Annotated in this window: 48 protein-coding genes (1 of these 48 cut by a window edge); 29 read left to right on the plus strand and 19 right to left on the minus strand. The window is 69.2% G+C overall.

Annotated features, from left to right (window positions below):
• Positions 1–14 precede the first annotated feature (14 nt).
• Entirely contained in the window at positions 15–7,898 is a 7,884-nt protein-coding gene (locus F3J18_RS02770; protein WP_345892515.1) for an amino acid adenylation domain-containing protein, read from the plus strand.
• A gap of 97 nt (positions 7,899–7,995) precedes the next feature.
• Complete coding sequence (locus F3J18_RS02775; protein WP_029951477.1) at positions 7,996–9,270, plus strand: tetracycline resistance MFS efflux pump; 1,275 nt, start codon at positions 7,996–7,998, stop codon at positions 9,268–9,270.
• Between the two features lie 55 nt (positions 9,271–9,325).
• Here F3J18_RS02775 and F3J18_RS02780 read toward each other — a convergent pair whose 3' ends face one another.
• From F3J18_RS02780 to F3J18_RS02795, 4 genes are read right to left on the minus strand one after another with little or no spacing between them, the layout of a single operon-like run.
• Positions 9,326–10,885, minus strand: a complete 1,560-nt coding sequence (locus F3J18_RS02780) for a TolC family protein (protein WP_025101728.1) — start codon at positions 10,883–10,885, stop codon at positions 9,326–9,328.
• Positions 10,872–13,037 (minus strand): FUSC family protein, encoded by a 2,166-nt coding sequence (locus tag F3J18_RS02785; RefSeq protein WP_166911238.1) that lies wholly within the window; start codon positions 13,035–13,037, stop codon positions 10,872–10,874. Before F3J18_RS02785 ends, F3J18_RS02780 begins: the two co-directional genes overlap by 14 nt.
• Positions 13,018–14,067: a multidrug transporter subunit MdtN gene (gene mdtN, locus F3J18_RS02790; protein WP_025101730.1), complete on the minus strand. Its 1,050-nt coding sequence runs from the start codon at positions 14,065–14,067 to the stop codon at positions 13,018–13,020. Before mdtN ends, F3J18_RS02785 begins: the two co-directional genes overlap by 20 nt.
• The gene (locus F3J18_RS02795; RefSeq protein ID WP_013690405.1) at positions 14,064–14,363 is read right to left on the minus strand and encodes a hypothetical protein; all 300 of its coding nucleotides are present in this window, start codon (positions 14,361–14,363) and stop codon (positions 14,064–14,066) included. Before F3J18_RS02795 ends, mdtN begins: the two co-directional genes overlap by 4 nt.
• Before the next feature lie 322 nt (positions 14,364–14,685).
• On the opposite strand from F3J18_RS02795, the gene F3J18_RS02800 reads away from it, so the two are divergent.
• The 3 genes from F3J18_RS02800 to F3J18_RS02810 are packed head-to-tail and all read left to right on the plus strand — an operon-like array spanning position 14,686 to position 16,972.
• The gene (locus tag F3J18_RS02800; protein ID WP_166911341.1) at positions 14,686–15,495 is read left to right on the plus strand and encodes an ABC transporter substrate-binding protein; all 810 of its coding nucleotides are present in this window, start codon (positions 14,686–14,688) and stop codon (positions 15,493–15,495) included.
• A gap of 29 nt (positions 15,496–15,524) precedes the next feature.
• Positions 15,525–16,256, plus strand: a complete 732-nt coding sequence (locus tag F3J18_RS02805) for an amino acid ABC transporter permease (protein WP_166911240.1) — start codon at positions 15,525–15,527, stop codon at positions 16,254–16,256.
• Entirely contained in the window at positions 16,256–16,972 is a 717-nt protein-coding gene (locus F3J18_RS02810; protein WP_025101734.1) for an amino acid ABC transporter permease, read from the plus strand. Before F3J18_RS02805 ends, F3J18_RS02810 begins: the two co-directional genes overlap by 1 nt.
• Before the next feature lie 9 nt (positions 16,973–16,981).
• Here F3J18_RS02810 and tkt read toward each other — a convergent pair whose 3' ends face one another.
• Positions 16,982–19,054, minus strand: a complete 2,073-nt coding sequence (gene tkt / locus F3J18_RS02815; RefSeq protein WP_166911242.1) for a transketolase — start codon at positions 19,052–19,054, stop codon at positions 16,982–16,984.
• Positions 19,055–19,404: 350 nt separating this feature from the next.
• Here tkt and F3J18_RS02820 point away from each other — a divergent pair, with 350 nt between their 5' ends.
• The gene (locus tag F3J18_RS02820; protein ID WP_166911244.1) at positions 19,405–20,733 is read left to right on the plus strand and encodes a leucine-rich repeat-containing protein kinase family protein; all 1,329 of its coding nucleotides are present in this window, start codon (positions 19,405–19,407) and stop codon (positions 20,731–20,733) included.
• Positions 20,734–20,757: 24 nt separating this feature from the next.
• Here F3J18_RS02820 and F3J18_RS02825 read toward each other — a convergent pair whose 3' ends face one another.
• Positions 20,758–21,375 (minus strand): cytochrome c, encoded by a 618-nt coding sequence (locus F3J18_RS02825; protein ID WP_166911246.1) that lies wholly within the window; start codon positions 21,373–21,375, stop codon positions 20,758–20,760.
• Positions 21,368–22,675: a sulfite dehydrogenase gene (soxC, locus tag F3J18_RS02830; protein WP_240156349.1), complete on the minus strand. Its 1,308-nt coding sequence runs from the start codon at positions 22,673–22,675 to the stop codon at positions 21,368–21,370. Before soxC ends, F3J18_RS02825 begins: the two co-directional genes overlap by 8 nt.
• Positions 22,676–23,170: 495 nt before the next feature.
• Here soxC and F3J18_RS02835 point away from each other — a divergent pair, with 495 nt between their 5' ends.
• Together F3J18_RS02835 and F3J18_RS02840 are read left to right on the plus strand one after the other, a co-directional pair.
• On the plus strand, positions 23,171–24,082 hold the full coding sequence (locus F3J18_RS02835; RefSeq protein ID WP_025101309.1) for a DUF393 domain-containing protein: 912 nt from the start codon (positions 23,171–23,173) through the stop codon (positions 24,080–24,082).
• On the plus strand, positions 24,079–25,527 hold the full coding sequence (locus tag F3J18_RS02840) for a TIGR01777 family oxidoreductase (protein WP_166911248.1): 1,449 nt from the start codon (positions 24,079–24,081) through the stop codon (positions 25,525–25,527). Before F3J18_RS02835 ends, F3J18_RS02840 begins: the two co-directional genes overlap by 4 nt.
• 22 nt (positions 25,528–25,549) lie before the next feature.
• On the opposite strand, the gene F3J18_RS02845 is transcribed toward F3J18_RS02840, so the two are convergent.
• A complete protein-coding gene (locus F3J18_RS02845) occupies positions 25,550–25,900 on the minus strand; it encodes a DUF1304 domain-containing protein (protein ID WP_017918246.1) in 351 nt (116 codons plus the stop codon).
• A 381-nt stretch (positions 25,901–26,281) separates the two neighbouring features.
• Here F3J18_RS02845 and F3J18_RS02850 point away from each other — a divergent pair, with 381 nt between their 5' ends.
• The 9 genes from F3J18_RS02850 to F3J18_RS02890 all read left to right on the plus strand — a co-directional run bounded on the left by F3J18_RS02850 (position 26,282) and on the right by F3J18_RS02890 (position 35,678).
• Positions 26,282–27,112, plus strand: a complete 831-nt coding sequence (locus tag F3J18_RS02850) for a nitrilase family protein (protein WP_166911345.1) — start codon at positions 26,282–26,284, stop codon at positions 27,110–27,112.
• Positions 27,113–27,177: 65 nt separating this feature from the next.
• The gene (locus F3J18_RS02855; protein ID WP_025101306.1) at positions 27,178–28,344 is read left to right on the plus strand and encodes a substrate-binding protein; all 1,167 of its coding nucleotides are present in this window, start codon (positions 27,178–27,180) and stop codon (positions 28,342–28,344) included.
• 19 nt (positions 28,345–28,363) lie between these two features.
• Positions 28,364–29,197, plus strand: a complete 834-nt coding sequence (locus F3J18_RS02860) for a branched-chain amino acid ABC transporter permease (RefSeq protein ID WP_017918249.1) — start codon at positions 28,364–28,366, stop codon at positions 29,195–29,197.
• Positions 29,190–31,046, plus strand: coding sequence for a branched-chain amino acid ABC transporter ATP-binding protein/permease (locus tag F3J18_RS02865; protein WP_166911250.1), 1,857 nt, complete (start codon positions 29,190–29,192; stop codon positions 31,044–31,046). Before F3J18_RS02860 ends, F3J18_RS02865 begins: the two co-directional genes overlap by 8 nt.
• A complete protein-coding gene (locus tag F3J18_RS02870; RefSeq protein ID WP_166911252.1) occupies positions 31,043–31,750 on the plus strand; it encodes an ABC transporter ATP-binding protein in 708 nt (235 codons plus the stop codon). The genes F3J18_RS02865 and F3J18_RS02870 overlap by 4 nt, the downstream gene beginning before the upstream one ends.
• 13 nt (positions 31,751–31,763) lie before the next feature.
• Positions 31,764–32,789 carry an asparaginase gene (locus F3J18_RS02875; RefSeq protein WP_240155312.1) on the plus strand — a complete coding sequence of 342 codons (1,026 nt, stop codon included), beginning with the start codon at positions 31,764–31,766 and terminating at the stop codon, positions 32,787–32,789.
• A 9-nt stretch (positions 32,790–32,798) separates the two neighbouring features.
• Entirely contained in the window at positions 32,799–33,959 is a 1,161-nt protein-coding gene (locus F3J18_RS02880; RefSeq protein WP_046581029.1) for a transporter substrate-binding domain-containing protein, read from the plus strand.
• Positions 33,956–34,576, plus strand: coding sequence for an ANTAR domain-containing protein (locus F3J18_RS02885; protein WP_017918254.1), 621 nt, complete (start codon positions 33,956–33,958; stop codon positions 34,574–34,576). The genes F3J18_RS02880 and F3J18_RS02885 overlap by 4 nt, the downstream gene beginning before the upstream one ends.
• 118 nt (positions 34,577–34,694) lie before the next feature.
• A complete protein-coding gene (locus F3J18_RS02890) occupies positions 34,695–35,678 on the plus strand; it encodes an aldo/keto reductase (protein WP_025101301.1) in 984 nt (327 codons plus the stop codon).
• Positions 35,679–35,747: 69 nt separating this feature from the next.
• Here F3J18_RS02890 and F3J18_RS02895 read toward each other — a convergent pair whose 3' ends face one another.
• Genes F3J18_RS02895 through msuE form a run of 3 tightly spaced genes read right to left on the minus strand, consistent with a single transcriptional unit; the run spans position 35,748 to position 38,422 of the window.
• Positions 35,748–36,776 carry a methionine synthase gene (locus F3J18_RS02895; protein ID WP_166911256.1) on the minus strand — a complete coding sequence of 343 codons (1,029 nt, stop codon included), beginning with the start codon at positions 36,774–36,776 and terminating at the stop codon, positions 35,748–35,750.
• Positions 36,777–36,804: 28 nt separating this feature from the next.
• Complete coding sequence (locus F3J18_RS02900) at positions 36,805–37,788, minus strand: DUF1852 domain-containing protein (protein WP_166911258.1); 984 nt, start codon at positions 37,786–37,788, stop codon at positions 36,805–36,807.
• 52 nt (positions 37,789–37,840) lie between these two features.
• Entirely contained in the window at positions 37,841–38,422 is a 582-nt protein-coding gene (gene msuE, locus F3J18_RS02905) for an FMN reductase (protein WP_025101298.1), read from the minus strand.
• Between the two features lie 149 nt (positions 38,423–38,571).
• Between msuE and F3J18_RS02910 the strand changes: the two genes are divergently transcribed.
• The 3 genes from F3J18_RS02910 to groL all read left to right on the plus strand — a co-directional run bounded on the left by F3J18_RS02910 (position 38,572) and on the right by groL (position 41,604).
• Positions 38,572–39,480 carry a LysR family transcriptional regulator gene (locus tag F3J18_RS02910; RefSeq protein WP_036056141.1) on the plus strand — a complete coding sequence of 303 codons (909 nt, stop codon included), beginning with the start codon at positions 38,572–38,574 and terminating at the stop codon, positions 39,478–39,480.
• A gap of 181 nt (positions 39,481–39,661) precedes the next feature.
• Positions 39,662–39,952 (plus strand): co-chaperone GroES, encoded by a 291-nt coding sequence (locus F3J18_RS02915; RefSeq protein WP_025101296.1) that lies wholly within the window; start codon positions 39,662–39,664, stop codon positions 39,950–39,952.
• A gap of 17 nt (positions 39,953–39,969) precedes the next feature.
• Positions 39,970–41,604: a chaperonin GroEL gene (gene groL / locus F3J18_RS02920; RefSeq protein WP_166911260.1), complete on the plus strand. Its 1,635-nt coding sequence runs from the start codon at positions 39,970–39,972 to the stop codon at positions 41,602–41,604.
• 78 nt (positions 41,605–41,682) lie between these two features.
• On the opposite strand, the gene F3J18_RS02925 is transcribed toward groL, so the two are convergent.
• From F3J18_RS02925 to F3J18_RS02935, 3 genes are all read right to left on the minus strand, one after another.
• Positions 41,683–42,882, minus strand: coding sequence for an alginate O-acetyltransferase (locus F3J18_RS02925; protein WP_166911262.1), 1,200 nt, complete (start codon positions 42,880–42,882; stop codon positions 41,683–41,685).
• A 4-nt stretch (positions 42,883–42,886) separates the two neighbouring features.
• Positions 42,887–44,308, minus strand: a complete 1,422-nt coding sequence (locus tag F3J18_RS02930) for an MBOAT family protein (protein ID WP_166911264.1) — start codon at positions 44,306–44,308, stop codon at positions 42,887–42,889.
• Positions 44,309–44,685: 377 nt separating this feature from the next.
• Complete coding sequence (locus F3J18_RS02935; RefSeq protein WP_166911266.1) at positions 44,686–45,237, minus strand: thioredoxin family protein; 552 nt, start codon at positions 45,235–45,237, stop codon at positions 44,686–44,688.
• Between the two features lie 304 nt (positions 45,238–45,541).
• On the opposite strand from F3J18_RS02935, the gene F3J18_RS02940 reads away from it, so the two are divergent.
• The 5 genes from F3J18_RS02940 to F3J18_RS02960 all read left to right on the plus strand — a co-directional run bounded on the left by F3J18_RS02940 (position 45,542) and on the right by F3J18_RS02960 (position 49,356).
• A complete protein-coding gene (locus tag F3J18_RS02940; protein WP_025098572.1) occupies positions 45,542–45,913 on the plus strand; it encodes a GFA family protein in 372 nt (123 codons plus the stop codon).
• On the plus strand, positions 45,910–46,074 hold the full coding sequence (locus F3J18_RS02945) for a hypothetical protein (protein ID WP_166911234.1): 165 nt from the start codon (positions 45,910–45,912) through the stop codon (positions 46,072–46,074). Before F3J18_RS02940 ends, F3J18_RS02945 begins: the two co-directional genes overlap by 4 nt.
• A complete protein-coding gene (locus F3J18_RS02950; RefSeq protein ID WP_017918264.1) occupies positions 46,074–46,820 on the plus strand; it encodes a response regulator transcription factor in 747 nt (248 codons plus the stop codon). The genes F3J18_RS02945 and F3J18_RS02950 overlap by 1 nt, the downstream gene beginning before the upstream one ends.
• Entirely contained in the window at positions 46,817–48,145 is a 1,329-nt protein-coding gene (locus F3J18_RS02955) for an ATP-binding protein (protein WP_025098571.1), read from the plus strand. The genes F3J18_RS02950 and F3J18_RS02955 overlap by 4 nt, the downstream gene beginning before the upstream one ends.
• Before the next feature lie 185 nt (positions 48,146–48,330).
• Positions 48,331–49,356: an aldo/keto reductase gene (locus F3J18_RS02960; protein WP_025098570.1), complete on the plus strand. Its 1,026-nt coding sequence runs from the start codon at positions 48,331–48,333 to the stop codon at positions 49,354–49,356.
• Between the two features lie 58 nt (positions 49,357–49,414).
• Here F3J18_RS02960 and F3J18_RS02965 read toward each other — a convergent pair whose 3' ends face one another.
• A complete protein-coding gene (locus F3J18_RS02965) occupies positions 49,415–50,329 on the minus strand; it encodes a hypothetical protein (RefSeq protein ID WP_166911268.1) in 915 nt (304 codons plus the stop codon).
• A gap of 277 nt (positions 50,330–50,606) precedes the next feature.
• Between F3J18_RS02965 and F3J18_RS02970 the strand changes: the two genes are divergently transcribed.
• A complete protein-coding gene (locus tag F3J18_RS02970) occupies positions 50,607–50,936 on the plus strand; it encodes a VF_A0006 family four-cysteine protein (protein WP_166911270.1) in 330 nt (109 codons plus the stop codon).
• A 21-nt stretch (positions 50,937–50,957) separates the two neighbouring features.
• Here F3J18_RS02970 and F3J18_RS02975 read toward each other — a convergent pair whose 3' ends face one another.
• Positions 50,958–51,743: an aldolase gene (locus F3J18_RS02975; RefSeq protein WP_166911272.1), complete on the minus strand. Its 786-nt coding sequence runs from the start codon at positions 51,741–51,743 to the stop codon at positions 50,958–50,960.
• 38 nt (positions 51,744–51,781) lie between these two features.
• The gene (locus tag F3J18_RS02980) at positions 51,782–52,486 is read right to left on the minus strand and encodes a haloacid dehalogenase type II (RefSeq protein ID WP_166911274.1); all 705 of its coding nucleotides are present in this window, start codon (positions 52,484–52,486) and stop codon (positions 51,782–51,784) included.
• Positions 52,487–52,600: 114 nt separating this feature from the next.
• Here F3J18_RS02980 and F3J18_RS02985 point away from each other — a divergent pair, with 114 nt between their 5' ends.
• Entirely contained in the window at positions 52,601–53,452 is an 852-nt protein-coding gene (locus F3J18_RS02985) for a LysR substrate-binding domain-containing protein (RefSeq protein WP_166911276.1), read from the plus strand.
• Between the two features lie 16 nt (positions 53,453–53,468).
• Here F3J18_RS02985 and F3J18_RS02990 read toward each other — a convergent pair whose 3' ends face one another.
• Entirely contained in the window at positions 53,469–54,119 is a 651-nt protein-coding gene (locus tag F3J18_RS02990) for an HAD hydrolase-like protein (RefSeq protein WP_036057271.1), read from the minus strand.
• A 218-nt stretch (positions 54,120–54,337) separates the two neighbouring features.
• On the opposite strand from F3J18_RS02990, the gene F3J18_RS02995 reads away from it, so the two are divergent.
• Positions 54,338–55,459, plus strand: coding sequence for an acyltransferase (locus F3J18_RS02995; RefSeq protein ID WP_166911278.1), 1,122 nt, complete (start codon positions 54,338–54,340; stop codon positions 55,457–55,459).
• Positions 55,460–55,501: 42 nt separating this feature from the next.
• On the opposite strand, the gene F3J18_RS03000 is transcribed toward F3J18_RS02995, so the two are convergent.
• A complete protein-coding gene (locus tag F3J18_RS03000; RefSeq protein ID WP_025098563.1) occupies positions 55,502–56,356 on the minus strand; it encodes an IclR family transcriptional regulator in 855 nt (284 codons plus the stop codon).
• A gap of 296 nt (positions 56,357–56,652) precedes the next feature.
• On the opposite strand from F3J18_RS03000, the gene F3J18_RS03005 reads away from it, so the two are divergent.
• Positions 56,653–57,019, plus strand: partial view of an ABC transporter ATP-binding protein gene (locus F3J18_RS03005; RefSeq protein WP_025098562.1) — the 5' portion only. It continues 719 nt past the right edge of the window; the window shows 367 of its 1,086 coding nt (coding positions 1–367); its start codon is at positions 56,653–56,655; its stop codon lies off the right edge, out of view.

The raw sequence follows: 57,019 nt of genomic DNA on the forward strand, positions 1-57,019 counted from the left end.
AATACCTGGGCCGTATCGATACACAGGTGAAGATTCGCGGCTTCCGGATGGAGTTGGGAGAGATCGAGGCGGCGCTGGCAGCCTTGCCGGGCGTTCGCGAATCGCTGGTGATGGCGCGCGAGGACGAACCGGGCGAGAAGCGCCTGGTGGCCTATCTGGTGTTTGCCGCCGAGCATCCCGCCCAGGACGCCGCGCAACTGCGCACGGCGCTGTCGCGCAGCCTGCCGGACTTCATGTTGCCGGCCGCCTATGTCTCACTCGACCACTTCCCGCTGACGACAAACGGCAAGATCGACCGCAAGGCGCTACCGCATCCTTCACAGTCGGTCGCCGAACTCGACTACGTGGCCCCGCGCACGCCGATCGAGGAGCGGCTGGCCGCCATCTGGGCGCAGGTGTTGCGCCTGGACCGCATCAGCATCCACGAAGGTTTCTTCACGGCTGGCGGCGATTCGATTCGCGCCGTTTCCCTGTTGTCGAAAGCGCGCGCACAGGGTCTCGAATTCGCCTTGGTGGACCTTTTCACCCACCAGACCATCGCGAACCTGGCCCAGGCGCTGACGCTGTCCGATATCAGCGTGCTGCCGCAGACGTTCGACCTGAGCCTGAGCGAACACGACTCGGCGCGCCTGCCGGCTGACGTGGAAGACGCCTATCCGTTGACGGCCCTGCAACTGGGCATGGTGTATCACAACGAGCAGGCCAGCGAGGATGCGTCGTTGTATCACGACGTGTTCAGCTATCGCTTCGGCGTGCCGGCTTGGGATGAAACCACGCTGCGTCGCGTACTCGATGCGATGACGCGCCGGCACCCTGTGCTGCGCACCGCGTTCGATCTCGAACATTTCGAGGAGCCGTTGCAACTGGTGCATGCCGAAGCGCAGGTCCCGCTGACGGTGATCGACATCTCGATGCACGACGAAGCGCGGCAGGAGCAACTGCTGGCGGAATTCATGGAGGCAGAGCGCCGGGCAGCGGTTTCGCTCGACAAAGCGCCGCTGCTGCGCGTGTTCATCCACGTCCGCGGCGAGCAGGAGATTCAATACACGCTGAGCTTCCATCACGCGATCCTGGACGGCTGGAGTGTCGCGTCGCTGAACACAGAGCTGTTCCAGTCCTATCTCGCCGTATTGAGCGGCGATGAAACGAGCCTGACAGCACCGCCGCTGGCGCGCACGCCGCGCTCGGCGGTGGAGGCCGAGCGCGGAGCACTGGCCTCGGAAGCCCATCGCGGCTTCTGGCGCGAGTTCCTCGACGGCCACGCCTTCAGCGCCTTGCCGGCGCCCGACGCGCCGCTCGAAGCGAACGCCGTGCAACGCGCCTTCACCGCGCGGCTCGACGATTCGGTTCGCGCGCGACTCGGTTCGGTCGCCAACAGCCTGGGCGTGCCGGTACGCAGCGTATTGCTGGCGGCGCATCTGCGCGTGCTCTCGATGCTGGCGGGCAAGCTCGACGTGACCACGGGCCTGGTGTCGAACGTGCGCCAGGAGCAGGCCGACGGCGAGAAGGTGCTCGGCCTGTTCCTCAACACGCTGCCGCTGCGCCAGACGCTGGCGCCGATGAGCTGGGCCGAGCTGATCCGACAGACCTTCGGCACCGAGCTGAAGGTGATCCGCCATCGTCATTACCCGTATTTCCAGCTGCAACTCGAGAACGACCGGCAGGCGCTCTACGAAGTGGCGTTCAACTACGTGAACTTCCACGTCTACGAGTCGCTGGAGCAGGCAGCCGGCTTCGAGGCGCGCGGCGGGCAGGGTTTCGAGGCCACCAACTTCGCGATGGCGGTGAGCTTCGCCGATACCGTCGATGGCCTGACGATCGACATGAAGCTCGATCCGTCGCGGCTGTCGGCACGGCAGGGCGAGCGCATCCTGGCCTATTACATGGCGGCGCTGACGGCGATCGCCGGCGACGCCCAGGCCGATCACAGCCGCTGCGATCTGCTCCCGGACGCGGAGCGCCGCCGCTTGCTCGAGGAGTGGAATCGGACCGAAACGCCGTGTCCGTTCGATACGCCGGTCCACCTGCTGTTCGAAGCGCAGGCGGCGAGTACGCCGCATGCCACGGCGATCGTGGACGGCGCGCGTTCGCTCGATTACGCGACGCTCGACAGCCTGGCTACGCGCCTCGCGCGGCGGCTGGCCTCCGAGGGCGTGGAACCCGGCGAACGCGTGGCGATCCTGCTCGATCGTTCGATCGAGCTGATCGTCGCGCAACTGGCGATCCTCAAATGCGGCGCGCTCTACGTGCCGCTCGACCGTAACGCGCCGGTCGAACGGCAGGCCTTCATGCTGGCGGATTGCGCCGCGCATCTCGTGCTGACGCTCGGCGGCCTGGCCTTGCCGGAAGGCACGCAGGCAGGGCGCATCGATATCGACGCGGTGCTCGCGCAGCCCGACGACGAGGCGCGGCCGCTGCCGTCTCATCCTCACCCGGGCGGCGACCTCCCGGCCTACATCATGTATACCTCGGGTTCGACGGGGCAGCCCAAGGGCGTGGTGGTGCCGCATCGCGGCATCGCGCGGCTGGTGCTGAACAACGGCTACGCCGATTTCATTCACAGCGATCGAATCGCCTTCACCTCGAACCCGGCCTTCGACGCCAGCACCATGGAAGTCTGGGCGGCGCTGCTGCACGGCGCCTGCCTGGTGGTGGTGCCGCACGACGAGCTGCTGGCCGCGCCGCGCCTGGCCGAGCTGCTGCGGGCCGAGCGCGTCAACGTCCTGCACCTGGTGGCAGGGCTGCTCAGTTCCTACGCGGACGCGCTCGCGCCGGTGTTCCCGACGCTGCGCTACCTGCTCACCGGCGGCGACGCCGCGGACGTGCGCGCGGTGCAGCGGATCATGCGCAACAGCCCGCCGCAGCACCTGATTCATTGCTACGGCCCGACCGAGTCGACCACCTTCGCCACCACCTACACGTTGCGCGCCGATGCCGAGCCGATGGAGCGCCTGCCGATCGGCCGGCCGATCTCGAACACGCGCGTCTACCTGCTCGACGCGCATGGCCAACTGGCGCCGACCGGCGTGCCGGGCGAGTTGCATGTCGGCGGCCAGGGCGTGGCGCTCGGCTACCTGAATCGCGAGGCGCTGACGGCCGAGCGTTTCGTGCGCGACCCGTTCTCGGCCTCGCCCGCGGCACGCCTGTACCGGACCGGCGATCTGGCGCGCCATCTGCCCGACGGCAATATCGAGTACCTGGGCCGCAACGACATGCAGGTCAAGATCCGCGGCTTCCGCGTCGAGCCGGGCGAGATCGAGGCCAAGCTCGGCGAGTACGGCCTGCGCGACGCGATCGTGATCGCGCGCGAGGACGTGCCGGGCGAGAAGCGGCTGGTGGTCTATCACACCGATGTCGCTTGCGATGTCGAGGCGGTGCGCGTCCATCTGCGCCGGAGCCTGCCGGAGTACATGGTGCCGGCCGCCTACGTGGCGCTGCCGCAACTGCCGCTGACGGCCAACGGCAAGCTCGACCGCCGTGCCTTGCCGGCGCCCGATGCGACCGCCTTCGCGCGACGCGACTACGAGGCGCCGGTCGGCGAGGCGGAAACCGCCGTGGCCGCCGTGTGGGCGGAGCTGCTGGGCGTGGAGCGGGTCGGCCGTCATGACGATTTCTTCGAACTCGGCGGCCACTCGCTGCTGGCGGTGCGCGTGACGGGCCGCTTGCGCCATCGCTTCGGCGATGCCGCCTCGCTCAAGGCCCTGTTCGCCGCGCCGAGCCTGGCGGCCTTCACCGCGCGCATCGAGAGCGCGGCCTGGCCCGCGACGACGGCAGGCAAGGCCGGCGGTCCCGCGCGCCCAGCGCGTTTCGAGGCGAGCGCCGCTGCCGCGCGCCGCGCCGCCGGCCGGCCGTTCCCGCTGTCCTACGTGCAGGAGCGGCTCTGGCTGATCCAGCAGCGCGACGGCGGCCGCGCCTACAACATGACGGCGGTGCTGGTGCTGGATGGCCCCTTGGCCATGCCGTCGCTGCAGGCCGCCTTCGATGCGCTGGTCGCGCGTCACGAGACGCTGCGCACGCGTTTCGACATCGCGCCGGGCAGCGACCTGCCTTCGCAGTTCGTCGAGGCGCCGTATGCGGTCGCGCTGCCGCTGGACGAGCTCGCGCCCGCTGGCCTGCTCGGCGCGCTCGACCGCCACGCCAGCATCGAATTCGACCTGCGCGGCGGCCCGCTGCTCGACGTGCGCGTGATGCGGCTCGCGCCGCAACGGCATGTGGTGTCGATCGTGATGCACCACATCGTCTCGGACGGCTGGTCGCTCGGCGTGTTCGTGCAGGACCTGCGTGGCCTCTACGTCGCGCATCGCGATGCGCTGGCCGGCGCGCCGGGGCCGTTCGCGGCGCTGCCGCCGCTGGCCGCGCAATATGGCGACTACGCCTGCAGGCAGCGCGAGCAGGACCTGCAACCGCAACTGGCCTACTGGCGCTCGATGCTGGAGGGTTACGGCGCGCCGGTGGACCTGAGCGTGCCCGGCACGCCGGCCGAGGCGGCTCATGGGCCGGCCGGCATCGTGCGGCGCAGTCTGCCGCCGGCGCTGGCCGCGCAGCTCGCGCGCCTGGGCCGACAGCACGGCGTGAGCCTGTTTACGGTGTTCCTGGTCGCGCTCGGCGTGCTGCATCATCGCCAGGGCGGCCGCGAGGACATCTGCATCGGCACCACCACGGCGGGCCGCGACGACGCGCTGCTCGAACCGATGATCGGCTTCTTCATCAACATCCTGCCGCTGCGCCTGGACCTGTCGGGCGTACCGGACCTGGCCGCGCTGCTGGCGCGGGCGGGCCGGCTGGTGCTCGATGCGCTCGATCACCAGGCGCTGCCGTTCGAGCACATGCTGGCCGCGGTGCCCGCGATGCGCCAGCCCGACGGGCGCTCGCCCGTGCCGGTGATGCTGCGTCACCAGAACGTGCCGTCGATCCAGGCCGACGACTGGGGCGGCGGCCTGGTGCTGGCGCCGCTCGACAGCATCGCCGACCCCGAGGCGCTGAGCCGGCCGGCCCAGTCGGATCTCGATCTGGAGATCTTCGGCGACGCCGACGGGCTCGAGCTGGTCGCGAACTACGACAGCCTGCGCTTCGATGCCACCCAGATCGGCTTCATGCTGGGCACGCTGCAGGCGCTGCTGGAGCGCATGGTCGAGCTGCCGGGCGCGTCGCTGGCGGCGCTGCGCGAGCCGCTGCCGATCGAACGCGCGCTGCTGGCGGGTTCGAACCAGACGGCCCGCGAGTTCGAGGCGACCAGCATCAACGAACTGTTCGCGCGCCGCGTGGCCCTGCATCCCGATGCACCGGCCTGTCGTTTCGAGGGGCGCACCGCCAGCTTCGCCGAGCTCGACCGGCTGGCCGATCGCATCGCGGGCGCGCTGCATCGGCGCGGCATCGAGGCCGGCATGCGGATCGCGCTGCACGCGCCGCGCTCGATCGATTTCGTCGCGGCGATCCTGGCCTCGTTCCGGCTCGGCACCACCTATGTGCCGATCGACCCCGGTTATCCGGCCGCCTATGTCCGGCGCACGCTCGACGACGCGATGCCGGCGGCGATCGTCACCAGCGCGGCGCTGGCGCCGTCGTTCGCCGATACCGGGCTGGCGGTGCTGCGGCTCGACGTGCCGGAGGACCTGGAGACGGAAGCCGGCGCGCTACCGCCGGCCGTCGCGACGCGCCCCGACGACCTGGCCTACATCGCCTACACCTCGGGCTCGACCGGCCAGCCCAAGGGCGTGATGGTCGAGCATCGGCAGGTGCTGAACTGCCTGCAGGCCCTGTGGGCGCGCACGCCGTTCGCCGCCGACGAGGTGGTCGGGCAGAAGACCTCGATGTCCTTCGTGCCTTCGATCAAGGAGATGTTGTCGGGCCTGCTGGCCGGCGTGCCCCAGGTGATCTTCCCCGATGCGCTGGTCAAGGACGCGCCGGCCTTCGCGGCGGCCCTGCAACAGCACGGCGTGACACGCCTGAACCTGGTGCCCTCGCACCTAGCGGTGCTGCTCGACCATGCCGACCGGCTCGGCGCGCTGCGCCACGTCACCACGGCCGGCGAGCCCCTGAGCCGGCGCCTGGCGATGCGCTTCGCGGCCTTGCTGCCGCGGGCGAGGCTGCACAACAACTACGGTTGCAGCGAGCTGAACGACATCACCTACGGCGAGGACCAGGGGCTGGTCGCGCAGCAGGCGGTGATGCCGGCCGGGCGGCCGATCGCCAACTGCCGCGTGCACCTGCTCGACGCGGCGCTGGCGCCGGTGCCGGTCGGCGCGGTGGGCGCGATCTACGTGGAAGGGGCCTCGGTCGGCCCCGGCTACTGGAACCGTCCGGACCTGACGGCCGAGCGTTTCCTGCGCCATCCGTCCGGCGCCTGGCTGCTGCGCACCGGCGATATCGGCCAGTGGCTGGCCGACGGCCAACTGCTGCACCTGGGCCGCGAGGATTTCCAGATCAAGGTGCGCGGCCAGCGTGTCGAGCTGCCGGCCGTCGAGCTGGAACTCGGCGCGCATCCGGACCTCGCGGCCGCCGCCGCGATCGGCCGCGCGGCGCCCGGCGACGAGGCGGGCGAGCTGCAGTTGGTGGCCTTCTACGTGCCGGCGCGCGGCGCGCGGCCCGACGCGAACACGCTGCACGCCTGGTTGTCGGAGCGCCTGCCGGCGCAGATGGTGCCGAGCCGCTTCGTGGCGCTGGAGGCGCTGCCGGCCTTGCCCAACGGCAAGCTCGACCGGCTCGCGCTGCGCGCCATCGATCCCGGCGCGGCCAGCGAGGCCGGCCAAGCCTACGAGGCGCCGGTCGGCGAGCTGGAGCGCATGCTGGCGGGCATCTGGGGCGAGGCACTGGAAGTCTGGCGGGTCGGCCGCCACGACAACTTCTTCGCGATCGGCGGCCATTCGCTGATGGCGGCGCAGGTGGCGGCGCGCGCGAGCGAGCAGACCGGCGTGAAGCTGTCGGTGCGCAGCATCTTCGATACGCGCACGGTGGCCAGGCTGGCGGCCTGGATCGAGACGGCGCGGGCCGCGCCCAGCGAATTCGCGGGCCGCCAGTCGAACGATGCCGACAGCGGTGCCGAATTCGTGAGCTTCCACGCCTCGGGCAGCGAGCGGCCCTTGTTCCTGACCCACACGCTGCAGGGTTATTCCTGGTATTTCGAGCACCTTGCCGCCCATATCGATGCGTCGATCCCGGTGGTGGGCCTGCCGCCGCTGGCGCTCGGCCAGCCGCAGCCGGACACGCTGGATACGATCGCCGCGCGTTTCGTCGGGCTGATGCGCTCGATCCAGCCGCGCGGGCCGTATCGCGTGGCGGGCTGGTCCTTCGGCGGCCTGATCGCCTACGAGATCGCCGCGCAACTGATCGGGCAGGGCGAGGAGATCGAGTTCCTCGGTGTGTTCGACACCACGCTGCCGCCCGAGGGGCCCGCCATCGACCGGGAGCAGATCGCGCGGGTCGCGCTACATTCATTCGCGATCAACAACTTCAGCGACTTCGATGCGGATACGATCGACTTCGAGCATGCCGGCGATATCGCGGCGCTGATCGAGACCATGGTGCAGGCGATCGAGGCGCGCCGCGAGGCGGGCCGGCCGCTCTGGCACCTGTCCTACGAGACGGCGCGGGAGAACCGGCTGTTCCTGGAGCGCCTGGTGGCGCACGGCAGGGCCATGAGCAGTTGGCGGCCCAGGCGCGTGCCGGTGGCGATGCATGTGTTCGCCGCCGCCGATGCCGCCATCACGCCGCTGGAGGGGCATGCCGCCTTGCCCGAGGCGCTGGGCTGGGAGGCGCTGGTCGAGCGCGCCGACATCGAGCTGGTGAGCGTGCCGGGCAATCACGAAACCATCATCAAGCTGCATGCCGACAAGCTGGGCCGGGCGATCGGCGCGGCCCTGGCGCGGCGGCCGGCATTGCACGGCGAGGAACGGGAATGAGCGCAAGCATGACGACGAGAGAGGGTAGCGCGCGGGGAGCTGCGGGCTCGCGCCCGGCAGCCGGCGGCGGGCCGGGACGTGTCGCGAGGGAGGGACGATGGGCTTGACGTCCCCGAGCCCGGCTCGCCGCGATTCGCGCGCGGCGTTCGGCTTCCTGCTGGCCACCGCGCTGATGAACTCGCTGTCCTTCGGCATCGTGCTGCCGGTGCTGCCGAACCTGATCAAGCTGATGACGGGCGGCGACACCGCCCAGGCCAGCGAGTGGAGCAGCCTGTTCGCGATGGCCTGGGGGGCGATGCAACTGGTCTGCGGGCCGGCCTTCGGCGCCTTGTCGGACCGCATCGGGCGCCGGCCGGTGCTGCTGGTCTCGCTGTTCGGCTTCGCCCTCGACGCGTTCGCGATGGCGCTCGCGCCGAACCTGGCCTGGCTGTTCGTGGGCCGCGTGCTGAGCGGGGTGACCGCCTCCAGCCTGGTGACGGCCAATGCCTACGTGGCCGACGTGACGCCGCCCGAGGGCCGGGCGCGCGCCTTCGGGCGGATCGGCGCGGCGGTCAGCTTCGGCTTCCTGGCCGGGCCGGTGCTCGGCGGCCTGCTGGCCGGCATCGACCTGCGGCTGCCCTGTTACCTGTCCGGCGTGCTGGCGACGCTGAACTTCCTCTACGGGCTCAAGGCGCTGCCCGAATCGCTGGCGCCCGAAGCGCGCGCGGCCCGCTTCGACTGGCGCCGCCTCAACCCCTTCGCGTCCTTCGCCTGGCTGCGCTCGCGCGGCGACCTGTTCGGGCTCGCGCTGCTGGCCTTCCTGTTCCCGCTGGCCTGGATGGTGGCGCCGACCATCTTCGTGCTCTACGGCGGCTATCGCTATGGCTGGAGCCCGGCGCAGATCGGCCTGGTGATGATGTTGAGCGGCGCGCTCGGCACCCTGGTGCAGGTCGGCCTGGTGGGCCCGATCGTGGCGCGCGTCGGCGAGCGCGGCGCGCTGCTGCTGGGCGCCGCCGGCGGCGTGATCGGCTACGCCTGCTTCGGGCTGGCGGCCACGGGCATCGCCTACCTGGCGATCATGCCCGTCTACGTGCTGTTCAACCTGTTCATGCCGGCCTTGCAGGGGCTCATGACACGGCGCGTCGGGGAACTGGAGCAGGGGCAGTTGCAGGGATCCCTGCAGGCCTTCTCGGGGCTCGCGGCGATCCTCGGGCCGCTGGTCTACGGCGCGGCCTTCTCCTGGTCGATCGGTACGCAACTGGCGCGGCCGATGCCGGGTTTCGCCTACTACATCGCGGCGCTGCTGATGGCGGGTGCCTTGCTGCTGGGCTGGCGCGTCGCGCGGCCGGTCGCGGAGGAAACGGCGCAGGCCGCGGAAGCGGTGGCGCGCTAGCTCGCGCGATTCCTCGTCGATATCAAGCCGGCTTCACGGCGACTTCATGCCGGCTTCACGGCGACGACGAGCCGATGGTCCCCGTCGCCAGCGCGAGCGCCGCGGCCGCCGAGCGCGCGCCGGCGTAACTGTCCACCTCGGCATTGCGCGCCGCGAGCAACTGGCTCTGGGCTAGCGTGGCGTCGGTGATCGAGCCCACGCCGCTGCGGTAGGCGGTCAGCGCCGCGTCGTAGCTGGTTTGCGCGGCCTCGACCAGCGCCTGCGCCGCCTCGTGCGAGGCGAGGCTGGTCTGCACGGCGTTCTGCGCCACCACCACCTGGCGCACCGCTTCATCCTGGGTGCGCGTGAGCCGTGCCGAGGCGCTTTGCGCGTCGTTGCGCGCCTGCATCAGCACGGCCGAGCGCAGGCCGCCGTCGTACAGCGGAATCGTCACGCCGAGGAACACGCCGCTGCCGTAGCGGCTGCCGTTCAGGTTGACGGTCGGCGACTGGTCGCCGATCGCCGGCAGCGCCGAGATCGCGGTATGGCCGCTCGCATAGGACGTGGAGGCCGACAGGAACACCTTCGGCATGAAGGCCGCTTCGGCGGCGCGGATCTTCGCGCGATTGGCCTTCTCCATCGCATAGGCGCCCTGCAGGTCGGGACGGCGCGCGATCGCGTCGGCGACGATCGCGTCCACCGAGGCGCCCAGCGTGGCCGGCAGCGGCCGCTCGGGCAGCTCGGCGATCAGCGGCTTCGACAGCGGCGAGATGCCGAGCGCCGATACCAGCGCGAGGTAGCTGTCGCTTTCGCTGCCTTGCGCCTGCACCAGCGCGAGATTGGCCTGGGCGCGATTCTGCGTCGCCTGCGCCACCTCGACCACGGTGCCCACGCCGTGCTTGAGCCGCGCGCGGGCCGCCGCCAGGATCGCGTCGGCGTTGGCCAGCCCCTGCCGCGCGCTGCGGGCCCGCGAGCGCGCGGCGTCGTAGCGGTAATAGGCGACGCTCACGTCGTGGATCACCTGCTGGTGCACCGCCGTGAAGGCCACGTTCGAGGCGATCGAGGCCTGCTCGGCCACCTCCACGCGCGCCGCGCGCCCGCCGAAGTCGAACAGCAGCCATTGCAGCGAGAGCGCCGAGATGGTGCCGTGCGCGGTGTTGTCGCTGGAGGCGTCGCCGAGCAGGGTCGAGGTCGAGCCGTGGCTGGTCTGGTAGGCGCCCATCGCCGTGGCCGACAGTTGCGGCAGGTAGGCCGCCTTGGCGATGCCGACCGCCAGCGCCGCGTTGCGCGCGTCGTTCCAGGCGATGCGCGTCAGCGGGTTGCTCGATTCGGCCAGGTCGATCAACTCGGGCAGCGTGTAGGGATGCGCGGCGTCGAGCGCCGCGGGCGGCGCCACCGAGGCCAGCGCGGGCGTGGCCGGCAGCGTGTAGTCGCGCGCGGCGCCCTGGGCGGCGGCGCGTGCCGGCGACGAGACGATCTCGCCCTGTGCCGAGGTGGGCGCCGTCCAGGGCCGGTCGGGCGCTTCCGGCGCCAGCTCGATCGAGGAGGTCGCGCAGCCGGCCAGCGCCAGGCTGGCGGCCAGGGCGGCGGTGAGGGCGGTGGCGATGGGGGCGACCGTCGATTCAGGTCGACGCATGAGGGGCGGGCTCCTTCGGTCCGGCTTGACGGGCGGCCTCGGCGATCCGGGCCAGCCGCGCGTCGATCAGGTTCAGCAAGGCATCGCGCGGGGTGGCGGCGGTGCCTGCCTCGGGATGCGGGGCGGCGGTGGTGACGGAAGGCGTTGCCGAGGCGCTGGCGGCGGGGGCGTTGTCGTCGTTCGGCTTGTCGTTGTTTAGCTCGCCGCCATCCAGCGTGCCGTCGTTCAACTCGTCGTTGTTCAGCTTGCCTTTGTTCAGCCCGCTGTCGTCCAGCTTGCTGTTTTTCAGCCCGCCATCGCCCAGCCCGCCGTCGTTCAATTCGGTCACGCGCGCGAGCCGCGCGCCGATCGCCGCATCGCCGGGCTCGCGCTCGGCGAGCAGGAACAGCGGCGCCTCCAGCGCGCCGAGCTCGGCCAGCGCGCGCCGCCGGCTGCTCAGCCAGCCCGCGGCCGGCCGCACCCAGGACGGTTCGTAGTGAATCAGGCCGAGCTCCTGGGCGATCGCGCCGTGTCGCGCGAAGGCCTCGGCGGCCAGCACGCGCCGCTCGGCCGGCTGCGCCACCGTCGCCAGGCGCCGCCATTGGCCGAGCAGCGCGGCCAGGGCCACGTCGATCTGCTTGCCGATGCTGACCGGCCAGATTCGCGTGAACACCAGGTAGACCACGAGGTTGCCGATCAGGATGCCGATCGTGCGATCGCGCGCGAGCGTCAGGTCGAAGCCGGGGCCGGCGCCCTGGATCACGCACAGGAAGAAGGCGAAGGCCACCTGGAAGCCGGCGTAGGCGATGCGCGGCGAGCCGAACGCAACCCAGGCCGACAGCCAGGCGCCCACCAGCACCAGCGCCAGCAGTTGCTCGATCGAGGACAGCGCCGGCACCACGAACACCAGCGCGGCGGTGCCCAACAGCGCGCCGACCAGGCAGCCGGCGATCCGCAGCGTGAGCTTCTCGACGGTCTCGGCGGTGGAGCCGAGCGAGACCATGTAGCAGGTGATGAAGCAGGTGTGGATGCCGGACCAGTCGAGCTGCGAGTAGAGCAGGTAGCAGAACATCGCGGCGGCGGTGGTCTTCAGCGCGTAGCGGACGTGGTCCGGGTTGCTGCGCGCGTCGGGCAGGAAGAAGCCGCCGCCCGGCTTCGGCGGCGGCGCGGTTTCGGCGGCGGGCGGCGGCGAGGCTTGCGCGGCAGGCTCCGCGAAGTGCGTGATTACCGCGTGCAGCTCCGTCGCCACGGCGCGCGCGAGCGGCGGCAGCGCCTCGGCCGGCGGCGGCGCGAGCCTCACCTCCACCGGGTAGCCGCCTCGTTCGAGGATGGCGGCCATCTCGTCGAGCGTGGCGGCGAGGCTCGCGCGAAGCTCGTCGGGCAAGCGCGCCTCGGGCTCGCGATCGGCCAGCGCGACCGTCACCAGCAGCGCGGTGCTCGACGCGATCGCCTGCCGGAGCGGGCCGACGTCGGCCGCGGAGGTCGAGCCTTCCAGCTTCGACAGCTTGAGCCAGGTGAGCAAGGGCTTGTCGCCCTCGCGCAGGGCGGCGTCGAAGCCGTCGCGGGCGGCCTCGTCGCCCTGCAGCCGCCGCGCGGCCAGCCGCAGCCGCCGGGCGAGCTGGCCGAGCATGAGCCGGCGCGGCGAGGGCGCCACCAGCAGGTTGACCACGATCGACACGCCCACCGGAATCGCGACCATCAGCCAGACATACAGCAGCGCGCGCGTGGCGGCCTCGCCGAACGGCGCGAGGCCGAGCTCGTCGAGCCCGAAGCCGACGATCATCGCCAGGATCGCGCCGACCGGGCGCAGCTTGCTGGCCGAGGTGAGGTAGAGCAGCCCGACCGAGAGCACCACCATGCAGGCCACCCGCAGGATCGCGTAGTCGATGCTGAGGATCGCCACGCCGAGCACCAGCGCGATCACGATGCTCACGATCAGCATCAGCGCGACGGCCAGCAGGCTGCTGGTGACGCGGTCGGCGCGGTTCAGGAAGAACACCACGTAGGCGGACAGCGCCGCCTCGGGCGTGCCGTAGACGCTGGCCACCAGCACCGTGACGGCGCAGATCAGGGCGATCCGCCAGGCCATCGCGGCGCGGCCCGGGAACGGCGCGAGCAGGCGCAGCAGCTCGCGCGGGCCCGGCGCGCGGATCTCAGCGGCAGGCCGAGCCATGCCGGACCTCGACGATCGCGCTGGCGCCCACGCGCACCAGCCGCGCATCGGGTTCGTCGAGCCTGACGCGCACCGGGAAGCGCTGCGCCACATGCACCCAGTTCACCGAGCGCTGCACGATCGGCAGCGAGCGCGGCAGGTTGATGCGATCGCTGTCGGCGATGCCGGCGCCGATGCCGACCACCTTGCCCGTCATCGCGCGGCCGCGGTCGATCATCGAGTAGACGGTGGCGCAGTCGCCCACCGCGATGCGGTTCAGCGAGGTCTCGCGGAAGTTGCCGACCGCGAACCACTCGCTCGCATCGATCAGCGTGAAGATCGACTGGTTCGGCGCCAGGGTTTCGCCCTCCAGCACCGACAGGCCCGTCACCAGCCCGTCGTGCGGGGCGCGCACCACCGTGTCGTCGAGCGCGTGTTGCGCGCGGGCCAGCGCGGCCTCGCGCGCGTGCAGGGTGGCGATCGCGTCGGCCTCGTCGCCGATGGTCTGCGCCGAGGCGCGCTGCTGCTCGCGCGCCTGCGCCAGCGACACGGCCGCGTCGCGCTGGCGGACCTTGGCCTGGTCGAACTGCTGGGCGCTGACATAGGCCTGCGCGGCCAGCGGCGCGAGCCGGTCCACGTCGCGCGTGGCGAGATCGTGGTTCTGCGTGGCGCGCTTGACCTGCTCGGCGGCGACCGTCGCGTTGGCGCGCTCGCCGATCAGCGAGCGGCGGCGCGTGGCCAGCGAGGCTTGCGCGAGTTCGAGGTCGGCCTGGGCCTGGGCCACCGTCAGGCGATAGGGCACGGGATCGATCTGGTAGAGCAGCGCGCCCTTGGCGACGCGCTGGTTCTCGTGCACCGCGAGCCGCACGATGCGCCCGCCCACCGGCGAGGCCACGTGCACCACGTCGGCGTCGATCGAGGCGTCGTCGGTGGAGGGATAGGCGGTGGTGCGATGCCAGGCATAGGCCAGCGCGGCGATGCCGAGCACGACGATCGCCAGCGCGATCAGGCGGCCCTTCGCGGAGGGGCGGGCGACGCCGGCGGCCTTCATGCGAAGGGCCCCGTGCCGGCCAGCCAGACGATCACCGCCACCACCAGCCCGAGCGCGCTGCACACGGCGAGCTGGTAGGGCACGGTGGCGGCCCAGCCGGTGGCGACGAACACGCGATGCGCGACGATCGCGGCGATCACGCCGAGCACGGCGCTGAGCAGCCAGAGCGGGAAGTAGGCGCCGAACAGTTCGTAGGCGGGGGCGCCGCGCGAGGCGCAGCCGGCCAGGGGCAGGGATAGGGCGGGCGCGAGGACGGCGGCGCTGCGCAGGGGCCCGCGCGGCATGGTTTTTCTCATGATGTGACGGGCTCGACGATGGGAGGGGGCCGGGCGCGGCGCGAGGCGGGCGGTCGCTTCGACAAGGCCGGCCCGCGATATGGGCCCGATGATAAATCATCGCGATGGGCCTAGCCAGTCGCCGCGGCCGGCCGCGATGCCGGCCGTTGTTTCCCGGTGTTTCCGAATCCGCGCCGCTTAGCAGCTTTGCTGCTTTGTTCAGGAGAATTCATCGTTTCGCTGGCGCGGCGGCCGATGTCAACATGGCGCGCCACCGGGTCGACACGATCGATGCCGGTGCAGGGATCACCACCGCACACGGAACGCCAAGATGAAAAAGACACTGCTCGCCGCGACGCTCGCCACGCTCACCGGCTTCGCCGCTCTCGCACCCTCGCTCGCCCACGCCGATCGCCTCGACGACATCAAGCAGGCCGGCGTGCTGCGCGTGGCCACCTTCGACAGCAACCCGCCCTTCGGTTATGTCGACCCGGCCAGCAACCATATCGTCGGGCTCGACGTCGACTATGCCCGCGCCTTGGCCGACAAGCTCGGCGTCAAGCTCGAGCTGCAATCGACCAACCCCGCCAACCGCATTCCGTTCCTGACCTCGCGCAAGGTCGACCTGGTGCTGGCGAACTTCACGATCACCGACGAGCGCGCCAAGCAGGTCGATTTCAGCATTCCGTATTTCTCCTCGGGCCAGCAGTTCCTGGCGAAGAAGGGCGTGCTGAAGTCGAAGGACCAGCTCGACGGCCTGCGCATCGGCGCAGACAAGGGCACCACCAACGAGATCGCGGTGCGCGAGCAGTTCCCCAAGGCGACCGTGGTGGCCTATGACGACACGCCCTTCGCGTTCGCCGCGCTGCGCGCCGGCAACGTGCAGGCGATCACGCAGGACGGCCCCAAGCTGGTGGGCCTGCTCGCCAACGTGCCGGACAAGCAGAAGTACGAGATTCCGCCGTTCACCATCACCAACGACTACATGGGCGTGGGCATCCCGAAGGGCGAGCCGCGCCTGGTGGCCTTCGTCAACGACACGCTCAAGGGGCTGGAGGCGAACGGCACCGCCAACACCATCTACAACCGCTGGTTCGGGCCGACTACCAAGACGCCGCTCACGCGCACCTTCAAGATCGGCGACAAGACCTGAGCCTCTCGACGTAACGGCAGCAAGCCAAGATGATCGATAGCTTCCTCGCGCCGAAATACCTGCTGTGGCTGTGGCAGGGGTTCGGCGTGACGCTCGGGCTGGCGCTCGCCGCCGGCCTGTCGTCCACCTGCCTGGGCGCCGCGCTGGCGCTGGCGGGTCGTTCGCGCTGGCGCGCCGTGCGCGGCCTCGCGCGGCTCCATATCGGCGCCTTTCGCAACACGCCGCTGCTGGTGCAGTTGTTCTTCTGGTACTTCGGCGCGGCCACGCTGCTGCCCGACGAGGCGATCGCCTGGCTCAACGCGCAGCACATCCTGCCGACGCCGGCGGGCGCGCTGCGCTGGCCTTCGTTCGAATTCCTGGCGGGCTGGCTGGGCCTCAGCTGCTACACGGCGGCCTTCGTGGCCGGCGAGTTCGCCTCGGGCATCGCCGGCGTGCGCGAGGGCCAATGGCAGGCCGCCGCCGCGCTCGGGCTCACGCCCTGGCAGGCGTTCCGCCATATCGTGCTGCCGCAGGCGGTGCGCATCGCCTTGCCGCCGCTGTTCGGCCAATACATGAACCTCGTGAAGAATTCCTCGCTGACCATGGCCATCGGCCTGGCCGAGCTGTCCTATGCCTCGCGCCAGGTGGAAACCGAAAGCTTCCGCACCTTCGAGGCCTTCGGCGTGGCCACGCTGCTCTATATCCTCGCGATCGCGGCGCTGGAGGCCGCGCTGCACACCATCCGGCATCTGCGCGATACCCGCCTGGGAGCGCGCCGATGATGCCCTGGGAGCTGTTCGCCGGCAACCTGCGCTACCTGCTGGTCGGCGCCTTCCCCGACGGCCCGCTCGGCGGCGCGGCGCTCACCCTGGTGCTGGCGGTGGCCTCGGCGATCGCCTCGGGGCTGCTCGGTTTCGCCGCCGGCATCGCGCTGGCGATGGCGGGGCGCGCCGCGCGCGTGCCGCTGCTGGTGGTGATCGGCTTCTTCCGCGCGATTCCGGTGCTGATGCTGATTTTCTGGACCTACTTCCTGCTGCCGATCCTGTTCCATGTCGACGTGCCGGGGCTGGCGGCGGTGGTCTGCGCGCTGTCGCTGATCGGCGGCGCCTACCTGGCGCATTCGGTGCACGCGGGGATCGTCGCGGTCGGCGACGCGCAATGGCAGGCGGGGCTGTCGCTGGGCCTGACGCGCTGGCAGACGCTGCGCGAGGTGGTGCTGCCGCAGGCGGTGCGGATCATGGCGCCGTCCTTCGTCAACCAGTGGGTCTCGCTGGTGAAGGACACCTCGCTGGCCTATATCGTCGGCGTCAACGAGCTGTCCTTCGTCGCCACCCAGGTCAACAACCGGCTGATGGTCTATCCGATCCCGGTGTTCCTGTTCGTGGCCTTCCTCTACCTGGTGCTCTGCACCGCGCTCGATCGCGTGGCGATGTCGTGGTTCGCGCGGCGCCGCAAGAGCGTGAGCGAGGTGGTGGAAGCCACGGCGCCGGCGGTGTGAGCGGCGGGCCTAGCGGCCGCCAGCCGGTTGGTCCAGCGCCTCCAGCACCTCGCGCGCGGCCTGCACCACGGCCTCGGCGGTGATGCCGAACTTGCGATAGACCGCCTCGTACTTGCCCGATTCGCCGAAGTCGTGCATGCCGACGAAGCGGCCCTCGGGGCCCAGGTAACGCTCCCAGCCCAGCTCGACGGCGGCCTCCACGGCCACCCGCGCGGGTGAGTCGCCGAGCACCGCGCGGCGGTAGGCGGCGTCCTGCTCCTCGAACAGCAGCCGGCACGGCATCGATACCACCGCCGTCGGCACGCCTTGCGCCTGCAGCGTCTCGCGTGCCTTCACCGCCAGTTGCAGCTCCGAGCCGGTCGACAGCAAGGTCAGCCGGCGCGGGCCGCCCTCGGCCTCGTGCAGCACGTAGGCGCCGCGCGCCGAACGGTTCTCGCCGGCAGCGTCGCGGCGCAGCAGCGGCAGCGATTGGCGCGACAGCGCGAGCAGGGCCGCGCGGCGCGGTTGCTCCAGGATCAGTTCCCAGCATTCGGCGGTCTCGACCGCGTCGGCGGGGCGATACACGCCGAGCTGTGGAATCGCGCGCAACGCGGCCAGGTGTTCGACCGGCTGGTGGGTCGGGCCGTCCTCGCCGAGCCCGATCGAGTCGTGCGTCATCACGAAGATGGTGCGGATGCGCATCATCGCGGCCAGGCGGATCGCCGGGCGGCAATAGTCGGAGAAGCACAGGAAGGTGCCGCCGTAAGGGATCAGCCCGCCGTGCAGGGCGATGCCGTTCATGGCGGCCGCCATGCCGTGCTCGCGCACGCCGTAGTGGATATAGGCGCCGTCGTAGCGGCCCGGGGCGATCTCGACCTGCTGCTTCGTCTTGGTGTTGTTCGAGGGCGTGAGGTCGGCCGAGCCGCCCAGCAGCTCGGGGATCGCCGCGAACAGGCGGTCGAGCACGGCGCCGCTGGCCTTGCGGGTGGCCATCTCGTCGCCGCTGTCGACGAAGGCCCGGCGCGCCTCGGCGATCGCCTGTTTCCAATCGGCCGGCAGCTTGCCGTCGTTGCGGCGCTCGAACTCGCGGCGCAGCGCATCGGGCGCCTGCTTCACACGCTCGGCCCAGGCCATGCGCGCCTCGCGCCCGCGCGCGCCGATCTCGCGCCATTCGCGCAGCAGCGCGTCGGGGATCTCGAACGGCGGCGAATGCCAGCCGAGCCGCTCGCGCGCGCCGGCGATCTCCTCCTCGCCGGGCGCGTCGCTGTGCGCCTTCTGGGTGCCGGCGCGGGTCGGCAAGCCGAAGCCGATGATGGTGCGGCAGGCGATCAGGGTCGGCTGCTCGTCGCTGGCGCGCGCGGTGGCGATCGCCTCGTGGATCGCGTCGGTGTCGTGGCCGTCGATCTCCAGCACCCGCCAGCCGGAGGCGCGGAAGCGCTCGATCTCCTGGTCGGAGACGGCCAGCCGGGTGGGCCCGTCGATCGAGATCGAATTGTCGTCCCAGAACGCGATCAGCCGCCCCAGCTTGAGATGGCCGGCCAGCGAGATGGCCTCCTGGCTGATGCCCTCCATCAGGCAGCCGTCGCCGAGGAACACGTAGGTGTAGTGGTCGACCAGCTCGCCGCCGAACTTCGCGTTGAGGATGCGCTCGGCCAGCGCCATGCCGACCGATTCGGCGATGCCCTGGCCGAGTGGCCCGGTGGTCAGCTCGATGCCGTTCGCGTGGCGGTATTCCGGGTGGCCGGCGGTCTTGCTGCCGACCTGGCGGAAGTTTTGCAACTGCTCGATCGTCATGTCCTGGTAGCCGGTCAGGTAGAGCAGGCTGTAGAGCAGCATCGAGGCATGGCCGTTCGAGAGGATGAAACGGTCGCGATCGATCCAGTGCGGATCGGCCGCGTCGAAGCGCAGGAAGTCGCGGAACAGCACGGTGGCGATGTCGGCCATGCCGAGCGGCGCGCCGGGATGGCCGCTGTTGGCGTGCTGGACCGCGTCCATCGACAGGAAGCGGATGCAGTTGGCCAGCTCGCGCAGATGCGGGTCGCGCGGCGCGGGCAGCGGTGCCGAGGCGGCGGAGCCGGAAGCGGGGGATGGTGCGGATGTCATCGAAGGGCCCTCGTTCGGTGTCGTTGGATGGCGGAGATGGCGGACAGGCCGCGCGCGGCCGGGCGGGACATGCAGAAATTACCCGGCCCACGCTAGCACGGCGACGGCGCGGCACGCCGCTGCCGGGGCGGTGCGACGGGCATCGCGGGGCGCGGGGCCCGGCGAGGCCGCGCGGCTACCCTCGGCGAGGGGCAATCCCCGTGCCCGGAGCGAGGGCCATGCCTCGACCCGGCAGGGTTAACCGGGGCGCCTGGAACCGGTGCGCCGCCTTGCGATCCGCTGTCGCGCCGCGATCGATGCCGCTAGAATCGAAGCGTTCCCCACTATCGCGGCGCCCGCCGCCCCCGACCGTGACCACCACCGTGGAACAGTTGAAAGCCGGCAAGCTCGCCGGCGCCCGGCAGTTGAAGCTTGCCGCCGGCCTCACCGAATTCCCGCGCGAGATCTTCGAGCTGGCCGACACGCTCGAGGTACTCGACCTGTCGGGCAACGCGCTCACCAGCCTGCCCGACGACCTGCCCCGCCTGGGCCGCCTGCGCGTGCTGTTCGCCTCGAACAATCCCTTCACCGAACTGCCGCCGGTGCTCGGCGAGTGCGCGCAACTGAGCATGGTCGGCTTCAAGGCCAACCGGATCCGCTCGGTGCCGGGCGCGGCCCTGCCGCCGCGCCTGCGCTGGCTGATCCTGACCGACAACGAGATCGAGACGCTGCCGCCCGAAATCGGCCGCTGCGCCGAGTTGCAGAAGCTGATGCTGGCCGGCAACCGGCTGGCCGCGCTGCCCGGGGAGATGGCGGCCTGCACGCGGCTCGAGCTGGTGCGGCTGGCGGCCAACCGCTTCGAGAGCCTGCCCGAGTGGCTGCTGCGGCTGCCGCGCCTGGCCTGGCTCGCGTATGCGGGCAACCCGTTCGCCGCGGCGCTGGAGGCCGAGGCGATGGCCGACAGCTCGGTGGCCACGATCGCCTGGCACACGCTCGCGCTCGGCCAGAAGCTCGGCGAGGGCGCCTCGGGCGTGATCTATCGCGCCACGCGCCTGTCGGCCGATCATCATCCGCAGCAGGCGGTGGCGGTGAAGCTGTTCAAGGGCGCGGTGACCAGCGACGGCCTGCCGGACCGCGAGATGGCCGCCTGCCTGCATGCCGGCACGCATGCCGGCCTGATCGGCGCGCTGGGCCGCCTCGGCGGCCATCCGATGCAGGAGCAGGGGCTGGTGATGCCGCTGGTCGAGCACGACTTCGAGAACCTGGCGGGACCACCGAGCTTCGACAGTTGCACGCGCGACGTCTATGCCGAGGATCGACGCTTCAGCCTCGGCACCACGCTGCGGATCGCGCACGGCATCGCCTCGGCGGCCGCGCATCTGCATCGGCGCGGCATCGTGCATGGCGACCTGTATGCCCACAACATCCTGCACGACGGCGCCGGCCATGCGCTGCTCGGCGATTTCGGCGCGGCCTCGCTGTACGACACGCAGGACGAGGCGCGCCGCTTCGCCCTGCAGCGCATCGAGGTGCGGGCCTTCGGCTGCCTGCTGGAGGAGTTGCTGGAGCGCACCGAGGCGGGCCGCTCGGCCGCGCTCGACGAACTGGCGGCGCTCGCGGCCGCCTGCCTCGGGGCAGAGGTGGCCAGCCGCCCGAGCTTCGAGTCCATCGTCGAACGCTTGCGCGCGCACCTGAAATGAGCGGCCGGCAGGCCCGGCTTGCCGCTACAGCGTGCCGGGCCGCGGATCGGGCACGAAGCCGTCGCGATTCGGCATCCTGACCCGGGGCAGCGTGGTCGCGTCGAGCGTGGTGCCGTCCGGCACGATGCCGTTGCGGTTGAGCAGGTAGGCGCTGAGCGCATACACCTCGTCGGCGCTCAGCGAGCCGGGCGCGTTGTAGGGCATGGCGCGGCGGATGTAGTCGAACAGCGTGGTCGCGTAGGGCCAGTAGCTGCCGACCGTCTTCTTCGGCTTCTGGCTCGCCAGGCTGCCGATGCCGCCCACCAGCGGATCGCCGATGCCGCCTTCGCCCTTCGCGCCGTGGCACATCGCGCATTTCTGCTGGTAGATTTGGCCGCCGTGCGCGACGCTGCCCGAGCCGGGCGGCAGGCCCTGGCCGTCGGGCCCGATATCGATGTTCCAGGCCGACAAGGCGGCTTCGGTCACGGGCTGGCCCAGATTGTATTGATGCGCGGGCGTGGTCGCCGTCAGGGCTGCCGGCCCGGTCCCGCCGCCGCCGCCGCCGCTGCCGGTGCAGGCCGAGCCCAGCGCCACGGCCGCCAGCGCGGCCAGCAGGATCCGGATCGACACGCCGGGCCGGCTTGCTCCTTGGTGTTCAGGCATTGCGCACCTCGCCGCTCGCATCGACATGCCAGTTCTGGATGCCGTTGTAGTGGTACTCCGAATTCAGGCCGCGCACGGCCACCAGCGCCTCGCGCGTCGGCTGCACGTAACCGGTCTCGTCGATCGCGCGGCTCTGCAGGTCGGCGGGAGCGCCGTCCCAGTTCCAGTCGGCCTCGAAGCGCGTCAGCGCGCGATCGTGCACGGCGCCCGTGAGCCGCGCCTCGCGCCATTGGCGGCCGCCGTCGGTCGACACCTCCACGCGACGAATCCGGCCGCGCCCCGACCAGGCATAACCGCTGACGGCGTAATAACCGCGCGCGCCCAGGCGATGCCCGGCCGAGGGGCGCGTGATCACCGATTTCGCATCCATCTCGAACACGAACTGGCGCGCGCAGCCGTTGGCCAGCAGGTTGGTGTACTTCGAGGTTTCCTCGCGCGTCATCTCGGGCGCCGCGATCAGCTTCAGGCGCCGCAGCCACTTGATGTTGGTATTGCCCTCGAAGCCGGGCACGATCAGCCGCAAGGGATAGCCGTTCTCCGGCCGCAGCCGTTCGCCGTTCTGCGCATACACCACCAGCGCGCGATCGAGGATGCGGTCGAGCGGAAGGCTGCGCGTCATGGCCGCGCCGTCGGCGCCTTCGGCCAGCAGCCAGTGCGCCGAGGGATCGATGCCGGATTGGTCGAGCAGGGTGGCCAGCGGCACGCCGGTCCATTCGCAGCAGGACAGCAGCCCGTGCGTGAACTGCACCGGCTGGCCGCTCGGGCCGTTCCATTCGCTGCGCGTATTGCCCGAGCATTCGAGGAAGTGGATGCGCGTCTCGGAGGGAAAGCGCAGCAGGTCGTCCAGCGTGTAGAGCCGCGGCTCGCGCACCAGGCCGTGCACGGCCAGGCGATGCTGGTCGGGATCGATGGCGGGCACGCCCGCGTGATGGCGCTCGTAGACGAGGCCGTTCGGCGTGAGCGTGCCGTGCAGCTCGGCCAGCGGCGTCATCGACGAGCCGGAGCCCGGCATCGCGGCCGGCCGCGCGCTGCGGCGGATCACGTCGGCTTCGTGTTGGCTCGGCAGGCCATAAGGCGGCGTGAGCAGCGGCGCGCCCGGCTCGCGGGTCCAGGGCGCGACCTCCAGCGGCGCGGTGGCGGGCACCGGCGTGACGGCCGTGCCGTCGCCGGCGGCGCGCGCCACGCCGGGTAGCAGGGTGGCCGTCATGGCGCCGGCCGTGCCCATGGCGAGCCGGCGCATGGCGCCGCGGCGCTCGGGTGAATCGAGCGCGCCGTTCGATGAGGCGTTCGGGTCTGGCATGTAGGGCGTCTCCGGGGCGGCGTGGGGCGGGTTCGGTGTTGTGTGCCTTGCGGATCGCAGGGCGGTGGCGGGCATCGATGCATGCCGCGCTCGATTGTTATCGACGCGCCGATGCGCCGCAAACGAGGAATCGCGCTATGCAAACCGCTTGGGGTTCGATGCCGGCGGGATGGCAGGGGGCGGCATCGCATGCCGGCGCGCGAAGCTCGCGGCGACGGCCCGAAACCGGCGATATGTCTTGCTGGATATGGCGGGCGAGGCGATCCGCATGCGAAGCGGATCAGCAGCGAATGTGCCTGCGAGGTCGTGACGCGCGAGCCGGGCGACAGGGAAATGAAAGCGCGGACGGGGCGAGTGCGCAACGCAACAGAAATTTCTGTTGATTCTCATATTTCTGTCGTTACAGAAATATGAGAATATTCGGCTCGTGTCCACCGCTTCGCACCTCGGCTGGATACCCCGTATCGAGGTGCCTGTCGAAAAGGAATCCTGGTCATGACGCCCGCCGCGCTGGTGCTGTACTTCGATGGAAGCTGTCCGATCTGCGTCGACCAGATGCAGCGTCTTCGGGGCTGGGACGCGCATCGCCGGCTGGGCTTCGTGGATATCGCCGCGCCCGGCTTCGATCCCGCGCCGCTGGGCATGGAGCTGGGCGCAATGAACCGCGAGATGCACAGCCGCACGGCCGACGGGCGCGTGCTGGTGGGAATCGATTGCATGCTGGCCGCCTATACGCTGGTCGGGCGCGGCTGGCGTGCCTGGCCCTTGCGCGTGCCGGGGCTGCGCGACGTATTCGCGGGGTTGTATCGCGTGCTGGCGCGTCATCGACACGCCGTCTCCCGCCGCCTCGGCTATCGCCTGCAGCCCGCCTGCGACAACGGCAGTTGCGCGCTCCACGGCAATCCCTTCCTGAAGAACGAGGCGCCTGCCGGCGAGGCTTCCGGTGCGGCGCCGGCTGCCGCGGATCGGGGCCCGCAGCGCTCGAAACGCGATTGGGTCGTGACCTGGATGTACGCCGCCGCGATCGCGCATCTGCTCGTCGGCGCGCTGCTGCCCTGGCTGGCCGGCAGCTCGCTGCTCGACGGCTATCAACAGGGCATCGAAGCGCATTTCTGGCCGGGCGCCGCGCCGGCCGAGGCGCGCCTGCAGCAGCAATGGTGGCTGGCCCTGTTCGGCGCCACCGTGCAATGCGCGGGCGTCTGGATGCTGGCGCTGGTCCATCTCGGCAACCGGCTGCGGCAGCGCGCGGCCTGGGGCTGGCTGCTGGCCGGGCTGCTGCTCTGGGCGCCGCAGGACATGCTGATCTCCTGGCAGGCGCGGGTCGGCTCGCATCTCGTGGCGGACGCGGCGGCGCTGCTGCTGATGGTGCCGCCGCTGCTATGGCTCTGGAAGGAGGACCGCGCATGAACACCGTGCCCGCGCTCGACTGGGCCGTCAGCCTGCTGATCGTGCAGGGCTTGATGGGCGGCTTCGATACGCTCTACCACCATGAATTCACCGAGGATCTCGCGCATCGCCCCAAGGCGCGCCTGGAGCTGGCGATCCATGCCGTGCGCGCGCTGCTGTATGGCCTGGTCTTCGCGTCGATCGCGCACCTGGCCTTCCTCGGCGCCTGGACGCTGGCGATCGCCGCGCTGGTGCTGGTCGAGGTGCTGCTGACCTTGTGGGACTTCGTGGTGGAGGACGGCAGCCGCAAGCTGCCCGCCACCGAGCGCGTGCTGCACACGCTGCTCGCGATCAACGGCGGCGCCGTGTTCGGGCTCTATGCGATGCAGCTGTGGCACTGGGCGTCCTTGCCCACGGCGCTGATGCGGCTCGAGCTGGGATGGCGCGGCTGGCTGCTGAGCCTGTTCGCGCTCGGCGTGGCCGTCTCGGGCCTGCGCGACGGGCTGGCCGCCTGGCGCATGGGGCGGCGCGCGGCGTCCGCCAATCCGTTCGCGGGGCAGGCGCATCGCAGCGTGCTGGTGACCGGCGGCACCGGCTTCATCGGCGAGGCGCTGGTCGGGCAATTGCTCGATGCCGGCCACCGCGTCACGCTGCTGGCGCGCTCGCCCTTGCGTGCCGCCTATCAGTTCGGCGGGCGCGTGCGCTGCGTGACGGCGTTCGATCAGTTGCATGCGCACGAACATTTTGATGTGGTGATCAACCTGGCCGGCGCGCCGGTGCTCGGGCCGCGCTGGAGCGCGAAACGGCAGGCGACGCTGCTGGCCAGCCGGGTGGGCGTGACCGAGGCGCTGCTGCGCTGGGTGGAGGGCGCCGCGCATCGGCCGGCGCTGTGGATCCAGGCTTCGGCGATCGGTTACTACGGCGTGCGCGCGCCCGAGGAACGGCTGGACGAGAGCAGCCGGCCCGGCAGCGGCTTCATGTCGGAGCTGTGCCGGCGCTGGGAAGCCGCCGCCGCGCCGCTCGATGCCTGGCCGATCCGCAAGGTGGTGCTGCGGCTGGGGCTGGTGTTCGGGCCGGGCGGCGCCTTGCCGCCGATGCTGCTGCCCTATCGCGTCGGCCTGGGCGGGCGCCTCGGCGATGGCCGGCAGGTGATGAGCTGGATCCATCGCGACGACGTGCTGCGCCTGGTCGCCGAAGCGATGCATCGTGAGGCGATGCACGGCGTCTACAACGCCGTGGCGCCCGAGGCGCCGAGCCAGGCGGAATTCGCGCGCACGGCGGGGCGGGTGCTGCGACGGCCGGCGTGGTTCCGGCTGCCGGCGGCGCCGCTGCGTCGGGCGGCGGGCGAGATGGCGGAGCTGCTGCTCGACGGCCAGCACGTCGTGCCGGCGCGCCTGCAGCGCGAGGGTTTCGTGTTCCGTTTCGCCGGCCTGGAGGCGGCGCTGCGCGATCTCGTCGAGCGCTGATGCCGGGCCGGCTGGCCGATGCTCAGACCTTCGCGAGCAGGGCGATCAAGGCGATCGCGGCCGGCAGCGCCTGCACGAACAGGATGCGGCGGCTGGCGGTGGCCGCGCCGAACACGCCGGCGACGATCACGCAGGCCAGGAAGAACAGCTTGAAGGCCTGCCCGTCGAGGGCGGCCAGGCCATAGATCAAACCGGCCGCGAGGAAACCGTTGTAGAGGCCCTGGTTGGCGGCGAGCACGCGCGTCTGCTGCGCGAATTCGGCCGTCAGCCCGAACACGCGCCGGCCCTTCGGCGTGGTCCAGAGGAACATCTCGAGCACCACGATATAGATGTGAATGGCGGCGACCAGGCCGATCAGGATGTTGGCGATCATTGTGTTATCGATTCGATGTTGTTGTGATTGGCGGTGAAGCGACGGCTCGCTGGCGCGAGCGCTGGCAGGGTAACACGGCGCACCCGGGCGCCGGTCGACGAAGGCTTCGAGAACCGATGCGATCAGGGCATACCCGTAAGTGGCCCGGATGGCGTTGACGGTTATTTTTGGCGGCCCTACATTCGAGGCCATGGTGGATGGGCAAGGCCCGGCCACCATCGCGGCAACGTTGCCGCGTCGAACATGGAAGGCTACGTAGCCCCCGAACTTGCGTGAGAACGCCGGTTCGGGGGCTTTTTGCTTTTGGAGAACGAATTGGACAAGCCATCACGCCTCGCCGAGGCGTCCAGCCAGGCCTTGCCCCTGGTCGCCTGCGTGCAGATGGAGCCGCGGGTGGGCCAGACGCGGGACAACGTCGAGGCATCGATCCGCTACATCGAGCAGGCCGCCGCGCAGGGGGCCTCGCTCATCGTGCTGCCCGAACTCGCCAACAGCGGTTACGTGTTCGCGAGCCGCGCCGAAGCCTTCGCGCTGTCCGAGCCGCTGGCCGACAGCGAGACGGTTCGCGCCTGGTCGGAGGCCGCGCGCCGGCTCGGCGTGCACCTGGTGGCCGGCATCGCCGAGCGCGAGGACCAGCGACTCTACAACTCGGCCGTGTTCATCGGCCCGGCCGGCCTGATCGGCCGCTACCGCAAGCTGCATCTCTGGGGCCAGGAGAACCTGTTCTTCGAACCCGGCAACCTCGGCGTGCCGGTGTTCGACACCGCATTCGGGCGCGTGGCCGTGGCGATCTGCTACGACGGCTGGTTTCCCGAGGTGTTCCGGCTGGCGGCCGGGCAGGGCGCGGACCTGGTCTGCGTGCCGACCAACTGGGTGCCGATGCCGGCCCAGCCCGCCGATCGCCCGGCCATGGCCACCACGCTGGCGATGGCGGCCGCGCACAGCAACGGCCTGATGATCGCCTGCGCGGACCGGATCGGCTCGGAGCGCGGCCAGTTATTCATCGGCCAGAGCCTGATCGTCGGCGGCGACGGCTGGCCGCTGGCGGGCCCGGCGCCGCAAGACCAGGCCGCGATCCTCTACGCGCCGCTCGACGTCGAGCGGATCCGCGCCGGCCGCGCGCTCAATGCCTTCAACCACGTGCAGCGCGATCGCCGCCCGGAGGCCTACGAGGCGCCGAGGCCCGCCGAGCTCGCGTCCAGCCGGCCTTGAAGGCCGGCGCCCCACATTCAGCAATCCCGATCATCACACGATTCATCCTCATCAAGGAGCTCCACATGTCTGCATTCAAACTTCGCGGCATCGCCGCCGTGCTGGCCGCGCTGGCCTGGTTCGGCAGCGCCGCGTCGGCCGCCGAGCCGATTCGCGTCGGCGTGGCCGTCGGCCTGTCGGGCGCCAACAGCGTGGTGGCGCCGGCCGTCGTGCAGGCCTCGCAACTGGCCGTCGACGAGATCAACGCCGCGGGCGGCATCCTGGGGCGCAAGCTCGAACTGGAGATCGCCGACGACGCATCGGGCGCGGTAGGCGCGCAGAAGGCCTACGACACCCTGGTGTTCCAGAAGAACGTCGACGCGCTGATCTCGATGGAGACCAGCGCGGCCCGCAACGCGGCGCTGCCGGCGGTCGCCCGCGGCCGCAAACCGCTGATCTATACCTCGTTCTACGAGGGGCGCTCGTGCAGCCCCTGGATGTACGTGAACGGCTGGGTGCCCGAGCAGCAGGTCGCGCCGGTGGTGGACTACTTCATGAAGAACAAGGGCGCCAGGCAGTTCTACCTGGTCGGCAACGACTACGCCTTCGGCCGCGGCATGCTCGAGTTCGCCAGGAAGACCATCGAGCAGCATGGCGGCAAGGTGGTGGGCGAGGAATACCTGCCGATCGACGGCACCGACTGGACGCCGATCCTCTCGAAGATCCGCGCCGCGCATCCCGACGCGCTGATCAGCGCCACCGCCGGCGGCGCGCCGAACGTCTCGCTCGCCAAGCAGTTGAAGAGCGCGGGGATGACGCTGCCCTACGGCAACCTGGCGATCGACGAGGCCACCGCGAAGAGCATGGGCGACGTCGCCGGCGGCATCTACATGGCGGGTTCCTACTTCACGAGCATCGATACGCCGGCCAACCGCAAGTTCCTCGCGGCCCTGCAGCAACGCTTCGGGCGCGAGCTGAAGACGCCCAACGAACTGTCGGAGCCGCAATACGAGGCGTTCTACCTGTACAAGGCGGCCGTCGAGAAGGCCGGCGGCACCGATCCGGCCAAGGTGGTGCAGGCGCTCGGCACGGTGAGCTTCGACGGTCCGCGCGGCAAGGTGAGCATGGATCGCAGCCACCACACGCCGCTCTCGATGCGGCTCGGCCAGATCCAGCCCGACGGCGGCGTGAAGATCCTGCAGACCTTCCCGAACGTCGATCCGGGCGCGCAATGCCCGAATCTCAAGCAATGACCTCCCGGAGGAAACGCTCATGGTCCTCGCTCTGGATGTCCTGACCACCGCCGCCTTGCTGTTCATCGTGACGGCGGGCCTGATGGTGATCTTCGGCGTGATGAAGATCGTCAATTTCGCGCATGGCGCGCTGCTCACGATGGGCGCCTATGCCAGCTTCATCGTCACGCAACTGAAGCTCGATCCCTGGTTCGGGGTGCCGCTGTCGCTGGCGGTCGGCGTCGCGGTGGGCATGCTGGTCGAAGCGGCGATCGTGAGGCCGCTCTACAAGCGGCCGCTCGACGCGATCCTGGCCACCTGGGGGCTCGGCATCGTGATCGGCCAGTTGATCGTGATGGGCTTCGGGCGCGAGGTGCAGTTCGTCGAGGCGCCCGTCAACGGCGCGCTGTCGGTGGCCGGCACGGCCTATTCGGCGTACCGGCTGCTGCTGGTGCCGATCGCGATCGTGCTGTGCGCCGCCTTGAGCGCGCTGCTGAACGGCACGCGCTTCGGCGTGAAGACGCGCGCCGTGATCATGAACGAGGACCTCGCGCGCGGCCTGGGGATTCACTCGGGGCGCATCCGCTTCATCACCTTCAGCCTTGGCGCCGCGCTCGGCTCGCTGGCCGGCATGCTGATCACGCCGCTGTCCAGCGTCGATCCGAACATGGGGCTGCCGTACCTGGTCAACGCCTTCATGCTGGTGATGGTGTCCGGCTATTCGATGCTCGGCCTGCTGCTGACCTGCCTGGTGTTCGGCGCCTGCCAGGTGCTGGTGAGCACCTTCGTCAGCCCGGTGCTCGGCGGCCTGACCATCGCGGTGCTGGCGGCGCTGACGCTGCGCGTCTTTCCCAAGGGGTTGTCCCATGCCTGACGTCAAGACCTGGTTTGCCGGGCGCGGCCTGGGCGAACATCGCGAACCGCCGGCGCCCGGGCGCAAGGGCGCGCTGCCGGGCGGCCCGCTGGCGCTGGCCGCGCTGGCGCTCGCGCTGCTCGCCGGCGGTCCCTTCCTGTTCGGCACCTACCTGCTCAACGTGCTGATCCAGGCCTTCTTCTTCTCGATGGTCGCGGTCACGGTCGACCTGCTGTGGGGCTACACGGGTTACCTGAGCTTCGGGCAGTCGGCCTTCTTCGGCATCGGCGCCTACGCGGCGGCCCTGGTGTTCACCCACGGCGGCTTCTCGCCCGGCTACGTGCTGCTCGCGCTGGGCATCGCGATCGCGGCGGCGGCGCTGGTCGCGCTGCTGCTGGGCTGGCTGTCCTTCTACCGGGGCGCCTCGCCGTTCTTCGCCACGGTCATGTCGCTGGTGCTGCCGATCGTGCTGAGCCAGCTGCTGTTGTCGGGCGGCGAGTGGACAGGCTCGAGCTCGGGCCTGACCGGCTACCCGATGTTCGACCTGTCGCTGTCGGCCTGGTACTGGATCGCGGGCCTGGGCCTGGCCGCGATCGTGCTGCTGGCCTGGGCCGTGGTGCGCAGCGACGGCGCTCGCGTGCTGCTGGCGATCCGCGATAACGAATCGCGCTGCGCCTACCTGGGCATCCGCACCTCGCGGGTCAAGATCGTGCTGCTGGTGGCGGCGGCGATCGTCGCCAGCGTGGCCGGCTTCGGCTACGCCAGCTTCAGCGGCGTGGTCGCGCCCGAGCTGACCGGCTTCGTGCTCGGCACGCAGCTGATCATCTGGGTGGCGCTGGGCGGGCGCGGCACGCTCTGGGGGCCGGTGCTCGGCGCCTTGCTGATCAACGTGGCGACCTCCTACCTGAGCGGCAGCATGCCGTTCGCCTGGCAGTTGATCCTCGGCGCGGCCTTCGTGCTGGTGATCGTGCTGCTGCCGCAGGGGCTGGTGCCGCTGCTGGCCTGGCCGTTCCGGCTCGATCGCGCCGCGCGCACGCCGCGGCTGGTCGAGCGCGCCGCCGGCGCGGCACGGGTGGCGGCGCCTGACGGCCCGGCCCTGCGCATGGCCGGCGTCGAGAAACGCTTCGGCAGCCTGAAGGTGTTGCAGGGGATCGATTTCGAGGCGCGCGCGGGCGAGCTGGTCGGCCTGATCGGCCCGAACGGCGCCGGCAAGACCACGCTGATGCGCTGCATGAGCGACGGCGCCGAGCGTTCCGCCGGCACCGTCGAGCTGTGCGGGCACGACATCCGGCGCCTGGCGCCCGAGCACGGCGTGCGCTTCGGGCTCGGGCGCAAGTTCCAGAACGCCAACATCTTCGAGACGCTGAGCGTGGCCGAATGCCTGCGGATCGCCGGCGCGCTGGTGGAGCGGCCGTCGCTGCTGCGCCGCGCGCCGACGCTGGCGCTGCCGGCCTATGCGCTGGAAGTGATGCGCGCCACGCAGCTGGACCGCAAGCTCGCGGTGACGGCCAGGGATCTCTCGCACGGCGAGCAGCAGGCGCTCGAACTGGCGATGGTGCTGGCGCTGGAGCCGCGCATCGTGCTGCTCGACGAGCCCACCGCGGGCCTGACCAAGACCGAGCGCACCCGGATCGGCGCGGTGCTGGCCTCGCTCGCGCATCGCCATGGGCTGTGCTGCCTGCTGGTCGAGCACGATCTCGAGTTCGTCGAGGAGATCGCGACCCGCATCGTGGTGCTGCACCAGGGACGCATCGTGATGGCGGGCAGCTTCGACGAGGTGGTCCATTCGGAGCTGGTGCGCACCATCTACGCCGGGACCGGCCAGCCGACCGGCGACGCCGGCACGGCAACACAAGGAGATGACCGATGAGCGCCATGGCATTGCAGGTCGAGCGCGTGACCAGCGGATATCGCGCCTCGATCGTGCTGCGCGAGCTCTCGCTGTCGATCGCCGAGGGCGAGACGCTGGCGCTGCTCGGCAAGAACGGCATGGGCAAGACCACCTTGCTGAAGACGATCATGGGCTACCTGCCCAGCCAGGGCGGCGCGATCCGCCTGAACGGCAGCGAGATCACGCGGCTGCCGCCGCATCGCATCGCGCGGGCCGGGGTGGCTTACGCGCCGCAGGAGCATGCGCTGTTCCAGGACCTGTCGATTCGCGACAACCTGCGCCTGGGGCTGGCCGATCCCTCGGTGTTCGACGCGCGCTTCGAGGAGGTGGTCGAGGTGTTCCCGGTGTTTCGCACCCGGCTCGGGCAGCACGCGGGCACGTTGTCCGGTGGCGAGCAGAAGATGCTGCTGGTGGCGCGCGCCCTGATGATGCGCGCCTCGCTGATCCTGCTCGACGAGATCACCGAGGGCCTGCAGCCGTCGGTGATCGAGCGCCTGGCCGAGGCCTTGCGCTGGGAGCGGCAGCGCCACGGCACCACGCTGCTGCTGATCGAGCAGAACGTGCCGTTCGCGCTGGGGCTGGCCGATCGTTACGCGGTGCTCAAGCAGGGCGAGATCGTCGAGCAGGGCGCGGCGAGGGACCCGGGCGCGGCGGCGGCGATCTTCGAGCATCTGAGGGTGTGAGGCGATGGCGGACATGAACCCTTTCAGCGGCACCGCCGACGCGCGGCAACCGCCGGACGCGCTGCCGCTGTGCGCCTGTTTCGCCACCGGCGGCACCATCGCGATGAAGCTCGATCCGGTGACGCGCGCGGCGGTGCCGGCGCTCTCCGGCGAGGACCTGCTGGCGAGCGTGCCGGCCATCGCCCGGGTCGCGCGCCTGGAACTGGCCGAGTTGTTCAAGCTGCCGTCCGACTACATGGAGCCGTCGCGCTGGCTCGCGCTGCACCAGGCGGTATCGGCGGCGCTGGCGCGCGAGGAGATCGCCGGCGCGATCGTCTCGCACGGCACCGACACGCTGGAGGAGACCGCCTGGTTCCTGGACCTGACGATCGCCTCGGCCAAGCCGGTGGTATTGACGGGCGCCCAGCGCAATGCCTCGTTCCCCGATTCCGACGGCCCGCGCAACCTGCTGAACGCGGCGCGCGTGTGCGTGGCGCCCGAGGCGCGCGGGATGGGCACGCTGGTGGTGCTCAACGGCCAGGTCAACGCCGCGCGCGAGGCCACCAAGACCCACACGGCCGACGTAGAATCCTTCAAGTCGGGCGACCACGGCTGGCTCGGCAGCGTCGACGACGATCGCCTCGTGATGTCGCGCGCGCCGCTGCGCCGGCAGCATGTGCCGCTGGTGGCGGCCGAGCTGCCGCGCGTGGAGATCGTGCCGATGTACGCCGGCGCCGACGGCACGCTGCTGCGCGCGGCGGTGGCCGCGGGCGCGGCCGGCATCGTGGTGGCGGCGCTCGGCTTCGGCAACGTCAACCGGGAACTGTTCGTCGCGATCCGCGAGGCGCTGGCCGCCGGCGTGGTGGTGGTGATCGCCACCCAGGTGCCGAACGGGCGGGTTCGCCCCGCCTACGGTTTCGAGGGCGGCGGCGGCACGCTCGCGGCCGCCGGTGCCGTGCTCGCCGACAACCTGGGCGCCCGCAAGGCGAGAATCCTGCTGATGCTGGCCTTGCAGACCCAAAGCTGCCCGGCGGCAATCCAGGCCCTGTACGATCGATAGGACATTCGTATGACTACCAGCCCCGCCTTGTCCGCCGAACCCGGCTGGCGAATCGGCGTCCTGTTCTCGCGCGCGGGCGCCACCTCGGCGACCGAAACCGAGCATTTCTACGGAACCGTGCTCGCGATCGAGGAAATCAATGCGGCCGGCGGCGTGGCGGGCGCGCCGCTCGATCCGGTGGTGCACGACCCGCGCTGCAGCCTCGACGAATACCGGCGCCTGGCCGCCCACATGCTGCAGGAGGACGACGTCACGGTGATCTTCGGCTGCTCGACCTCGTCGAGCCGCAAGGCGGTGCTGCCGGTGATCGAGCGCAACAACGCGCTGCTCTGGTACTGCTCGATCTACGAAGGTTTCGAGTATTCGCCGAACGTCATCTACACCGGCGCGGTGCCGAACCAGAACAACATGCAGCTGGGGGCCTGGCTGCTGCGTCATCACGGGCGGCGTTTTTTTCTGGTTGGCGCCGACTATATCTATCCGCGAGAATCGAACCGGATCATGCGCGACGTGGTCGAGCAGAATGGCGGGGAGATCGTCGAGGAACTGTACCTGCCCAGCGATGCCGACGACGGCGCGCTGGCCGCGGTGGTCGACGAGATCCGCGCGCAGGCGCCCGACGTGGTGGTGTCGACGCTGATCGGCCGCGCGGCCCGCAGCTTCTACACGCTGTACCGGCAGCGCGGGCTCGATCCGCGGCAGGTTCCGATCGCCAGCCTGACCATGACGGAGGGCGAGATCGGCATGATCGGTCCCGAGCTGTGCGCCGGACATATCGTCTCCGCCAGCTACGTGAACACCCTGGAGAATCCGCGCAACCGGCGCTTTCTCGAATCCTGGCGGTCGCGCTTCGGCGACCAGCCGGCCAGCATGTGGTCCGAAATGGCATACAACCAGGTCCAGTTGTTCGCGCGTGCGCTCGAACGCACCCGCAGCCTCGACACGGCGCGTCTGGTCGAGGCGGTGCGCGAGGTCGAATTCGACTCGCCGGAAGGCCTGCTGCGGATCGACCGCGAGAACAATCACGCGATCGTCACGCCGCGCATCGCGGTCTGCCAGCCGGACGGGCGTTTCAAGGTGGTCTGGGAGAGCCGCCGGCCGGTGCGGCCCGATCCCTACCTGACCGCCTATGGCTTCGCGGATTTCTGGCTCGATGGAGAAACGTCATGAGCGCGGGGGCGCGCCGGCTGTTCGACGATCTGCGCACGCTGCGCGTGGTGGTGATCCATCCGCCCGGCGAGGATCGCGGCATCCTCGAGGAGCAACTGCATCGCATCGGCTGCCCGGTGCGGCCGGTCTGGCCGTTTCCGGCGCGGCTGCCGGCCGACGCGGACGTGATCCTGTTCCTGGTCGGGCCGGAATTGCGCAGCGCCGGCAACTGGTGCGCGGCCGATACCGACGCGACGCTGATCGCCTTGTCCGACTACGAGAACCCGACCGCGCTGAAGATGCTGGTCGATACCCAGGCGCATGGCGTCATCACCAAGCCGTATCGATCTTCCGGCATCCTCAGCACGCTGGTGCTGGCGCGCGCATCCTGCGGCTACCAGCAGCGCCTGCACGGCAAGATCGCCAAGCTGGAGGAGGCGATCAAGGCGCGCCGCCAGATCGAGAAGGCGATGCGCATCCTGATGGAGGCCCATCGCCTGAGCGAGAACGACGCCTACGAGCACATGCGCTCGAAGGCGACCAGCCTGCGCGTGACGGTGGGCGACATCGCGACCATGGTGATCGATGCGCACGAGGCGATGGACAAGCTCGGGCTCGGCAAGCTGACGAAATCGTAAGGCGGGTGGGCCGCTTCGAAGCAGGAAGCACGCGGATCGGGGATCATGCCGGACTGGCCGGCGCGACACCTGGGCTCGCCGTCGGCGCCCACCCACGAAACCGATCAGCGAGGTAGCAATGGAATACGTCAAGTTCGGGGCCACCGGCCTCGAGGTCTCGAAACTGGTGCTCGGCTGCATGACCTACGGCGATCCGGCGCGCGGCAACCACGCCTGGACGCTGCCCGAGGACCAGAGCCGCCCGTTGATCCGCCAGGCGATCGAGGCCGGCATCAACTTCTTCGACACCGCGAATACCTATTCGGACGGCAGCTCGGAAGAGATCGTCGGCCGCGCGCTGCGCGAGTACGCGCAACGCGACGAGGTGGTGATCGCCACCAAGGTGTTCAATCGCATGCGGCCCGGCGCGAACGGCGCGGGCCTGTCGCGCAAGGCGATCTTCTCGGAGATCGACCACAGCCTGAAGCGGCTCGGCACCGACTATGTCGATCTCTACCAGATCCATCGCTGGGACCCGGGCACGCCGATCGAGGAAACGCTGGAAGCGCTGCACGACGTGGTGAAGGCGGGCAAGGCGCGTTACATCGGCGCTTCGTCGATGGCGGCCTGGCAGTTCTCCAAGGCGCTCTACACCTCGCGCGAGCACGGCTGGACCGAATTCGTCAGCATGCAGAACCACCTGAACCTGCTGTACCGCGAGGAGGAGCGCGAAATGCTGCCGCTCTGCGCGGACCAGGGCATCGCCGTGATTCCGTGGAGCCCGCTCGCGCGCGGCCGTCTCACGCGCAACTGGGACGAGAGCTCGGAACGCCAGGAAAGCGACAACGTCGGCACGCGGCTCTACCAGGCCACCGCCGACGCGGACAAGGCCGTGGTGGAGGCGGTCGCCAAGGTGGCCGAGGCACGCAAGCTGCCGCGTGCCCAGGTCGCGCTGGCCTGGGTGGCGCAGAAGAGCACGGTGACGGCGCCGATCGTGGGCATCTCGAAGCCGCATCATCTGAGCGACGCGGTGGCCGCGCTCGAGCTGAAGCTGAGCGAGGAGGAGATTGCCACGCTGGAGGCGCCTTATGTGCCGCACCGGGTGGCGGGCTTCACGGCCTGAGGAGGAGGGCGGCTCCCGGGCGAGCGCTTCGCTGGCCGCTCGGGAGCCGGAGGCGACGTCAGCGCGAGATCAGGCCGACAGTTCTCTGCGGACGATTTCCGCGCCTGCGCTGAGCGCGTTCAGCTTGCCTCTCGCCACCTGGCGAGACAAGGGTGCCATGCCGCAGTTGGTGCAGGGATAGAGCTTGTCGGCATCCACGAAGCGCAGCGCCTTGCGCAGGGTGTCGGCGACTTCCTCCGGCGTCTCGATGGTGTCGCTTGCCACGTCGATGGCGCCCACCATCACTTTCTTGCCGCGAACCAGCTCGATCAGGTCGATCGGGACATGGGAGTTGTGGCATTCCAGCGAGATCATGTCGATGCTGGATTGCTGCAGCTTCGGGAACGACTCCTCGTATTGGCGCCATTCCGATCCCAGCGTCTTCTTCCAGTCGGTATTGGCCTTGATGCCGTAGCCGTAGCAGATATGCACGGCGGTTTCGCACTTGAGCCCTTCGATCGCCCGCTCCAGGGTGGCCACGCCCCAATCGTTCACCTCGTCGAAGAACACGTTGAAGGCAGGCTCGTCGAACTGGATGATGTCGACGCCGGCAGCCTCCAGTTCCTTCGCTTCCTGGTTGAGGATCTTGGCGAATTCCCAGGCCAGCTTTTCCCGGCTCTTGTAGTGGGCGTCATACAGCGTATCGATCATCGTCATCGGGCCGGGCAGGGCCCACTTGATGGGCTGCTTGGTTTGATGACGCAGGAACCTGGCGTCTTCCACGAATACCGGCTTCTGGCGACTCACCTCGCCGACCACGGTCGGCACGCTCGCGTCGTAGCGATCGCGAATCCTGACCGTCTCGCGCTTTTCGAAATCGACGCCGCTGAGGTGCTCGATGAAGGTGGTGACGAAATGCTGGCGCGTCTGCTCCCCGTCGCTGACGATATCGATGCCCGCGTGCTGTTGCTCCTGCAACGACAAACGCAGGGCATCATGCTTGCCCTCGGTCAATTCCTCGTCTTGCAGTTTCCAGGGCGACCAGAGCTTTTCAGGTTGCGCGAGCCAGGACGGCTTGGGCAGGCTGCCGGCAGTGGAAGTCGGGAGTAGTTTTTTCATATCGAATGATTCCGCGAAGCTTGGTTGATCAGAGAGCGCAGCTGGAAGCCCATTGCTCGAGAATGTGCTTGTACGGCTTGATGAAGTGTTCTTCCGTGAATTTCCCCTGCTTGACGGCCAATTGGCTACGTTCTTCCCGGTCGTAGACAATCCGGGTCAGTGAATAATCGCGATGCTTCAGGCTGGGCTGATAACACTTCCCCGCCGCGGAATTGGCGTTGTAGATTTCCGGGCGATAGATTTTCTGGAATGTTTCCATCGCGCTGATGGTGCCGATCAGCTCGAGATTGGTGTAATCCTCCAGCAGGTCGCCGAGAAAATAAAAGGCCAGCGGCGCAACGCTGTTCGGCGGCATGAAGTAGCGAACCTGCAGGCCCATCTTCCCGAAATACTGGTCGGTCGACGAGAGTTCGCTTTGGCGATACTCGACGCCCAGGATCGGGTGCTGATTCTCGGTTCGGTGATAGGTCTTGCTGGTCGAGGCGCTGATGCAGATCACCGGCGGCTTGCCGGAGATTTCCCGGTAAGCGCTCGAGTTCAGGAAGTGCTTGAACAGCTTGCCATGCAGATCGCCGAAATCGTCCGGGATGCCGAATTCGGATTTGTCGTGGTTGTGCTCGGGCAGCAGCACGCTGAAGTCGTAATCGCGCACATAGGACGAGAAATTGTTCCCGGCGATCCCCTCGATGCGCTTGCCGTTCTTCTTGTCGATGATCTTCGTCTTCAGGATCTCGATCAGCGGAAACGCATCGATGCTGCGCCCGGCATCGATCTTCATCTCGACGGAAATGATTTCTAGATCGACGGAGTAGCGATCTCCCTTCGGGTTGTCCCAATGCGCGAGGTCATTGAATCGACTGTCGATCATCTTCAGGGTATTGCGCAGGTTCTCCTGGCGGCTCGTTCCGCGGGCCAGATTGGCGAAATTGGTGGTGATGCGCGTATTGTCCGATGGGTGATAGTTTTCATCGAAACAAATACTCTTGATTTCAAATGTGAAATTGTTTTCCATGATGATCCGGCGAATGGATTGTCGAAAGGAAGGCTGAATCTATTGGGCTGCTTCAGGCCGCGACGACTTCCTCGGCGGTGGCGGCTCTCGCGTGGCGGCTCAATTCGACCAGGGGCAAGGCCCGTTGCACCGCCAATCCGGCGCGCTCGATCAGGGCATCGTCTTGCAGGCGGTAGTCGACGAAATCCTTGTCGGTCGCGTAGACGCCCAACGGCAAGGTGCGCGCCTGGAAGAAGCTGAACAGCGGCCGCAACTGGTGGTCGATCATCAGGGCGTGGCGCTCGCTGCCGCCGGTGGCCGCCAGCAGGACGGGCTTGTCGATCAGGGCGTCCTGGTGAATGAAGTCGAAGAAGTGCTTGAACAGCCCCGTGTAGGCGCCGCGATAGACGGGGGTCGCCACCACCAGCACGTCGGCTTGCTCGACCGCCGCGAGTTCCCGCTCCACCGCGTCGGGCAGTTGGGAGCGCCAGGTCGCGCCGGCGAGCTGCGGCGCGAGCTGTCCCAGCTCGACCAGGCGCGGCTCGCACGAGACTTCATCGGCGATCAGGTCCAGCAGGTGGGTGGCCAGCGCTGCTGTCTTGGACGGGCGTTGCAGTCCGCCGGAAACCGCTACTACACGGAGTGGACGTGTCATGTTGGTTTTCAGATGGATGGAGGTGCGCGGCGCGGTGAAGCCAGGCCGCTTCGAAAAATACATACGAACAATGGAAGCCGATGCTAACGACGGGGACCAATGAAGTAAAATGGTTTTATTTCACGAATCCATGAAAGTGGTTCATACATATGCTTGAGCGCATCCATCTGAGCATCGTCCAGCAGGTCGAGAAGCAAGGGTCCTTGACGGCCGCCGCGGGCGTGCTGAACCTGACCCAATCGGCCCTGAGCCACAGCATGAAGAAGCTGGAGCAGCAACTGGGCACGGACATCTGGCTGCGCGAAGGGCGCAGCCTGCGCCTGACGCAGGCCGGCCAGTACCTGCTGGCGGTGGCGAACCGGGTGCTGCCGCAACTGGACCTGGCCGAGGAACGGCTGGGCCAGTTCGCGCTGGGCGAGCGCGGCGCGCTGCGCATCGGCATGGAATGCCATCCTTGCTACCAGTGGCTGCTCAAGGTGGTGTCGCCGTATCTGGCGGCATGGCCCGACGTGGACGTGGACGTGAAGCAGAAATTCCAGTTCGGCGGGATCGGCGCGCTGTTCGGTTACGAGATCGACCTGCTGGTCACGCCCGATCCGCTGTTCAAGCCGGGGCTGAAGTTCGAGCCGGTGTTCGACTACGAGCAGGTGCTCGTGGTGGCCAAGGGCCATGCGCTGGCCTCGGCGACCTACGTGAAGCCGCAGCAGTTGACCCCGGAAGTGCTGATCAGCTACCCCGTGGACATCGAGCGCCTGGACATCTACAACCAGTTCCTGCTGCCGGCCGGCGTGACGCCCCGGCGCCACAAGGCCATCGAGACCACCGACATCATGCTGCAGATGGTGGCGAGCGGCCGCGGCGTGGCCGCATTGCCGCGCTGGCTGGTCGAGGAATACGCGGCCAGGATGGAGGTGGTGCCAGTGCGGCTGGGCGCGCGCGGCATCGCCAAGCAGATCTTCCTGGGCGCGCGCGAGACGGACACCGCCATCGACTACGTGCGGGCCTTCATCGAACTGGCCCGCGAGCCCCGGGCGGTCTCGACGCTGGCGAGGGATTGAGGCCGGCGCGCCCGCCTCGCCGGATATCGCGCGCCGCCATATCCTTTCCATCCCCGCCTCATAACCTTCCGCGTATCCGTTATTGGATCGGCGCCGGGCCGGTTTTTATACTGGCCTCTGTCAGCACTCGCCCGATGCGAGTGCCAGATACCACGCCAACCATTACCAGAGGAACGCCCCGATGAGCCTTCGTCCGCTGCACGATCGCGTGATCGTCAAACGACTCGACCAGGAAACCAAGACGGCCTCCGGCATCGTGCTGCCCGACAGCGCGGCCGAGAAGCCCGACCAGGGCGAAGTGATCGCCGTCGGCCCCGGCCGGCGCGACAACGACGGCAAGCGGATCGAGCCCGACCTGCAGGTCGGCGACCGCGTGCTGTTCGGCAAGTACGCCGGCCAGACCGTCAAGGTCGACAACGCCGAACTGCTGGTACTGCGCGAGGAAGATGTCGTCGCGGTCGTCAACGTCTGAACCTGAGAGAGTCCAACATGGCTGCAAAAGATATCGTTTTCGGTGACGTCAACCGCGCGAAGCTGATCGAAGGCGTCAACATCCTGGCCGACGCGGTGAAGGTCACGCTGGGCCCGAAGGGCCGCAACGTGGTGCTGGAGCGCAGCTTCGGCTCGCCGATCGTGACCAAGGACGGCGTATCGGTCGCCAAGGAGATCGAGCTGGCCGACAAGCTGCAGAACATCGGCGCGCAATTGGTCAAGGAAGTGGCCTCGAAGACCAGCGACACGGCCGGTGACGGCACCACCACGGCCACCGTGCTGGCCCAGGCGATCGTGCGCGAAGGGCAGAAATACGTGGCGGCGGGCCTCAATCCGCTGGACCTGAAGCGCGGCATCGACAAGGCGGTGGTGGCGGCGATCGAGGAACTGAAGAAGATCAGCAAGCCGACCACCACCAGCAAGGAGATCGCCCAGGTCGCGACGATCTCGGCCAACGGCGAGGAGTCGATCGGCCAGCGCATCGCCGAGGCGATCGACCGCGTCGGCAAGGAAGGCGTGATCACCGTCGAGGACGGCAAGTCGCTGGCCGACGAGCTCGACGTGGTGGAGGGCCTGCAATTCGACCGCGGTTATCTCTCGCCGTACTTCGTCAACAACCCCGATCGCCAGGTCGCGGTGCTCGACAGCCCTTACGTGCTGCTGCACGACAAGAAGGTGTCGAACATCCGCGACCTGCTGCCGGTGCTCGAGCAGGTGGCCAAGGCCGGCCGCCCGCTGCTGATCATCGCCGAGGACGTCGAGGGCGAGGCGCTGGCCACCCTGGTGGTCAACAACATCCGCGGCATCCTCAAGACGGTCGCGGTCAAGGCGCCCGGCTTCGGCGATCGCCGCAAGGCGCTGCTGGAGGACATCGCGATCCTGACGGGCGGCCAGGTGATCGCCGAGGAAACCGGCCTCACGCTGGAGAAGGCGACGCTGGCCGAGCTGGGCCAGGCCAAGCGCATCGAGGTGGGCAAGGAAAACACCACGGTGATCGACGGCGCCGGCGACAAGGCCTCGATCGAGGCGCGCGTCAAGCAGATCCGCGTGCAGATCGAGGATGCGAGCTCCGACTACGACCGCGAGAAGCTGCAGGAGCGGGTCGCCAAGCTGGCCGGCGGCGTGGCGGTGATCAAGGTGGGCGGCGCGACCGAGATCGAGGTCAAGGAGAAGAAGGATCGCGTCGACGATGCGCTGCACGCCACGCGCGCGGCCGTCGAGGAAGGCATCGTGCCGGGCGGCGGCGTGGCCCTGATCCGCGTGAAGCAGGCGATCCGCGAAGTGCGCGGCGCGAACCCGGACCAGGATGCCGGCGTGAAGATCGTGCTGCGCGCGCTCGAGGAGCCGCTGCGGCAGATCGTGAGCAATGCCGGCGAGGAAGCCAGCGTGGTGGTGGCCAAGGTGGCCGAGGGCAGCGGCAATTTCGGCTACAACGCGGCGAGCGGAGAATATGGCGACCTGGTGGAATCGGGCGTGCTCGATCCGACCAAGGTGACGCGCACCGCGCTGCAGAACGCGGCATCGGTGGCGGGCCTGCTGCTGACCACCGACGCCACCGTGCACGAGCAGCCGAAGCCGGCCGCGGCCGGGGCACCGGCGGGCGCGCCGGGCGGCCCGGACCTGGGCTTCTGATGGAGGTTGGCGCGCAAGGGCGCCGACTGGGCCGCTAGTCGGCCTGGTGTTTTTCAAGCATCTGGCGCCGCCGGCTTGTCAGGGCCGGCAGGCCTGGTCGAGATTGACGGGCGCGTCGAGCAGATGGGGCAGGCTGCGTTCGACGATTTCCAGCACCACGGCCCTGGGCTGCGCCCGGCGGACCAGCGCGCCGTCGACGCGGGTTCCGCGTTGCGTATAGAGCCGATGGACGTCCTCGCCGAGGAAGGGAATCAGTTCGCCTGCGAACGAATCGCGATACAGCAGCAGGCTGCCCGCGGCGCCCGGGTTCTCGATGACGTTGTGGGCATCGACCGGGTCCGTCGGCCAGCCGGGCACCGTCACGCCATGCGCCTGGCGCGGCACGCGCGGCGTGAGCGACACGATGTAGTCGAGGAAGTAGCCCGGCAGGTCGAGCAGGTTCACCGCGATGTCGCCGCCCTCGAAGCGCTTCCGGCTGATCGCGTAGGCCTGGCGCTCGGCGCGCGGCGCGGCGGACAGCACGCCGTCGTGCACCAGGCGCGAGGCGATGGCCTGGTAGCCGATGAAGGCGCCCAGGGTGTTCCAGTGGCTGTCGGTGCGCTTGTACAGGTCGTATTGCTCGGACGAGCGGGCGGCTTCGAGCGGCGCGCGCAGGTCGATGAAGGCCAGCTTCGGCGCCGCCCGGCCAAGCTCGGTGGCGAACTGGTCGGCCTGGGTGATCGTGCCGGCCGGCGGCGGCGATTGCAGCTTGTCGGCATAGACGGTCTGCTTGTCGGGCGCCAGCACCACGTAGAAGCCGATGCCGCAGGCGGCGAGATGCGTGCGCACGGCATCCAGGTTGCCGCTGATGGTTCGCAGGTCGGAGGCGGAGAAGGGCGCCTTTCCGTACAGCGAGGCGAAGTGCGGCTGGCCCGGCGTGTAGTACTCGTCGTAGAACAGCCAGCCGTCGCGGCCGATCACGACGTTCGGGTTGCTGGGCGTGCCGGTGCGCGCCATCTGCAGGCGCGATCCGTAATGCAGCAGCGCGTCGCGCATGCCGTAGCGGTCGCTGAACCAGCGCTCGAAGTTCTGGAACCAGAACAGCGAATAGGACGGGAAGGGCTCCAGCCGACGATTTTCCTGCGCGGCCGGCACGAAGCCGGGGCGGCCGAACCACAGGATCGGCAGCGCCAGGATGGCGAAGAAGACGATGGCCACGGCCGCGCGGTTCAAGCCGCGGGCCAGCGAGCTGCCGGGGCGGTTGGAGGCGGCCTGGGGATCGGAGTGCTGCGTGCTCATGCCGTCAGAAGCGGAAATAGATGAAGGGGTTGTACTGGCCGAGCGCGATCGACATGGCGCTCAGGATCAGCGCGGGCGCGACCAGCGCGGCGCGCAGCCAGCCGTCGAGCGACAGCGCGGCGAGGCGCGCCCACATCGGCTGGAGGCGGCGCTGCAGGAGCGGATACGCGCCGAGCGCGAGCAGCACCGCCACCACCAGCAGCACCAGCGTCTGCGTCGACCACAGCGATGCCAGCGTCACGCCCTGCTGCGCGGCGGGCCAATGGCCGACCAGGGCCAGCAGGTAATGCGTCGCCTGGGGCAGGGATTCGGTGCGGAAGAATACCCAGGCGAGCATCACCACCAGCATCGCATAGAGCTGGGCGAGCGGCCTCGGCACCGGCAGCCCGGCGTTGCGCCCGAAGCGCTCCAGCATCAGGAAGAAACCGTGCAGCGCGCCCCACACCACGAAATTCCAGCTCGCGCCGTGCCAGATCCCCGTCAGCAGGAACACGATCCACAGGTTCAGCAGCGTGCGGCCCTCGCCGCGGCGGTTGCCGCCGAGCGGGATGTAGACGTAGTCGCGGAACCAGGTCGACAGCGAGATGTGCCAGCGCCGCCAGAAATCCTGGATCGAGCGCGCGCTGTAGGGATAGTTGAAGTTCTCCGGGAAGCGGAAGCCGAACAGGCGGCCCAGGCCGATCGCCATGTCGCTGTAGCCGGAGAAGTCGAAGTAGATCTGCAGCGTGTAGCACAGCAGGCAGAACCAGGCCGCCGCCGCGCCGAGCTGGTCGGCCGGCGCGTTGAAGCCGGTATCGGCGATCAGGCCGAGCTGGTTGGCGATCAGCACCTTCTTGGCCAGCCCCATGGTGAAGCGCAGGATGCCGGCGGTGATGTCGTCGAGCGTGCTGTCGCGGCGCGCCAGCTGCGTGTGGATGTCCTTGTAGCGGATGATCGGGCCGGCCACCAGTTGCGGGAACAACATGATGTAGAGGCTGTAGTCGACGATGTTGCGATTCGGCGTGGCATTGCGCCGGTAGATGTCGACCAGGTAGGAGATCGCGTGGAAGGTGTAGAACGAGATGCCGATCGGCAGCGCGACGGCCTTGATCGAGATGGCCGACAGGCCCGCCGGCACCAGCAGCGCGTTGAGGTTGTCGACCGCGAAATTGGCGTACTTGAAGATGCCGAGCAGCAGCAGGTTGAGGGCCACCAGGCCGCCCAGCACGCGCCGGCGTGCCCGGGTCCGGTCCAGCAGCCGGGCGCCCCAGAAGTTCATGGCGACCGAGCCCAGCATCAGGATCACGAAACGCGGTTCGCCCCAGGCGTAGAACACGATGCTGGCCAGCGCCAGCAGGGCATTGCGAAATCGGGCGGGGGCCAGGTAGTAGGCGACGAAGGTCACCGGCAGGAACAGGCCCAGGAACACGATGCTGCTGAATACCACGAGATCCCCTCGTCGATGTTGTGATGATGCGTGGCCATGGCGGCGTGCCGGCCGTGAAGGGGCGGCGCGCCGGGCAGGCGAATGCGTGCGGGAGGCTTGGGGCCGGAAGGCGCGTCGGCGACGTACCGCGGCGTGGCGGCCGGCGGGCGCGTGAGGCGCTGCCAGGCGGCGTGGCCCGCGCGCGGCTTGGTCAGTTCCGCGCGAGGGCCGGCCCGGGGCGCGTCTCCCCGGCCGTTCCCGCGGGCGACATTGTAGGCGGCAACGGGATTTGTCGATACCCGCGGGCGGCGGGCATCTTTGCGCGACCCGGGCGACCGGGCAGAGAATCGGGCTGCGCGGCCCCGGCGGCGCAGCCGGGAAGCCGTGCCGGCCGGGGCTCAGCCCGGCTGGGCGAGCAGCCGGGCGATCTCGGCGTCGGTCTGCTCGTAGTCGCCCTCGCCGAAGTGCCGGTAGACGATCCTGCCGGTCTTGTCGATCAGGTAGACGGCAGGCCAATACTGGTTGTCGTAGGCGCGCCAGGTGGCGTAGTCGTTGTCCTGCGCGACCGGGTAGGTCAGGCCGAAGCGCTTGATCGCGTCGCGCACGTTCGAGGTGCTGTGCTCGAACGGGTATTCGGGCGTGTGCACGCCCACCACGGTCAGGCCTTGCGACTTGTATTTGTCGTACCAGCCCTGGACGTGGGGCAGCGTGTGGATGCAGTTGATGCAGGTATAGGTCCAGAAATCGACCAGCACCACCTTGCCGCGCAGCTTGTCGAGCGATTGCGGCGGGCCGTTCAGCCACTGGTTGATGCCGGTGAAGTCGGGCGCGGTGGTCGGGGCGCTCGCCTGGGCGGCGCCGGCGATGCCGGGCGGCTGGGTGGCGGCGATCACGGCGGCGCAGGCGGCAATGGTGCCGGCGGCGGCAAACAGACGATAGAGCGGGCGCATGGTGGAGTTTCCATCGGTTTCGGTTGAGGGCCGCCGGCAGCGCGGTGGGCGCCGCCGGCGTGCCGTCGGTCGGCGGGGCGGGATCGGCGGTGCGGGGCGCGCGAGGTGCGCCGGCAGGGCCGATCCGCCGGGCCGACCGGCGATGGAGGTATTGGAGCCCGCGCCCGTATCGCGGATGTTTCGGGCCGCCCGTGGGTGTGCAATGTTGTGTATCGACGGCGAATTCAGATACATTGCGACACAAATCAGGGACTGCAATCGGCTATAAAACCGTCATTCCATGATGACCACGGAGGGGCGCACGATGAACGCCGAGTCTTTTCAAGGTTCCTGCCATTGCGGGGCCGTCCGTTTCGAGGTACGCACGCCGCTCATGCCCGCCGCGCGCTGCAACTGCAGCCTGTGCCGCCGCAAGGGCGCGCTGATGACGCCGGCCTTCGCCCGCGAGGACCTGACGATCCTGGCCGGCGAGGACGCGCTGACCGAATACCAGTTCAATACCCGCGTCGCGAAGCATTTCTTCTGCCGCCATTGCGGGATCTATCCGTTTCACCAGACTCGCCTCGACCCGCTGCGCTGGCGCGTGAACATCGGCTGCCTCGACGGCGTCGATCCCTACGCGCTGGAGGCGGCGGTGGCCAACGGCGCGAGCCTGTCCGTCGTGGAGGACGCATGAAGCCCGAATCGAAGCCGCGCCGCGGCCCGCTGCAGCGCCTGCTGGCGATCGTCGCCTTCCTGGCGGGCGGCGTGGCCAGCGAGCTGAGCCATCCCTTCGCCTGCACCACGGTGCCCTCGCGCGGCCCGTCGGCGGTGCGCCGCCGCGAGGAGCGTGCCTGATGAACAGCGAGCGTCCGGACCACGTGCTGATCGTCGACGACGATCGCGGCATCCGCGAACTGGTGGGCCAGTACCTGGAGAAGAACGGCATTCGCGTCTCGTTGGCCGCCAATGGCCGCGAGATGCGCGCCACGCTGGAATACGGCGCGCCGGACCTGATCGTGCTCGACGTGATGATGCCCGGCGACGACGGCCTGGTGCTGTGCCGCGAGCTGCGCGCCGGCAAGTTCCGCTCGGTGCCGGTGGTGATGCTGACCGCGCGCGACGAGGAAACCGATCGCATCGTCGGCCTCGAGATGGGCGCCGACGACTACCTGACCAAGCCCTTCGCGGTACGCGAGCTGTACGCGCGGATCCGCGCCGTGCTGCGCCGCGCGCGCATGCTGCCGCCCGGCATGCAGGTGACCGAGGCCGCGCAATGGCTGGCCTTCGGCGATTGGCGGCTCGATACCACCGGGCGCCACCTGCTCGACGAGGACGGCACCATGGTCGCGCTGAGCGGCGCCGAATACCGGTTGCTGCGCGTGTTCGTCGATCATCCGCAGCGCGTGCTGACGCGCGACCAGTTGCTGAACCTGACGCAAGGGCGCCAGGCCGATCCGTTCGACCGCTCGATCGACCTGCTGGTCAGCCGGCTGCGCCAGCGGCTGCGCGACACCGCGCGCGAGCCGCGCTACATCAAGACGCTGCGCAGCGAGGGCTATGTGTTCTCGGCGGCGGTTACCGTGATCGACGAGCCCACATGAGCGACAAGTCTCTCGCGCACTGGCCGCGCTCGCTGTTCGCGCGCCTGGCCTTGATCCTGTGCGTGGGCCTGGCGGCCGCGCAGATGCTGTCGTTCTGGCTGACGCTGACCGAGCGCGACCAGGCCACCACCACGCTGATGATGGGCTACATCGAGCGCGAGGTGGTGGCCTCCGTCGCGCTGCTCGACCACCTGCCGCCGAACGAGCGCGAGGCCTGGCTGCCCAAGCTGGCGCGCCGCAGCTACCGCTTCGAGCTGGGGCCGGGGCAGCCGGGCGGGCCGGTCGACGCCGAGCTGTCGGCTCGCGTCGAACGCTCGATCACCGACGGCATCGGCCGCGCCTACCCGGTCACGGCCAACGCGATTCCCGGCGACGCCGAGCATCTGCAGGTGCACCTGAAGCTGTCCGACGGCTCGCCGCTGACGATCGACCTGCATCCGATGTCGAGCGTGCCGCTGTCGGGCTGGCTGCCGGCGGTGCTGGTGGTGCAGCTCGCCTTGCTGGCGTTCTGCTGCTGGCTGGCGGTGCGCCTCGCCACGCGGCCGCTGCACGACCTGGCGCGCGCGGCCGATGCGCTCGGGCCGGACCTGAAGGGCGAGCGGCTGCCCGAGACGGGGCCTTCCGAGGTGGCGCGCGCGGCGCGGGCCTTCAATGCCATGCAGGACCGGATCGCCACCTACACGGCCGAGCGCATGCAGATCCTGGCCGCGATCTCGCACGACCTGCAGACGCCGATCACGCGCATGCGCCTGCGCGTCGACGTGATGGACGACGACGCGCAGGCCGCCAAGCTGCGCCAGGACCTGACCGAGATGGGGCAACTGGTGAAGGAGGGCGTGGCCTACGCGCGAACCGTGCACAGCACCTCCGAGGCACCGTGCCGGATCGATCTCGACGCGATGCTCGACAGCATCGTCTGCGACTACATCGACGCCGAGCAGAACGTGACCTTCGCCAGGCGCGTCGACATCGCCGTGACGGCGCGGCCGCAGGCGCTGCGGCGCGTGGTCGGCAACCTGGTGGACAACGCGCTGAAGTTCAGCGGCGCGGCCGAGCTGGAGGTGACGCTCACCCCCGAAGGAGATGCCGAGGTGGCCGTGCTCGATCGCGGGCCGGGAATTCCTGAGGAATCGCTGGAGGCGGTGTTCGAGCCCTTCGTGCGGATCGAGACTTCGCGCAATCGGGGCACCGGCGGCACGGGGCTGGGGCTGGCGATCGCGCGGCAACTGACGCAGGCGATGGACTCCACGCTCGTGCTGCGCAATCGTGCCGGCGGCGGGCTGGAGGCGAGGTTGACGCTGAAGGTGCCGGGGGGGAGGAAGTAGGGGCGACGACAGGCTTGCCAGCCTGCACGATTTTTCCACTTGCGCTAGGTTAACAGCCCGATGACGACGCGGCGCGTCGTCATCGCTTCGCGCGAACCCGGCGGGGCCGACAAGCACCCAGCCGCAACCTCCGGCTGCATCCGCCCCTCGCGTTCGCGTCCCTCCACCTTCTTTCGGGAATTGGCATGGAATATCGACATCTCGGCGCATCAGGTTTCAAGGTCCCGGTACTGAGCTTCGGCACCGGCACGTTCGGCGGCAAGGGCGAGCTGTTCCAGGCATGGGGCGAGACCGACGTCGCCGAGGCACGCAAGCTGGTCGACATCTGCCTGGATTCGGGGCTGACCATGTTCGACAGCGCCGACATCTATTCGGGCGGCGCCTCGGAATCGATCCTCGGCGAGGCCCTCAAGGGCCGCCGCGACAAGGCGCTGATCTCGACCAAGGCGACCTTCCGCTTCGACGACGGCCCCAACAACGTGGGCTCGTCGCGCTTCCACCTGATCCAGGCCGTCGACAGCGCGCTCAAGCGCCTGCAGACCGACTACATCGACCTGTTCCAGCTGCACGGCTTCGACGCCAGGACGCCGGTACAGGAAGTGCTCTCGACGCTCGACGACCTGGTGCGCGCCGGCAAGATCCGCTACACCGGCGTGTCGAACTTCTCGGGCTGGCACCTGATGAAGTCGCTCGACGTGGCCGATCGTTACGGCTATCCGCGCTACGTGGCGAACCAGACCTACTACTCGCTGATCGGCCGCGACTACGAATGGGAGCTGATGCCGCTGGGCATCGACCAGGGCGTGGGCGCGGTGGTCTGGAGCCCGCTGGGCTGGGGGCGCCTGACCGGCAAGATCCGTCGCGGCCAGCCGCTTCCGGAACTGAGCCGCCTGCACAAGACGGCCGATTACGGCCCGCCGGTGCCGGACGACTACCTGTATCGCGTGATCGACGCGCTGGACGAAGTCGCCGCCGAAACCGGCAAGACCATCCCGCAGATCGCGCTGAACTGGCTGCTGCAGCGCCCGACCGTGGCGACCGTGCTGATCGGCGCGCGCAACGAGGAGCAGTTGCGGCAGAACCTCGGCGCGGTGGGCTGGAACCTCACGCCCGAGCAGGTCGCCAGGCTGGACGAGGCGAGCCGCGTGCGGCCGGTCTATCCCTATTGGCACCAGGAAGGTTTCTCGGAGCGCAATCCGTCGCCGGTCTGAGCCTGCGTGTCACGCCGATGCAAGGCGGCAAAGCCGCCGCGCATCGGCACGCAAGGGATCAAGCTGCCGCCGAGGCGCGGCGCGATTGGCAGAAGTGCTCGGTGATGGTGGCCAGTTCGCGCACGAACAGCCTGAAAGGCCGGGAGATCGCCGAGAGATTGATCGGCTGGCCGACGCGGATAATGTAGCTGCAGAAGTGGAAATTGGTGCGGGCGAAGCTCGTGTCGGGTTCGCCGCTGTCCGCGAAGTGGTCGTGGCAGAGAAAGCCGCCTTCCTCGTAGCTCTTGTAGAAGCGGGCGGTGGTGATGCCGAGCCGGTGGACGTGCTGGTTCCTGAGGATGTGGCAGAAGGCGATGAACTTCAGCGCATCCTCCTCGAACAGCGCGAAACAGCGCAGGATGCGCGGATCGATCTGGTCCAGCGCGAAGCCGAGCACCTCCGGCAAGCCCTTGTCGCGGATCATCCTGAAGGCTGCCAGCTTGCTCAGCCCGACGACTTCCGTCAGCAGGCTCTCGACATAGGCCTCGAGATAGGAGAACACCGAGATGAATTCGAGCTTGTAGAGCTGGCCCGCCAGGAAGGACATGTCCTTCGAGAAATTCAGCCGCGCTTTCGTTTCGTTCACGGCCTGCCTGATCTCGTCGGTTTCCTCCTTGCCCATCGGCATGGAATCGTCCAGGCCCGGGTGCCGGAAATAACGTTCCGGGATGGTGATCTGGAACGCGTCGTAGCCGGTCGACTCCAGGCGGCGATCCTCGCCGTGCATCAGGTTCTCGAAGAAGTGCGCGGCCAGCAGGGTCGAATTGAACTGCTCGGCGAACAAGGCATAGGACTCGGTGTCGATATCGGGCCGGGTCGGCAGCTTGCCGGTGTTCATCGACTCCAGCAGGTTCAGCTTCATGCCGCCCAGGCGGTCGCCCGAGATCGATTCATAACGATCCCGCAGCGCACGCGGTACTTCATCCCAATTCATTGATCAGCCCCGTCGATTCGATTGTTTTCATGCTGTCCGCGCGTTGTGCGGCGCAAAACATTATATCGACGCGAGGCCTGGCCGGAACACGGAAACGGCGCGCAGCAGGCACGCTGGAATAATCCTCGGCCCCGGTTTGTTTACACGAAGACGAAAAAGACGCGGCACCGCCGAAAGCCGGTGAAACCGCGTCGTCGCCAATCTGTCAAATACGCGCAAGCCGAGATGCAGGTCCGTCGCCCCGGCCCGAAGCGATCCGCCACGATCCGAACCCGCCATGAAAACCATCCGCCAAACCCTGATTCGCACCCTGCTGGTGTCGACGCTGGCCGCTTCGGCCAGCCCCGCGTTCGCGTTCAACGAGGAAGCCAACTACAACGCCTGCATCCTGCGCTCGCTCTCGAACACCTGGAACCGCAACGTGGTGGAGATCCTGCGCGGGTCCTGCGACCGGCTCTATCGGCAATGGAGCATGCTGTCACCGGCGGACAAGGCCTTCAACGAATGCCTGCTGCAGAACCTGCCCGGCGTGCAGAGCTCGGCCGCGATCGGGCCGGTGATGTCGGCCTGCCGGCGGCAGAGCGCCGACTCCATGCATTTCGATTGAGCCGGCCCGGCGCTCGGCTGGTCAGGCCTCGAAATCGCTGCCGGCCTCGCGCAGCCGACGCAGCGCGCTGGCCAGATGCGCCCGCGCGCTGTCCTCGTCGCCGAGCCGCATCTGCTGGTAGGCGCGCTGCGCGATCTCGTGCGGCACCGGCTTGAGCGGCCGGCCGCTCTGCATCGCCTTCAACTGCACCTCGGCCGCGCGTTCGAGGTAGTAGAGATCGTCCCAGGCTTCGGCGATGCTGGCGCCCGCCACCATCACGCCGTGATTCTTCAGGAACAGCACGTCGGCATCGCCCATCGCGCGCGCGATCCGGTCGCCCTCGGCGCCGTCCAGCGCGAGCCCGTTGTAATGCTCGTCGACGGCCGTGCGCCCGTAGAACTTCAATGCCGTCTGCCCCAGCCACAGCAGGGGCGGCCCTTCGAGCAGGCACAGCGCGGTGGCGTTCGGCATATGCGTGTGGAAGGCCGCCTTCACGCGCGGCATCGCCTGGTGCAGGCGCGCGTGGATGTGGAAGGCGGTCGCCTCGGGCTGGCCGTCGCCGTCGATCACGCGGCCTTCGTAATCGCAGACCAGCAGGCGCGATGCGGTGATCTCCGAGAACGCGTAGCCATAGGGATTGACCAGGAACAGGTCCTCATGCCCCGGCACCACCGCCGAGAAGTGATTGCAGATGCCTTCCTCCAGGCCGTGCAGCGCGGCCAGCCGGAAGCAGGCGGCCAGTTCGACGCGGGCGGCCTGCACCGCATCGGCGTCGAGCCCCGCGCGTCGCGCGCGCCCCGTCGATGCGAAATCGAGCTGATGTGCCATGTGGGTCGTCTCCGTGGATGCGTTCGCGTTTCGCCACCTTACCAGCCCAGCGAGGCGAACAACGTGGGCACCTGGTCGAGCGTGGCGAGGGTCGCGTCGGGGCGATAGTCGGGCAGCAGCGCGCGGCCGGTGCCGCGATCGATCCACACGCAACGGAAGCCGAGCTCGCGCGCGGCGGCATGGTCCAGGTGCGGGCTCGCGCAGATGTGCACCACCTGCTCGCGCGTCACGCCGAGCTCGCGATGCGCATGCTCGAAGATCCGCCGGCTTGGCTTGTAGGCGCCGGCCTGCTGGGCGGTGATCACGCGATCGATGGTGCCGCCGAGCTGGGCGACGTTGCCGGAGATCACGTCGTCGTCGGTGTTCGAGACGATGCAGAGCCGGTAGCCGGCCGCCTTCAGCGCGCGCAGCGCCTCGACCACTTCCGGGAACGGCGGCATCGCCGAGATGCTGTCGGTCAGGCGCCGCGCGTCGGCGTCGTCGGCGTCCAGCCGCCATTCCCGCAGCGCGAGCTTCAGCGCCTCGCCCGACAACTCGCGGAACGAGCGATGCGGCGGGGTCTGCTCGAGCGCGTGTTCGTGGCGGTCGTAGACGGCGATCAGCTCGGCGCTCGACACGGCATGCGCGCCCTTGCCGGCGAGGATGTCGCCGACCGCGGCCTGCAGGCCTTCGTCCCACTGGATCAGCGTGCCGTAGCAGTCGAAGGTGAGCCATTCGGGGCGGGGCGTAGCGGAAAGCGACATGGTGGGTCCTGGCGGGATCGTGGTTCGAATCGCTAGCCTAGGGCCCGCTTGCTCATTGGGGAAATTAAATTAAAATCGCCTCCTCAGTTGAGAATCGAATAACGGGAGCCGATCATGCTCGACCTCGAACTGCTCAATTCGCTGATCTGCGTGGTCGACGAAGGCAGCTTCACGCGCGCGGCCGAGCGCGTGCATCGCACGCAATCCACCGTCAGCCAGCAGGTCAGGCGCCTGGAGGAGATGGTCGGCCATACCCTGCTGCTGCGCGATCGCACCGGCAACCAGGTGACGCCGACCGAGCATGGCGAGCTGCTCGCGCAATACGCGCGGCGCCTGCTGGCGCTGTCGCAGGAGGCGCAGGACGCGCTCGCCAGCGGGGTGCGCCGCACGCCGATCCGGCTCGGCGTGCCCGAGGATTTCGATGCGCGGCGCATGGCGGCGATCCTGTCGGGCTTCGTGGCGGCGCGCCCCGATGCGCGGCTGGAGACGGTGGCGGGGATGAGCACGGAGCTGCGCCGCAAGCTGGCCGCCGACGAGATCGAGATCGCGCTGATCAAGCGCGAGCCGGACAGCGGCGATTGCCTGGCCGCCTGGCCGGAGCGGCTGGTCTGGGTGCAAGGCCGGCACGCGGTGCCGCCGGAGGCGGGGAGCGGCGAGCCGATTCCGCTCGCGCTGTTTCCGCAGGGCTGCCTGTACCGGCAGCGCGCGATCCGCGCGCTCGACCAGGCGCAGCGGCGCTGGCGCGTGGCCTTCGGCAGCCACAGCCTGACGGGCATCCAGGCGGCCGTGGCCTCGGGCTTGGGCCTGACGGTGCTGCCGAGCACGGCCTTGCTGCCGGAGCACGAGGTCTGCGATGCGCTGCCGGCCTTGCCGCCGACCGAGCTCGCGCTGGTCAGCAACGGCCAGGCCCTGAACGACACGCAAACGGCCCTGGTGGATTTCCTGCGCGAGGTGTTGGCCGATTGACGGCAGCCTGGGGCGATCAGCCGTGCCCCGCGCCCTCGATCGGCCCGGCCAGCGAGAGCAGGTCGGCCGGCACGCGAAACACCGCTTGCGGCTGCGTGCCGAGCAGCGCCTCCAACTGCGTGTAACCCCAGGCGACGGCGCCATAGGCCAGGCCGACGCCGCGCGCCGCTTCCGCGTCGCGGATCTCGTCGCCGACGTAGATCGCCTGCTCGGCGGGTATGCCGGTCTTGCGAAGAATGCCGCGCAGGCGATGCGACTTGCCGAACAGCGACGAGCTGCATTCGATGGCCGCGAAACGCGCAATCAGGCTGTCGCCGAGCACGGCGCGCACGTTCTCGGGCGAGTTCGAGGTGGCGACGGCCACCGCCACGCCGCGATCGATCAGCGCGTGCAGCGTCTCGACGATGCCCGCGAACGGCGCCACTTCGTCGATCCGCTCGCGCATCAGCTTGCGCGCGTCGCCGAGCACGGCCGGCACCTTCCACAGCGGCAAGGCCAGCTCGCGCAGCACCTCGGTGGCGCTCAGGCCACGCAAGCGCTGCTGCGTATCGGCGTCGGTGTGCCGGAAGCCGTGACGCGCGGCCAGCTCGTTCAGCGCATCGGCGAACAGCGGATAGGAATCGGCAAGCGTGCCGTCGAAATCGAACAGGGCGAGTCGGGGTGTCATCGGGAGCGGGCGAGGGCGGCGCGCCTTGCGCGGGAGGGCGAGGGCAGGGGCGAAAGGCAGCATCTTCGATTGCCCGCCGGCCAGCGTCAAGCCCGCGGCCGCGCGCGAACGCTGGCCGGGCGCGGGCAAATCCGCGACAATCGGCGCTCCGGCGCGGGCGGACCCGCGCGGCACCGCGTGCCGCCGGCGGCCCGGGCCCCGTCTTTCCCGGAGGTTCCTTGGATTCATCGCGCCGCAGCGCAGGCGTCGACCTGCTGCGCGGCATTGCCATCCTGGCGGTGCTGTTGCTGCATTTCCACCTGACTTACCGGCTCGACGTGCTGCCCGTCGAGTTGCCCTGGCTGTCGAACGCGATCCGCGCCGTGTCCCGCAACGGCAACTACGGCGTGACGATGTTCTTCGTCGTGTCGGGCTACCTGATCACCGCCACCTCGCTGCGCCGTTTCGGTTCGCTCGGCGCGATCCGTCCCGCCGCCTTCTACCGGATCCGCGCGGCGCGCATCCTGCCCTGCCTGCTGTTGCTGCTGGCGATCATCGTGGTGCTCGGCGCGCTCGGGCTGCGCTCCTTCGTCAACAAGCCCGATACCGCGAGCATGCCGCTCGCCGTGCTGTCGGTGCTGACGTTCTGGCACAACCTGCTGATGGCGCGCGTCGGTTACTTCAACTACAGCATGAACATCCTCTGGTCGCTGTCGGTCGAGGAGGTGTTCTACCTGGCGTTTCCGCTGCTGTGCCTGCTGCTGAAACGGCGTCGCCTGATCCTGCCGCTGCTCGCGGTGCCGGTGCTGCTCGCGCCGGCCTGGCGCTACCTGCATGCGAACGACGAGATCGTCGCGCTCTATGGCTATCTCTCGTGCTTCGATGCGATCGCGATCGGCTGCGGCGTGGCGCTGCTGCCGGCGCGGCCGATCTCGCGCGAGGCGTTCCGTGCGCTCGCCTGGGGCGCCGGGCTCGCGATCGCGGCCACCTGGCTGGCCGGGCCGATCATGCGCAACGTGGTGTGGAGCGTGTCGGTGGTCGCGCTGGGCACCGGCGCGCTGTTGCACGGCATCGCGAACCGCGAGCCGGTTTCGCCGCCCGCCGTGTCACGTACCGGCCTGCGCCCGTTCATCGCTTTCTTCGGCGAACGCAGCTACGAGCTGTATCTGTTCCATATCGTCGTGCTGGGCCTGCTGCGCGAGTACCTGACGCGCGAGAACATCATCGCGGCCTGGAAGCCGGTCTGGCTGGTGCTCTATCTCGCCGTCGCGGCGGTGGTGGCGCATGTCGTCTACCGGCACATCTCGACGCCGCTGAATACCATCCTGCGCCAGGGCCGCAAGCGCGTCGCGACGCGCTGAACGGGCCGCCCGCCGCTTCGTCGCGCGCGTTCGCGCCGTGCCTCACACCGCGCCGGATACGCGCGTCGAATACACGGGCGTCAGGCCCTGGATCGGATCGCGCATCGCCGCGTCGAACGGGTTCATCTGCGGCCCGATGAGCTCGGCCTGCCGCTTGAGCAGCTGCACCACGGTCGGCAGGCGCTCCTCGGTGAGCCGCGTCGACAGCGTGCCCACGCTCAGCGCCGCCACCGCCACCTGGTTGCGATCGAGGATCGGCACCGCCACGCCGGCCATGTCCTCCAGCACGCCGCTGTTGCGCCCGGCGTAACCGAGCGCGCGCACGCGGTCGATCTCGGTGCGCAGGTAGACCTCGTCGAGCACGCCCTGGCCGCGCATGCGCGGCACGTTGAAACGGATGATCTCCTCGCGCTCGTCCTCGGGCTGGAAGGCCAGGATCGCCAGGCTGCCCTGGCCGACGCCCAGCGCCACGCGCCCGCCGATATTGCCGGTGAAGGAGCGGATCGGGAACGGCCCCTCGCAGATGTCGAGGCAGACCGCGTCGAAGCTGCTTTTCACCATCAGGAAGATGGTGTCGCCCAGGCTCGCGCACAGCCGCAGCAGCGCCGGGCGGCACAGCGTGCGCATGCCGTTGGGATTGCCCGCCTGGGCCGCCATCGCGAAGAAGGCCACGCTGAGCCGGTAGCGCTTGGTGCGCTCGTCCTGCTCGACCACCTGCTCGGCGATCAGCCCCTGCAGCAGCCGATGCACGGTCGCCTGGGTCAGCCCGACCGCCTTGGCCAGCATCGTCACGCGGCTGCCCTCGGCCTGGTTCTCGCCCAGCGCGCGGATCAGCGCGAAGGAGCGCTGCAGCACGCCGGGGCCGCAAGGGTTGTCGCCGGGCTGCTCGCCGGACATTCCGTTTTCCTGTTTTCTACCCGCCACTTTTCCTCTCGGTATTCCATTCAACGGAATCTTGGCCCGGCCGCGCCGGGACGCCCTCGACTCTACCGCGCCGCGCTCCGGCGCGCATCCCTCTGCACTATCAGGGAAGTCCCTGAATCCGGTGGGCGAAACGAGATCGACTCAATTGATGCCTGAGATTCTATTCAACGGAATAACTGAAAAATTAATGTCGCTCTCCGGAATTCCGCGTTGACGTCGAAAAATTTGGCCGGATAGAGTCGGCGCATCGGAAACAGGAAGGCCACAGCATGACGTTCCTCACGTTGACGGATGTTTCGAAATCCTTCGGTGACCTGCACGCCGTCACCGGCATCGACCTGTCGGTCGAGAAGGGCGAGTTCGTCTCGCTGCTCGGTCCCTCGGGCTGCGGCAAGACCACCACGCTGCAGATGATCGCGGGCTTCGTGGAGGCCACGCGCGGCAGCATCACGCTGGACGGCCGCGATATCACGCGCATGGCGCCCAACAAGCGCGGCCTGGGCATCGTGTTCCAGAGCTACGCGCTGTTCCCGCACATGAGCGTGGAGCAGAACGTCGGCTTCGGGCTGGAGATGCGCGGCGTGGGCAAGGCCGAGCGCGCCCGGCGCGTCGGCGAGGCGCTCTCGCTGGTGCGGC

Origin of the sequence: Burkholderia sp. Ax-1720 (assembly GCF_011753035.1) — a bacterium.
GTDB lineage: Bacteria > Pseudomonadota > Gammaproteobacteria > Burkholderiales > Burkholderiaceae > Burkholderia > Burkholderia gladioli.

Coding starts and splice junctions, on each gene's coding strand:
- F3J18_RS02850 (WP_166911345.1), top strand. CDS start 26,282: ATGGAGCCGCGGGTGGGCCAGACGCGGGACAACGTCGAGGCATCGATC.
- groL (WP_166911260.1), top strand. CDS start 39,970: ATGGCTGCAAAAGATATCGTTTTCGGTGACGTCAACCGCGCGAAGCTG.
- F3J18_RS02775 (WP_029951477.1), top strand. CDS start 7,996: ATGGGCTTGACGTCCCCGAGCCCGGCTCGCCGCGATTCGCGCGCGGCG.
- F3J18_RS02780 (WP_025101728.1), bottom strand. CDS start 10,885: ATGCGTCGACCTGAATCGACGGTCGCCCCCATCGCCACCGCCCTCACC.
- F3J18_RS02925 (WP_166911262.1), bottom strand. CDS start 42,882: ATGAGCACGCAGCACTCCGATCCCCAGGCCGCCTCCAACCGCCCCGGC.
- F3J18_RS02895 (WP_166911256.1), bottom strand. CDS start 36,776: ATGAAAAAACTACTCCCGACTTCCACTGCCGGCAGCCTGCCCAAGCCG.
- F3J18_RS02960 (WP_025098570.1), top strand. CDS start 48,331: ATGGAATATCGACATCTCGGCGCATCAGGTTTCAAGGTCCCGGTACTG.
- F3J18_RS02915 (WP_025101296.1), top strand. CDS start 39,662: ATGAGCCTTCGTCCGCTGCACGATCGCGTGATCGTCAAACGACTCGAC.
- F3J18_RS02965 (WP_166911268.1), bottom strand. CDS start 50,329: ATGAATTGGGATGAAGTACCGCGTGCGCTGCGGGATCGTTATGAATCG.
- F3J18_RS02975 (WP_166911272.1), bottom strand. CDS start 51,743: ATGGCACATCAGCTCGATTTCGCATCGACGGGGCGCGCGCGACGCGCG.
- F3J18_RS02795 (WP_013690405.1), bottom strand. CDS start 14,363: ATGAGAAAAACCATGCCGCGCGGGCCCCTGCGCAGCGCCGCCGTCCTC.
- tkt (WP_166911242.1), bottom strand. CDS start 19,054: ATGACATCCGCACCATCCCCCGCTTCCGGCTCCGCCGCCTCGGCACCG.
- F3J18_RS02980 (WP_166911274.1), bottom strand. CDS start 52,486: ATGTCGCTTTCCGCTACGCCCCGCCCCGAATGGCTCACCTTCGACTGC.
- F3J18_RS02785 (WP_166911238.1), bottom strand. CDS start 13,037: ATGGCTCGGCCTGCCGCTGAGATCCGCGCGCCGGGCCCGCGCGAGCTG.
- F3J18_RS02935 (WP_166911266.1), bottom strand. CDS start 45,237: ATGCGCCCGCTCTATCGTCTGTTTGCCGCCGCCGGCACCATTGCCGCC.
- soxC (WP_240156349.1), bottom strand. CDS start 22,675: ATGCCAGACCCGAACGCCTCATCGAACGGCGCGCTCGATTCACCCGAG.
- F3J18_RS02945 (WP_166911234.1), top strand. CDS start 45,910: ATGAAGCCCGAATCGAAGCCGCGCCGCGGCCCGCTGCAGCGCCTGCTG.
- F3J18_RS02880 (WP_046581029.1), top strand. CDS start 32,799: ATGACTACCAGCCCCGCCTTGTCCGCCGAACCCGGCTGGCGAATCGGC.
- F3J18_RS02855 (WP_025101306.1), top strand. CDS start 27,178: ATGTCTGCATTCAAACTTCGCGGCATCGCCGCCGTGCTGGCCGCGCTG.
- F3J18_RS02940 (WP_025098572.1), top strand. CDS start 45,542: ATGAACGCCGAGTCTTTTCAAGGTTCCTGCCATTGCGGGGCCGTCCGT.
- F3J18_RS02835 (WP_025101309.1), top strand. CDS start 23,171: ATGACGCCCGCCGCGCTGGTGCTGTACTTCGATGGAAGCTGTCCGATC.
- F3J18_RS02890 (WP_025101301.1), top strand. CDS start 34,695: ATGGAATACGTCAAGTTCGGGGCCACCGGCCTCGAGGTCTCGAAACTG.
- F3J18_RS02805 (WP_166911240.1), top strand. CDS start 15,525: ATGATCGATAGCTTCCTCGCGCCGAAATACCTGCTGTGGCTGTGGCAG.
- F3J18_RS02865 (WP_166911250.1), top strand. CDS start 29,190: ATGCCTGACGTCAAGACCTGGTTTGCCGGGCGCGGCCTGGGCGAACAT.
- F3J18_RS02950 (WP_017918264.1), top strand. CDS start 46,074: ATGAACAGCGAGCGTCCGGACCACGTGCTGATCGTCGACGACGATCGC.
- F3J18_RS02825 (WP_166911246.1), bottom strand. CDS start 21,375: ATGCCTGAACACCAAGGAGCAAGCCGGCCCGGCGTGTCGATCCGGATC.
- msuE (WP_025101298.1), bottom strand. CDS start 38,422: ATGACACGTCCACTCCGTGTAGTAGCGGTTTCCGGCGGACTGCAACGC.
- mdtN (WP_025101730.1), bottom strand. CDS start 14,067: ATGAAGGCCGCCGGCGTCGCCCGCCCCTCCGCGAAGGGCCGCCTGATC.
- F3J18_RS02845 (WP_017918246.1), bottom strand. CDS start 25,900: ATGATCGCCAACATCCTGATCGGCCTGGTCGCCGCCATTCACATCTAT.
- F3J18_RS02985 (WP_166911276.1), top strand. CDS start 52,601: ATGCTCGACCTCGAACTGCTCAATTCGCTGATCTGCGTGGTCGACGAA.
- F3J18_RS02990 (WP_036057271.1), bottom strand. CDS start 54,119: ATGACACCCCGACTCGCCCTGTTCGATTTCGACGGCACGCTTGCCGAT.
- F3J18_RS03000 (WP_025098563.1), bottom strand. CDS start 56,356: ATGTCCGGCGAGCAGCCCGGCGACAACCCTTGCGGCCCCGGCGTGCTG.
- F3J18_RS02885 (WP_017918254.1), top strand. CDS start 33,956: ATGAGCGCGGGGGCGCGCCGGCTGTTCGACGATCTGCGCACGCTGCGC.
- F3J18_RS02870 (WP_166911252.1), top strand. CDS start 31,043: ATGAGCGCCATGGCATTGCAGGTCGAGCGCGTGACCAGCGGATATCGC.
- F3J18_RS02875 (WP_240155312.1), top strand. CDS start 31,764: ATGAACCCTTTCAGCGGCACCGCCGACGCGCGGCAACCGCCGGACGCG.
- F3J18_RS02810 (WP_025101734.1), top strand. CDS start 16,256: ATGCCCTGGGAGCTGTTCGCCGGCAACCTGCGCTACCTGCTGGTCGGC.
- F3J18_RS02910 (WP_036056141.1), top strand. CDS start 38,572: ATGCTTGAGCGCATCCATCTGAGCATCGTCCAGCAGGTCGAGAAGCAA.
- F3J18_RS02970 (WP_166911270.1), top strand. CDS start 50,607: ATGAAAACCATCCGCCAAACCCTGATTCGCACCCTGCTGGTGTCGACG.
- F3J18_RS02955 (WP_025098571.1), top strand. CDS start 46,817: ATGAGCGACAAGTCTCTCGCGCACTGGCCGCGCTCGCTGTTCGCGCGC.
- F3J18_RS02840 (WP_166911248.1), top strand. CDS start 24,079: ATGAACACCGTGCCCGCGCTCGACTGGGCCGTCAGCCTGCTGATCGTG.
- F3J18_RS02900 (WP_166911258.1), bottom strand. CDS start 37,788: ATGGAAAACAATTTCACATTTGAAATCAAGAGTATTTGTTTCGATGAA.
- F3J18_RS02860 (WP_017918249.1), top strand. CDS start 28,364: ATGGTCCTCGCTCTGGATGTCCTGACCACCGCCGCCTTGCTGTTCATC.